The organism is Gordonia aichiensis NBRC 108223, assembly GCF_000332975.1.
GTDB lineage: Bacteria > Actinomycetota > Actinomycetes > Mycobacteriales > Mycobacteriaceae > Gordonia > Gordonia aichiensis.
In genome coordinates this window covers 57,672-113,899 of sequence record NZ_BANR01000004.1, presented here as the reverse complement: position 1 = coordinate 113,899, position 56,228 = coordinate 57,672, and the positions used below count along the sequence as shown (strand labels likewise).

Genomic DNA, 56,228 nt, shown 5'->3' with positions numbered 1-56,228 from the left:
AGAACGATGGCATCCGCTCCCGGCTTCGCCGGCGCGTCGTCGAATCGCAGAGCTTCAGCACGTAGTCCAGGCACATCGAGAACGGCGATGTCGTTGCGGCTGTCGAAAAGCACCACTCGAGCGGTCAGCGAATCACCCCCGGGTGTCTGCACCGTCAGTCGTCGCGTCCCCGCCACCACGTGGGCGTTGGTCATGACCCGCTCGGAGGACACGACGAAACCACTGCCCTCGAGCGCCTGCTGACAACTCGGGGCAACGCCCTCGATCTTCACGACGCTCGGTTGTACCTGCGAGACGATCGCGGAATCCTCCAGCGACGTGTGGGGCGGGTCGACGTTGGCCACCGGTGTCTGAACGAACGGTCCGATCACCTCGGGAAGACCCGAGTCGTCGAGTATCGGTCCGAGCTCGCGAGTCGGGAAGTCGCGCAGCCACGTCGGGGCGACGGAGTCGACGCCGCGCAGAACGGTGGATCCGCGCACGGCACTCGCGATCTCGGGCGAGGACGATCGACCGAGCGGGATCGCGAGCAGCCACGCTGCCACCAACACCGCGATCACCTGCAGCATCAGACCGATCACGCTGTCGACGTGACGCAACGCCGTCGACCTGATTCCGCCGCGGGCTGCCCGACCGAGGACCATCCCCGACGTCTCGCCGATGATCACCAGCACCACCAGCATGACGACCCCGACGACCAAGCGCACACCACGATCGTCGATGCGTGAAAGCACATGCGGCGCAATCAGAATCCCTGCCACAGCACCAAGGACAACGCCGACCACCGCCAGTCCCGACGCCACGGCGCCCTGGCGCCAACCGCTCAACGCGGCCAACAGGGCGATGACGACGACGATGACGTCGACCCACGTCGATCCGCTCACCGGAGGGCATCCTCGGACGGACCGACATTCCCGTCACCGGAAGCCTCGTCACCGGTATCACCGTCTGCAACGGGGCGCGGCGTCGGAAAACCGCTGTGCTGAGGCGAACCCGCTCGCTTGATCATCTCCTCGAGCGGGCGGACATCGTCGTGATCCCACGCGACATCCCACCCCGACGCATCGCTGATCGCCGCGATCAGTCCGCCGGTGAATCCCCACACCAGGAGTCCGTCGACAAAGAACGCGGGCCCACGGTAGGCGCGCGCACCAAGCACCGACCGCTGCACCTGGAAACGGTTCTGCGGCGCCAGCATCTCGCGCACGTTCACGCGCACCACACGCGAGGTCTCGCCCGCGTCGACAACGCCGACGCGGCCGGGCTCGCGCCAATGCGCGACGACCGGGGTCACCTCGAAGTTCGACACCGGTACCGGAAAGCTCGGCAGATTGGCGAGAATGTCGACGCTGCTCTGGTCAAGCCCGGTCTCCTCGGTCGCCTCACGCAACGCAGTCCCGACCGGATAGTCGTCGCCCGGGTCGAACGAGCCGCCGGGAAACGCCACCTGCCCGCTGTGCTGACGCAACGTCGGGGCACGCTCGGTGAGCAGTACCTCGGCGTCGGCGGGCAGACCGCCGGGATAGTCGGGATCGGCCTCCCAGGACCCGGAGAACAGGATCAACACCGACGCCGCGCGTCGGTCGCGGCGCAGCATCGACGCCCACCGCGCGCGGTCGCCGCCACGGCCGAGCACGCTGTCGGTCACGGCCGACACATTGCCGGTGAGCCGACGCAACCACGGCGGAACCTGTTCGGTGTCGACGAGTTGCCCCACATGAGGTTCCCGCGCGGGATGGTCGGTGCGTGTCACGCGGCTACACCGGTGGCGTCACGCACGGCATCGGCAACCTCGTCGACGCTGCCGAACTCCTTGGGAAGCGTCGTGGCCACGGTGCCGTCGGGGCGCACAAGGATGGTCGACGGGAAGACCCGCGGCGCCTTCAGCGCGGCGGCCACCTTGCCGTCGACGTCGAGCACCGTCGGGAGGTGTACTCCGATCTCGCGCAGGAACGTCAAGACCGCATAGGGGTTACCCGCGCCCTGTTCGGCATGCACGGTCAGCACAGTAACCCGATCACCCGCGCGCCGCGCGTACTCGGCGAGTACCGGCAACTCCCTCCGGCACGGCAGGCACCACACCGCCCACATGTTGATCAGAACCGGCTTCCCCGCTGTCCCCGCCCCCAGGTCGTACGCGTTCCCGGTGGCCAGACACGGCGCGACGACGCCGGCCAGCACCGCGCCACTCGATTGCGGCAATCCGCTATTCGGACATGGTTCAACGGCGGCGTCGGCCCGCGCCTTGGCGAGAACGGCATCGTCGACCTTCGCGTCGGGGACTGCCGCGACACCCGACCCGGCGGTCTGCGAACCGGTGCCGTCCGACGACCCCGAGTCGCGCGGCCAGATCGCCACGATCAGCGCCACCATCACCACGAAGAAGACCAGCGTCCAGCGCAGAGCCGCCGGGAAGCGGCTACGCCGACGCTCCGTGGGTGGCTCGTCGTGCGGGGTCGGTGCGTCGGGATCCGACGTCGTCGCGGAGGTTCCCACTATGCGGAGATCCCCGCAAGCTCGAGGATGTGGTCGGTCTCGGGCCCTTTGACGAGCTTGGCCGCCTCGGTCTTGTCGAGCGGGCCGAGTCCGACCGAAGGGCAGTCTTTGGCCAGGACGCACACCCCGCACGCGGGCTTGCGCGCGTGACACACGCGTCTCCCGTGGAAGATGACGCGGTGCGAGAGGTTGGTCCACTCCTTGCGCTCGAAGAGTTCACCGACGGCGTGCTCGATCTTCACCGGATCCGTCTCGGTGGTCCAGCCCCAACGCTGCACGAGCCGCGAGAAGTGGGTATCGACCGTGATGCCGGGGATGTCGAAGGCGTTGCCCAGCACGACGTTGGCGGTCTTACGCCCGAAGCCCGGGAGGCTGACGAGTTCCTTGAGGGTGTGCGGAACCTCCCCGTCGAAGCGTTCCACCAGCGCCTGGCCGAGTCCGATGATCGAGTTGGCCTTGTTCCGGTAGAAGCCCGTCGTCCGGATCATCTCTTCGAGTTCGGTGCGGTCGGCTCCCGCGTAGTCGGCGGCTGTCCGGTACTTCGCGAAGAGTGCGGGGGTCACCATGTTGACCCGGACGTCGGTGCACTGCGCAGACAGGATCGTCGCGACGGACAGTTCGAGCGGAGTGGTGAAGTCGAGTTCGCAGTAGACGTGGGGGAACTCGACCTTCAGTTCACGGTTCATCCGTCGTGCACGCCGGACGAGACCGAGGTGGGTTTCTGTCCTGGCTCCCGCGGCCTTCTTACGTGCACTCACACGATTCAGGTTAGCCATCGAGTCCGACCGTGTCGGTGGCGACGGGTTGATAACAAGTCAGTGAAGGCGACGATTCCGGTTAGGAGCCTCATCGGCCGTCGGTGTTTACTGATCGGTATGCAAGGACTCGCCGCACTGCTCTTCCCTGCTGTGTTGATGCTCTTCGCCCTCGCGATGGAGAAGGTGCAACACCACACGGATCGGCTCAGCGTCTCCCGCGACAACGTCGAGGAGTTTCTGCAATCAGCAGAGTCCCAGCACGTGGACACCCTGGCCAGGGACGGTTTTCCCGCCGCGCTCGACGAACTGCGCGAACGTCGCGCGAGCTGATCACAGCCGTCGACAGATACTCGCCCAGACAACCATCCGCTGCCACGATCACTGCGCGTCACACGCCGCGACCGACGCTCACATGAAGTCGCGTGAGCACCCCCGGACATCGATTCCGCCCGCGCAACACGGAGCGCAAAGTGGCACCAGTGACCCATTCAACACATATGCTTCAAGCGAGAGTAGCGTTGCGAAGTGCGTGTGCCGTTTCACGCGGACGATGAGAAAGGTTCCTTAGGTGGAGGAAGTACTGGCGCGGGCGGGAATTTTCCAGGGTGTGGAGCCCTCCGCTGTCGCGGCACTGACCAAGCAACTACAGCCCGTTGATTTCCCACGCGGGCACGTCATCTTCCATGAGGGAGAGCCTGGCGACCGCTTGTACATCATTCTGTCGGGCAAGGTGAAGGTCGGACGACGCTCACCCGACGGTCGTGAGAACCTGCTGACCATCATGGGACCGTCGGACATGTTCGGTGAACTGTCCATCTTCGACCCGGGTCCGCGCACGTCGTCGGCCACGACTGTCACCGAGGTACGCGCCGTCTCGATGGACCGTGACGCACTGCGCGCCTGGATCAAGGACCGCCCCGAGATCGCCGAGCAGTTGCTGCGTGTGCTGGCCCGACGTCTGCGTCGTACCAACAACAACCTCGCCGACCTGATCTTCACCGACGTCCCCGGACGCGTCGCCAAGCAGCTGCTGCAGCTGGCGCAACGCTTCGGCACCCAGGAGGGCGGCGCGCTGCGCGTCACCCACGACCTGACCCAGGAAGAGATCGCCCAGCTCGTCGGAGCGTCGCGCGAAACCGTGAACAAGGCCCTCGCCGACTTCGCGCAGCGGGGCTGGCTTCGACTGGAGGGCAAGAGCGTCCTCATCGCCGACTCGGAGCGCCTCGCCCGACGGGCACGGTAGCTCAACCGAGAAGCCCGGAGAGGTCCCGTTACGCGACGAGCGCGGCGGGACCTTTCGCCGTTCGGGCCGATCGGGCGGTTTCACCACTGTCCGCGCACGACGCGATCACGCCCTCCGCAGGTACTCCAACTGAGCCTCGACCGACATCCTCGCGGCAGGCCAGAGCTTCTTGTCGACGTCGGCGTAGACCTTGCGCACCACCTTCATCGGCTTCGCCTTCTTCGCCGAGACACCCATGTCGTCGAGCGCTGCAGCGATCTGGTCGAGCCGGTCCTCGCGGTGCTTCTTGTAGAACCGCGCCACGGGACCGAGGTCGGGATGGTCGGGGCCGTGCGCGGGTAGCAACGTCGCCCCCTCGCCCTCGACGATCAAGCGGTTCAACGAGTTCAGGTAGTCGCGCAGGGTGCCATCAGCCGGATCCAGCACGGTGGTACCACTCCCGAGAATCGTGTCGCCGGTGAGAACCGCACGCTGTCCCTCCCACTCGACGAGGAAGCTCACCGAGTCACCGGTGTGGCCCGGCGTGTGCAACACGGTGATCGTCAGCCCGGCGACCTCGATGACCTCTCGGTCTGCCAGCGCTGCCGCCCCGCGCGAATGCTCGGCCAGCCGTGCCCGCGTCGGAACCCCGGTGTGCTTGTGCAGCGCCTTGATCGCGCCGGTGTGATCGCCGTGCCGGTGGGTGATCAACGTGAGCGCGATACCTGGTTGCTCGGCGATTCGCCTGACGTGCTTCTTGTGCTTGCGCGGCCCCGGATCGACGACGACGCACTCGGCACTCCCCGGGGCACGCAACACCCACGTGTTGGTGCCGTCGAGTTCCATCATCCCCGGGTTGTCGCACAACAACACCGACGCGAACGGTGTCACCTCACGCAGCACCCCATACGCGGGATGCGACGGCGTGGCGTCGAATTCGGTCTGTGTCTCGGCCGCGGAATCACCCTCGTCGGCAGAACCGCGATCGCTCGAACTCGTCATGCCAACAGCGTAATGCGGCTCACATCATCCACATCGCGCCGCCCATCCGCTTCTACTGAGCAGACCCGTTCGGGCTCTGTTCGACGACGGGTCCCGCCTGAAGCTGGTCCTGCAGACTCCGCAGCAGGCCTGCACCCTGCGTGATCACGCCGGTCATGATCTCGTTCACGCCCTCGGCACCGTTGAACACGGTGAGGTTGGCCGAGCCGAGCCCCTTGGCAACCTCGGCGACGAGCTCTGGCAATTGATCGATCAACTGCTGATCGAGTGCGATGCGGTTGTTCTTCGCAGCAGCTTCAGACGAGATCTCGACTGCCTTCGCCTCGGCTTCGGCGAGGATCTGAGTCCGTCGCGCCTCGGCTTCCGCCGGCTTGACGACCTCCGAGATCAGTTGCTGCTCACGGAGGTCGGCCTGCGCCTGGGCCAGCACCGACTGCTCCCGGATGATCTCCTGGTTCACGCGCGCCTCCGCCAACGGACCGGCCTGCGCGGCTTCGGCATTGGCCTTGTCGGTCTCCGACTTGATCTCCGCGCGCTTGATCGACGTCTCGCGCTCGTAGTCGGCCTGGTTCCGCAGGGATTCCTGCTGAGCCTTGGCCGCCTCCTGATCGGCGCGTGCTCGCTCGACGGCGGCCTCCCGCTGCACCTTGGCGATGTTGGGCGCTGCTAGCGCATTGATGTAGCCCGAATCCATGTCGTCGATCGACTGGATCTGGAAGGAATCGACGACCAGCCCGATCGACCCCATCTCCCGCTTCGACGCCTCGAGCACCTGACGGGCGAGGGTGTCGCGCTCCCGGATGATCTGTTCGACGGTCATCGAGCCGACGATCGAACGCAGATGCCCCGAGAAGACCTGTCCGGTGAGCTGATTCATCTCGGCCTCCTGCTCGGAGATGAAACGCTGTCCGGCGTTGACGATCGACGCGACGTCGCCGCCGACCTTGTGCGCGATCACCGCGCGCACGTTCAACTGGATGCCCTGCGTCGTCACACAGACCTCGCGAATCGACGCCTCGTGCAACGCCATCGACAGATACCGCACCTTGCGGAAGAACGGCATCACCCATTTGCCGTGTCCGACAACGACGACGAACGGGGCGCCGTCATCGCCGGACTTCTTGCCCGAGATCAACATCGCTTCATCTGGTTCGGGAACGTGATAGCCGAGCATCGAACACTCCTCCTGCAGTAGGTCGGGTACAGCATGACGTAGCCGGGCCGCGCGTCGACATCCCGTGTCGTTCCTTCATCCGACGGCACGGGCGCACCGAACGGTTCACACGGTGCCGGGCGGGGCGATCCACCGTTCGACATCGACGACGCGTCCGGGAAGCACACGGACCACCAGGACGTCCGCCCCCTCGGCGATGGCCTCGCGCGCCTGCGCGAGGTACCTCTCGGTGCCGCCGCCGATACGTAGTTCGACCTCGCCGAGTGAATCCGGACCGCCGATCGCCAGCGTCACGACTCCGAGCACGCCGACCACGACATTCACCCCCGACCTCGATTCGGTGCCCCGACCCTATCGAAGCGGCCCGACACCCGAACGCGGTGGTCGAGCCCGCGCGGATGAGCGCTCATCCGCTCCACAGGTCATAACCGAGTTTCGCGACCATCACGACGACAACCGCCAGCAGGACCCACCGCACGAAAGAGCTACCCCGACCCAACGCCATGTGTGATCCGAGCTGTGCGCCCGCGATGTTTCCGACCGCGAGCGCCAGGCCGAGCAGCCACATCACGTGCCCCTGCGCTGCGAACACCGCAAGCGCTCCCAGGTTGGTGCCTGTGTTGATGACCTTCGCCATCGCCGAGCTCTCCAGAAAACTCGTACCGACCAGGGCGGTCAGCGTGATGATCAGGAATGTCCCGGTCCCCGGACCGAGCACACCGTCGTAGAAGGCGATGACGACGCCACATGTCACGAGCCCGAGAATGATGGACCGCCGCGACTTCCCGGTGACGTCGTGGGAACCGAAACGCGGATTGAAAGCGACGAACACGCCGACCACGACCAGCAGCACCAACACGATCGGGGTGAAGACATCGGCAGGCAGCAGCGCAGCGACAAGCGCACCGAGAGCCGAGAACACCACCGCGCAGAGGAAGACCGGGGCGAGGCGTCGAACATCCATCGGCACCCGACGGGAGTAGCGCCACGCCGCCGACAACGTCCCGAAGATCGCCATCAGCTTGTTGGTCCCGAGTGCCGTCGCGGGCGCGAGCCCGGGAGTGGTGATCAGCAGCGCCGGGATCATGATCAAGCCACCACCACCGACGACGGCGTCGACCCAGCCCGCGGCGACGGCCGCGCCGAAGAGCGCTACGACATCGAGACTCACCGATCGATGGATCTCACGATTCGGGCGCGACCTCGACGATCAGCTCGACCTCGACCGGAGACGCCAACGGAAGCTCGGCGACACCGACCGCCGACCGCGCGTGCACGCCGGCCTCCCCGAAGATGTCGGCCAATAGATCCGACGCCCCGTTCAGCACCTGCGGTTGACCGCAGAAACCCGGTCCGGAGGCCACGAACCCGGTCACCTTCACGATGCGGGTGATCGAATCGAGGCCGACTAGAGCGTCAATCGCTGCCAACGCATTGAGCGTGCACTGCCTGGCAGCGCTGATCGCCTGGTCGGGGGTGACGGTACCGTCGGCGCCCTCGTGGACCCTGCCACGGAACTCGAGCTCACCGGAGACGAAGGGCAACTGTCCGGACGTGTACACCAGGTTCCCGATGCGGACGGCCGGGACGTAGTTGGCCACCGGCTTGGCTGCGGGAGGCAGGACGATGCCGATCTGCGGCAGACGTTCACTCCAGCTCATCGGTTCTCCTCAGCCCTTGGGTCGCTTGAGATATGCCACGTGCTGTTCGCCGGTGGGGCCGGGCAACACGCTGACCAGCTCCCAGCCGTCAGCACCCCAGGTGTCGAGGATCTGTTTCGTCGCGTGCGTCAGCAGCGGCACCGTCGCGTACTCCCAGGCGGTCACTTCACTCATGGACCCACCCTATCTTGAGACACCCAGCATCTAAGGTGAAGCTGTGGCCGACAAAACAGCCGACGGGGAGTCGACGCCAGGCACCGCCGACGAAGCGGAGAACACCTGGCCCGAAAGCGCTTCACATGCACGCCTGCACTTCGTCTCGGGCAAGGGCGGAACCGGTAAGACGACCGTCGCCGCTGCGCTCGCGTTGGCGCTGGCCGCCGACGGGAAGCGGGTGCTGCTCGTCGAATGCGAGGGTCGTCAGGGAATCGCCCAGCTCTTCGACATTCCACCGCTCCCCCCGAACGACACCCGCATCGCGACCGCCGAGGGCGGCGGCGAGGTGTGGGCACTCGCGATCGACATCGAGCACGCCCTGCTCGAGTACCTCGACATGTTCTACAACCTGGGGTTCGCCGGGCGCGCGATGAAGCGCATAGGGGCAATCGATTTCGTGACCACGGTTGCGCCCGGCCTACGCGACGTGCTGCTCACCGGCAAGATCAAAGAACGCATCATCCACACCGACAAGGCAGGCAACCGTGTGTACGACGCCGTCGTCGTCGACGCACCGCCCACCGGCCGCATCGGCAACTTCCTCGACGTGACCACGGCAATGGCCGACCTCGCGAAGACCGGTCCGATCCGCAACCAGAGCGACGGCGTCGCGCGGCTCCTGCACTCCGACGAGACCGTTGTCCACCTCGTCACGCTGCTCGAGGCCATGCCCATCCAGGAAACCGTCGAGGCGGTCGACGATCTGCGATCCAAGAACGTCAACGTCGGGACACTGATCATCAACAAGGTCAGCCCCGTGTACCTGCCCGCCGACCGGATCGACGCGATCGCGGAGGGAGTCATCGACGCCCCGCGTATCGCGGGGAGTCTCGCCGACGCGGGGCTGCCGGTGTCCGACACCGACCTCGCAGGGCTGCTCACCGAGAGCATCGAGCACGCGACACGGCTGCAGGCCCAGCAGGTCGCCAAAGCCCAGCTCGACGAGGTCGAGGTGCCGACACTCGAACTACCACTGCTCGACGAGGGCATCGACCTCGGCTCGCTCTACAACCTGGCCAACCTGCTGCAGAAAGCCGGTGCGTGATGCCACTCGACCTCAAGATGGGCTCGGTGCTCACCGACCCTGAGACCCGCGTCGTGATCTGTTGCGGCGCAGGCGGTGTCGGAAAGACGACGACGGCCGCAGCGATGGCAGTCTACGCGGCCGAGCACGGCCGCAGTGTCGCGGTTCTCACCATCGATCCCGCCCGACGACTCGCGCAGTCTCTCGGCATGACCGAACTGACCAACGACCCGCAGCCCGTCGCCGTCGAACCACTCACCGAAGACGGCACAGGCTCTCTCGACGCGATGATGCTCGACATGCGACGCACCTTCGACGAGATGGTGCTCGAACACTCGACGCCTGAGCGTGCGGCGGCGATCATGGAGAACTCCTTTTATCAGACCGTCGCGTCGTCGTTCTCCGGCACGCAGGAGTACATGGCGATGGAGAAGCTCGGCAAGTTGCTCGAGCAGAATCGCTGGGACCTCATCGTCGTCGACACTCCACCGTCGCGGAATGCACTCGATTTCCTCGACGCTCCGCAACGACTCGGGTCGTTTCTGTCCGGGCGCCTGATGAAGGTGCTCGTCGGCGGCGGTCGCGGCGTGGGACGCATGGTGACCGGCGCGATGAGCCTGGCGATGCGGGGCGTGTCGACGATCATCGGCGGCGACATGCTGCGCGACGTCGCGACGTTCGTCCAGTCGCTCGATTCGATGTTCGGCGGCTTCCAGGAGCGGGCGCTGCGCACCTACGAACTACTCAAACAACCCGGCACCCGGTTCGCGGTGGTCGCGGCCGCGGAGCCCGACGCCCTGCGAGAGGCGGCGTTCTTCGTCGACCGACTCAGCGAGGAGTCGATGCCGCTCGCGGGGCTGATTCTCAACCGCACGCACCCGAACCTGACGACCATCTCCGAGGAAGCCGCCCACGTCGCGCTGGAGAGAATCACCGACGATCTCACCGAGGGCGTGCTGCGCCTGCACGCCGCGCGCGCGGCAACCGGCAAACGCGAGCTGCATCTGTTGCAGCGCTTCACCGCGTCGCATCCGACGGTGCCGATCGTCGGGGTCCCGTCGCTCCCGTTCGAGGTCGCCGACCTCGACGCCCTCCACGCCGTGGCGGAAGAGATCACCGGCAGGGGGTGACTGTCGGATGCCTCGAGGTGGGACGAGTCCGCGTGCCGCCGCATCGCTGCGCGGATTCGAGGGTCGTTACGTCGACGTCGCCGGTCACCGCGAATGGCATGAGGTCTCGGGTCAAGGCCCGTCGGTTGTGCTGCTGCACGGCGGCTACGGCGGCGCCTCGTCGTGGGCGCTGACAGCGCCCGCGCTGGTCGAGTCGGGATTCCGCGTGCACGTCCCCGAACGCCGCGGGCATGCGCGGACACCGGACGTCGACGGTCCGATCACCTACCAGGCGATGGCCGACGACACGATCTCGTATCTCGAAGACCACGTCGAAGGCCCGGCGCACCTCGTCGGCTGGAGCGATGGTGCGGCTGTGGCACTGTTGGCCGCCCGCGACCGGCAGGATCTGCTCGGGCGAATGGTGCTGATCGGCCAGTACTACAACGACGACGGCAAAGTGGCCGCGAGTCCGCTGACCGCGTTGCTCGATTCAGAGCGTGCGATGTCGGGCTGCGATCGCAGTACGCGGCGCTCTCTCCCGACGGCGCCGACCACTTCGCGACGTTCGATGCCAAGATGAAGCACCTTTTCGCGACCGAACCACGTATCGATCTGAACTCTCTGACGTCGATCACCACACCGACGATGGTTCTGCAGGGCGACCGCGACGAGGTCACACTCGACCACAGCTCGGCGGTCGTTGCCGCGCTCCCGCACGCGCGGCTAGCGGTGCTGCCGGGCAGTCACATGGTGCCTGCCGAACAACCTGAGGCCCTCAATGCACTGTTGATCTCGTTCCTGCGCAACGGATTTCCCCATTCACCGTGGGGCTGAGCGCTGCGGTGGGATCAGCCCGCAGAGACCTCGCGTCGACGACGCTGGGCCGCGAAGAACTCCGCCCACGAGGTCACCTCGGGATGCTGACGCAGCAACGCTCGACGCTGGCGTTCGGTCATACCACCCCACACACCGAACTCGACGCGGTTGTCGAGCGCATCGGCTCCGCATTCGAGTTGTACCGGGCAGTGGCGGCAGATGACCGCAGCCTTCCGCTGAGCCGCACCACGAACGAAGAGCTCATCGGGGTCCTCACCGCGGCAGCGCGCCCGTGACACCCACGTCAGTCGAGTTTCGTTGGTCGATACCGCCGATGTCGCCATGAGCCGACCCCTGTCCTTTGTCGTTGCGCGCTGTGCGCGACCCGTGCCCGGCACAACGACCGTGCGTCGTTGCCGGCGAATGCTCGCCTCTCACACCACGTCTGCCAACCGAAGCGACCGGACTACCGGAGATGTTCGCGCCACTTCACGTTCTAGATGTTATGTGAGTCACATTCTGTGTTCAATCTAAGGATCTGTGCATGCCTCCGCAACCCCTGAGGCGGACGAAAATGGCACAACCGTGCAAACTCGCAGGGAAACCGACAAATGCGTCTCCCGTCGGCTGACCGGTCACCGGATTCAGACCGCCAACGCCGACGGTCCGAGACCGCCACGCACCTCATCGGCGGGCCACGCGGATGTCTCAGAAATCACACGTATCCTGTCCCGTGTGCCGAAGTCGAAGAAGGTGTGGTCACTCGCCGGGGCATGCGTGTTGGCCGGCGTGCTCGTAGCCGGATTGCTCTATCCCGCAGCCAGCGGCGTGGGCATCGCGTCGAATCGTGCGGCGTCGGCAGTGGAGAACGTGTCGTCGGAACTGCTCAGCGGGACGCTGCCCGAGGTCACCACGATGACCGACGCAGCGGGGAACCCCATAGCGCGCCTGTTCGACCAGTACCGATACCAGGTCGGATACAACGACATCTCCCCCGACATGATCCGCGCGATCATCTCCATCGAGGACAGACGATTCCTCGAGCACGACGGCGTCGACTGGAAGGGCACGATCCGCGCGTTCCTGAAGAACTCGTCGTCGGGCGAGGTCCAGCAGGGCGCGTCGACGCTGGATCAGCAGTACATCAAGAACTATCAGCTCCTCGTCCTCGCGCGCACCGAAGCCGACAGGCAGGCGGCGATCGAGACGACGCCCGCCAGGAAGCTGCGCGAGGTGCGCATGGCGCTGACGATGGAGCAGTCGCTGCGCGATGAGGCCAAGCGCAAGGGCCTCGACGACGCCGCGGCCAAGCAGGAGGCGAAGAAGCAGATCGTCACCCGCTATCTCAACGTCGTGCCGTTCGGCAACAACGCCTACGGCATCGAAGCCGCTGCACAGACCTACTTCGGCAAGAGCGCCAAGGATCTCAACGTCGGAGAGTCAGCGCTACTGGCAGGCATGGTGCAGTCGAGTTCGGCGCTGAACCCCTACAGCAATCCCGAGGCCGCGACCGTGCGACGTAACACCGTCCTCGACACGATGATCGCGAACTTCCCCGAACGACGTGCCGAGCTCGAGGAGGCGAAGAAGGCGCCGCTCGGTGTCGTCGCGCAGCCGCGCACACCCGTCCAGGGCTGCATCGGTGCCGACAACAACGGCTTCTTCTGCGACTACGCGTTGCAGTTCCTCGCCGAGAACGGCATGTCCCGCTCGTCGGTCACGCGGGGCGGCTACATCATCCAGACCACACTCGACCCCGAGGTTCAGCGCAACACCATCCGGTCCGCGCAGGCCAACGTCAGCCCGGACGCCGACGGCGTGGCAGGCGTGATGAGTGTGATCCGGCCGGGCACGCAGTCGCACGACGTCCTGTCGATGGCATCGAGCCGCGACTACGGCCTCAACACCAACGCCGCGCAGACTGTGCAGCCACAACCGTTCTCGCTCGTCGGCGACGGAGCCGGCTCGGTCTTCAAGATCTTCACCGTCGCCGCGGGACTCGAGAAGGGGTTGCCTGGCAACTCCAACATCCCCGTGCCGGGCAGCGTCGCAGTCGAGGGCATGGGCGACAGCGGCGGAGCCTACGGGTGTCCGGCCAACTATTACTGTGTCAAGAACGACGGCAGGTATCCCGCGTCGATGTCCATCACGCAGGCTCTCGCACAGTCACCCAACACTGCCTTCGTCAAGTTGCTGCAGCAGGTCGGCGTGAAGCCGGCTGTCGACATGGCCGTCCGACTGGGTATGCGGTCATACACGGTGCCCGGGTCGTCGGGGTATGGCGACAAGAGCATCGCGCAGTACGTCAAGGACGGCAACCTCGGTTCGTTCACGCTCGGCCCCTGGCCGGTCAACGCGATCGAGTTGTCGAACGTGGCGGCGACCCTCGGCTCGGGTGGCACGTGGTGCCCTCCGAATCCGATCAAGTCGATCAGCAAGATCAAACGTGATCAGTACGGCAACCGCGTGCTCGACCCCGACGGCAAGGCCGCGACCACTCCGGTCGCGTTCAATCCGCCCGCATGCGAGAAGGTCGTCGAACCTGGTCTTGCCAACACGATGGCCAACCTCATGAGCCAGGACGACAAGGGTGGCGGTACCTCGGCAGGCGCCGCCGGTGCCGCTGGCTGGAACCTCCCGGTGTCGGGAAAGACCGGTACGACCGAGGCGCACCGCTCGGCGGCGTTCGTCGGATTCACCAACCAGATGGCCGCGGCCACCTACGTCTACTCCGACGGCCCCAATCCCTCGGGTGTGTGTTCAGGACCGGCACGGCTGTGCGGTGAGGGCGACATCTACGGCGGTATGGAACCCGCGCGGACCTGGTACTCGGCGCTGACGCCGATCGCGACCAAGTTCGGCCCGGTCAACCTCCCGCCGTCGGATCCGCGCTACATGAACGGCAACAACAGTGGCCGAATACCGCAGGTCACCGGCCTACCGGCGAGTGACGCGACCTCACGCCTACAGGGTGCCGGTTTCAAGGTGAACCAGCTCGAGGTCGACAGCAGCCGCAAGCAGGGGACGGTGGTGTTCACCGCTCCGTCCGACTCCGCGATGCCGGGCAGCACCATCACGATCTACGTCAGCAACGGCCGCAAGGGCGACAACGGAGACGATTCGGGGCCGACGCAGACCACAGTGCAGGTGCCGGGCGTCGGTCCGGTGGTGATCCAGCTCCCCGGGTGATCGCGGCCAAGCGAGTCGCGCCAGGGGTCGCGGTGTTTCCGCGGAGGTGGTTCACCTGCGACGGTGACGAGTATCCTGGGTGAATGTCTGATGTCCACTCGGATGCCGCATCACGGTTGCGGACCGTTCTCTCTTCTGTCGCGTCCTCGTCCGGGTCCGTTCGCGAACAACTGGCGTCGCATCGCGCCGCGCGCGCCATCGGCGTCGCGGCCGGGCTCGCTGCCGGTGGGCTCTTCTATTCGACGGTGATCGAGCGCAACGCCTTCACACTGCGCCACGCCACCATGTCCGTGCTCGAGCCGGGCGCGGCGCCACTGCGGGTCCTGCACATCAGCGATCTGCACATGATGCCGAACCAGCGCCTCAAGCAGGCATGGGTATCCGAACTCGAATCCCTCGAGCCCGACCTCGTCGTCAACACCGGCGACAACCTCGCCCATCCGGGCGCAGTACCTGCCGTGATCCAGTCTCTTGGCGGATTACTCTCTCGCCCAGGGCTTTTCGTGTTCGGATCGAACGATTATTTCGGCCCGAGCCCCAAGAACCCGCTCAAGTACTTCAACACCGACCACGAACGCAGCCACGGCACACCGCTGCCCTGGCAGGATCTGCGGGCAGCCTTCATCGAGCGCGGCTGGCTCGATGCGACACACTCCGTACGCGAACTCGAGGTCGCCGGGGTGAGGGTCGTTGCGTCGGGTGTCGACGACCCGCACATCGAGCGAGACCGCTACGAAACGATCGCAGGCCGCCCGAATCCGCTCGCACATCTACGTCTCGGGCTGACGCACTCACCCGAGCCGCGCGTTCTCGACCGCTTCGCCGACGACGGCTACGACCTCGTGATGGCGGGCCACACCCACGGTGGCCAACTCTGTCTGCCCGGAATCGGGGCGATCGTCACCAACTGCCACCTCGACCGCTCACGCGTCAAGGGACCGTCGAATTGGGGTACGGCGATGAAGTTGCACGTCAGTGCCGGACTCGGTACCTCTCCGTGGGCCCCCGCACGTTTCTGCTGCCGGCCAGAGGCCAGCCTTCTCACGCTGACGCCCGTCTCCCACGGCGACGCAGAGTTCGACGAAGACCACTCGCTGCCGCAGCTGGCCTCCGAAACGCGCTGAGGCGAGACCGCACAAGTAGACACTGCACAGAAAAAGAGACCCTGACCGGATCGCTCCGGGTCAGGGTCTCTCTACTTCTCAACCACAAGAAGTGCTCTCGGACGCGGCACTGCCGTCATCCTCCAGTCGGGGTGGCGGGATTCGAACCCACGACCTCTTCGTCCCGAACGAAGCGCGCTACCAAGCTGCGCCACACCCCGTGTGCAACCTGCGATAGCTTACCCCCGAGAGTGCCCACCCACTAAATCGGCTGGTCAGGACGATGCCGGATCCACTGGCAGCGATCCGATCCCGGCAGCGGCGGACCGGGTGATCTGAGGCCTGTGGAGCGGATGCCACCGCACACGTGTGACGGATATCGGACTCGGAAAGCGGTTTTTGAGACAAGGTTTGGCATCACTACACCGCGAAAGGGCCACATCTGCCACTGTGGTCACTAATGTCCACAGCAGAACAATCACCTCTCGACCAGCGCGACCATCATCGGAATCTACATGCGAAAGGTACGGGCACATGAGTAGTGAGTTCGAGAAGTACGAAACAAAACAAGGAACCGCTTTCGGAATCACCGTCGTGGCGGCTGCACTTTTGTTCGTGGCGGCATCGTCGGAATCTTCGCCGGAATCTCTGCAATCGCGGGCGACGACATCTATGTCGCCACTCCCGATTACATCTACGAGTTCAACCTCACCACGTGGGGCTGGATTCATCTGATCGTCGGCATCATCGCAATCATCGTCGCGGGCGGACTCGCGGTCGGCTCAGGATGGGCACGGGTCTCGGCCATCATCATCGCGTCCCTCTCGATCATCACGCAGTTCCTGTGGCTCCCCTACAACCCGTGGTGGGCGATCCTCATCATCGTCCTCGACCTCATCGTCATCTGGGCGGTGGCCACCTGGCAACCCGACGTCGTCTGACGCGCGGCCATCGCTACGCCCGGCGGGCGGACCCTCTTCGGGTCCGCCCGCTTCGCTGTCTCGGCAGACACACAATCGCGCGCGCCGATCAACCCATCCGTCTGCCCGGCGGCGTCGAATGCACCAGCGTTCGGTGAAGAACGCCCACTCGATCCCAGGAGTCCCCCGATGCACACGCACCGCCCCGCCCGGATACTCGTCGCCCTCACCACCATGCTGCTCGCGGTCGTCACAGCGCTGCTCTCGAACGTCGCGCCCGCCCACGCCGACACCACACTGCAACCGGTCAAGAACCTCGACGTCGAGCGCTACCTCGGGACCTGGTGGCAGCAGGCGACCATCCCTGCGTTCTACGGCTTCCGCTGCGCCAAGGACACCAACGCCACCTACACCCTGATCAATGCGACGACGGTCGGCGTCGACAACAAGTGCACGAGTTTCACCGGACAGCCCGACGGCATCAAGGGCAAAGCGACCGTCGTCGACCCGAAGAAGAGCAATGCCGCACTCGCGGTTTCCTTTCCGGGAATCCCGAACACCATCAACACCGGGTCATTCCCGAATTACGTGATCGCGTGGGTGGCTGACGGCAAGAACCCCACGGGCCCGTATGAATACGCCATCGTCGGCGATCCGTTCCGACTGTCGGGTTTCGTTCTGTCCCGCGACAAGGTCATCAGCAACACTCAGTTGCACATGCTGCGACTGAAGACCGAATCATTGGGATTCAACTCCTGCACATTCCTGATTTCACCGATCACTGGCGGACGATCGGATTACTCACCGCTGTGCACGGTCTGACACCAGGCCTCGTGGGCGCGTGATCTCGCCCGCACGACAAGAGCGGACCCGCCATCTCGCTTCGGCCGGCGGGTTACGCTCGGTCGGGTGGACACTCGGCCAAGCCCCACCACTCTGATTGATTCTGCGTACCGGATCGCCGACGATCTGCTGTTCCCCGCCGCCGCCGAGGTCGATCGGACCGGGGAGGTACCCCCCATCCACTGGACCGCGCTTGCCGACGCCGGACTCTATGGAATCGCCGCACCGGAGACGGCGGGTGGACCAGGACTCGAGTTCACCCAGGTCATCGAAATCATCGAGGCCCTGACCAGTGGCTGCCTCTCGACCGCCTTCACCTGGCTGCAGCACCACGGTGTCGTCCTCTCGCTGGCGGTGACAACCAACGACGCGCTCCGCGACGAACTCTTCGACGACGCGGTGTCGGGGCGCATCCGTGGCGGCGTCGCCTACGCGGGCGCCGTGCCGACACCGCCACGCATGAGCGCAACCCGCACCGCCGACGGTTGGGTCTTCTCCGGTTACGCGCCGTTCGTCAGCGGATGGGGCAGCATCGACGTGCTGCAGATCTCGGCACGCGATGTCGACACCGACGACGTGATAGCCGCGATCGTCCCGACACACCCGATGTCGTCGGCGATCACGGTCTCACCGATGCGCCTCGCCGCGGGAAATGCCTCGCACACCGTCAGCCTGCGCATCGACTCCCTGTCCGTCCCCGATGCGCTGGTCGTCAGCCGCGTCGCCCTCGACGATTTCTTCGCCACCCAGAACACCGGAATCCGCCTCAACGGCACCCTGCCGTTCGGCATCCTCCGTCGGTGCGCAGCGCTGCTCGACCGCGCCGGTGCCACCAGGCCGGCACGCCGCCTCCGCGAGCGGGGTAGCGAGATCCGCACCCGCCTCGACAACTCGCTCGACGACGCCGGCGCTCTGCTCGCTGCGCGGGCCGACGGCGCGCAACTCGCCGTCGACGCGGCTGCGGCACTGGTCGCCGCCGAGGGCGGACGCGCGCTGATCGCCGGTAGCGACGCCGACAGGTTGTCGCGCGAGGCGACGTTCACTCTCGTGGCGGCGAGTAGGCCGGAGCTCAAAGGACTTCTACTGCAACGATTCAGCGGTCTGGACGACGTCGTCTGACCTCCTACTCGTCTCGGCGACGACGCATCGGCGAGCGCTCACATCGAAGGGAATCAGTCATGACAACGGTCCGGGAAGCCACCTATCAACTGTTGCGCGAACTCGGGATCACCACGGTGTTCGGCAATCCGGGGTCGACGGAGGAAACGTTCCTGCAGAACTTTCCGGACGACTTCGACTTCATTCTCTTACTCCACGAGGAGAGCGTCATCTCGACCGCCGACGGATACGCGCAGGCCATGCGTCGTCCGGTACTGGTCAACGTGCACACGGCCGCCGGGGTCAGCAACGCGATGGGCGGTCTACTCACCGCGGCCGCCAACCACACGCCGTTGATCGTCACCGCTGGCCAACAAACACGCGACATGCTGCTCCTCGAGCCGTGGTTGACCAATCCCGCCCCCGAGGAGCTCACACGTCCGTGGACCAAATGGGCTTATCAACCCGTGCGCCCACAGGACATCCCCGCCGCTTTCATGCGGGCCGTGGCCACCGCACTGCAACCGCCCGCGGGTCCGGTCTTCCTGTCGTTGCCGCTCGACGACTGGGATACCGAGATCGCCACGCCCGCGGCGATCCGACAGGTGGCAACGAGGGTCGCTCCCGACCCGACGCGCATCGCCGAGTTCGCTCATGCACTCTCGCACGCCGAGAATCCGGTCGTGGTGTACGGCGCCGACATCGCACGCGGCGACGGGTGGGCACAGGCGGTCGCGCTCGCCGAACGTGTGGGAGCGCCCGTCTACGCCGCACCGGCATCCGAACGTGCACCCTTTCCCGAGGACCATCCCCTCTATGCGGGTGGTCTACCGTTCGCGCAGGGTCCACTGTCCACCACCCTCGCCGGTCATGACGTCATCCTCGTGGTGGGCGCTCCGGTCTTCCGTTACTACCCGTGGGTTCCCGGCGACTACATCCCCGAGGGCTCTCGATTGCTGCACATCACCTCGGATCCGGGCGAATCCTCCCGCGCGCCCGTCGGTGACAGCCTCATCTCCGACCCGGTACTTGCGCTCGAATCACTCAGCGCACTGGTCACTACGAGAGAATCCACCGCGTCGATCGTGTGTCGCGAACACCGCATGGCACCGCATCCCTGCGCCGAACCGGCGGCTGTCACGGATGACCGCGACGACACCACACCACTGACACCGAGAGCGCTGTTCTCCATCGTTCGCGCCCACGTTCCGGCCGAGACCGTACTCGTCGAGGAGTCTCCGTCGAACCTCGCCGACCTCCATGCAGAATGGCCGATCACCGAGCCAGACTCGTTTTTCACCTTTGCCAGCGGCGCGCTGGGCATCGGACTCCCTGCGAGCGTAGGAATCGCTCTCGCAGAACGGGATTCGGGGCGCAATCGACCCGTCCTCGCGGTGATGGGAGACGGGTCGATCCAGTACACGATCCAGGCTCTCTATACTGCGGCGCAGCACTCGCTGCCGCTGGTGATCCTCGTCCTCGCCAACGCCGAGTACGCCATCCTCAAATCTTTCGGTGCACAGGAGAAGTCACCGAATGTGCCCGGCCTCGATCTCCCCAGTCTGCACACCGCGCGTCTGGCCGAGGGCTACGGCGTCACGGGCGTGGTGGCGCGCAGCGCCGTCGAGGTGCGCCGCGCCCTCGATGAAGCCGCGGATCGCACGGGTCCCACGCTCATCGAGGTCCCCGTGGATCCGACCGTTCCGCCACTGCTGTGAGCGGCTACTTCGTGGCGTAATCGCGCAGAAACAGCGCCTCCGCGAGCGCGAGATTCTCGATCTCCGATGGGTCGACGCTCTCGTTCGGTGCGTGGATCAGACACGACGGCTCCTCGACACCGAGCAGCATGATCTCGGCGTCGGGGAAGGTCTCCTGCAGCACTGTGCACAGCGGGATCGACCCGCCCTGCCCCTGCATCACCACATCGCGTCCGTAGGCGGCACCCATCGCGTCGACCAGTGCGTCGAAGGCGGGCCCCTCGGTCGATCCGGAGAACGGCGCGCCGATGGCCTCGCGCTCGCACGAGACCCTCACGTGCCACGGTGCGACGTCTTGCAGATGCGCGATCAGTGCGTCCTGCGCGGCTTTCGCATCCATCCCGGGCGGTACCCGGAGGTTGATGCGGGCACGCGCACGCGGCGTCACCGCGGCAGACGATCCGGCAACCGGCGAGCAGTCGATACCCAGGACAGTGGCGGCGGGTCTCGCCCACACCATGTCTGAGATACGGCCGGAGCCAACGACATCCACACCGTCGAGGACGGTCGCGTCGCGTCGGAAGTTCTCTGCGGGATAGTCGATGCCGTCGAACTCCTGGGTGGAGTCCAGGCCGCGGACGGTGGTGTTCCCGTGCTCGTCACGCAGGCTGGCCAGCATGGCGATCAGCGCGGCCAGCGCGTCGGGAGCAGCACCCCCGAACATGCCGGAATGCATTGCAGATTCTAATGTCTCGACGCTGACGACCACGTTCGCGATGCCCCGCAGACTCGTCGTCAGCGTCGGCTGTCCGACAGCACAGTTCCCGGAATCGCAAATGAGGATGGCGTCGGCTGCGAGTAGTTCGGGATGTTCTGGGACGAAGTTCTCGATGCCCCCGGAGCCCTGCTCCTCCGATCCCTCGCCGATGATCTTGATGTTCACCGAGGCTTCGCCCGCGAGTGCGCGCAGGGCCGTCAGATGAACCGCGATGTTGCCCTTGCAATCGGCGGCACCGCGCCCGTACCACCGTCCGTCACGCTCGGTGAGCGTCCAGGCGGGCGACTTCCACTCGCCGCCTTCGTCCATCGGCGGTTGCACGTCGTGATGGAAGTAGAGCAATACGGTCGGCGCGTCGGGCGGGCCGGGGATGTGGCCGGTCACGGCTTTACTGCCGTCGGAGGTCACATGGGCTTCGACATCGCTCACACCGAGGTTGGCGAACGCCGCGATCAGCCACTCGACCATCGCGTCGCAGTCCGGCGGCGGCTCACCTGCCGGATCGAAGACCGATTTGAAAGCGACCATCTCCACGAGATCGTTTCTGGTCTGGGGCATCAGTTCCCGTACACGGGTACGCAGGGTTTCGAGGTCCGTCGATGCGGTCATGCTTCGAGTAACTCACATCCAGGCGTGTGTGTCACGCCGACGTTCCCCGTCCTCGTCCTCCTCGACATCTCGACGGTGCTGTTGCCTCAATTGGTACTCACGCAGGCTCATGCCGAACTCCTGGCGGAAGCGATTGCGCAGCGTCGCCGACGAGGTGAAGCCCGATCCGTGCGCAACGGCGTCGACCGTCATCGCGGGGTGTGTCTCGATCAGCTGGCGAGCGTGTTCGAGACGTCGATCGGAGATGCACTGGGCAGGTGTCTGTCCACTACCGGAGAAATGTCGATACAACTGACGTCGCCCGATCCCGAGAAGCTCGGCCACAGAGTCTGCGGTGAAATCGGCATCGGCGAAGTGCCGGTCGATCGCCTCGCGGGCCGCAGCCAGCACCGCACGAGAGTTGTGTGTCGGCAATGCCGTGTCGTGCCCGAGAGTAGTGCGGATCAGGCTGATCGCGGCGAGTTCGTCCTCCTCGTCGATGTGCCGACCCTGCGCTGCCGCTTCCACAGCCAACGCCCGGACGAAGGCTGCCGTGGCCGCACCGAACGTCGACGTCGCAACCGATGGCAGGACATGCCCCGTCGGCGAGTTCAACTCCGGACCCATTCTGTCGGCAGGGATCATCAGCAATTCGCATACCGTGTCGAACCTTCCGACGAAGGGGCTCGCGGTGCTGGTGAGCACCAATTGGTCGGACCCGTAGCGCTTTTCGGTTCCGTACTGCGTGAGGCGGAGTGTCCCGTGCAGACGATGCACTGCCGCGATGACAAGGGGCATGTGCGCCTGGGCCTCGACGTCTTCTGCTGTTCTCGTGGTCTGTCGCGGCGTCGACAGTTCACACAGCGCGTGGATGATTGACAGTGGTCGGTAAAAGACAGTGACGCTGAATGCCCGGGGATCTCGTACCGCCACCCGCCCGAAGGCCGCCGAATACTGCTCGACTCCTTGTTCACCGCGCAATGTCATCGACGTGTCGGGCTCGGCTGCGGCCAACGAGCGCTTCCACGCCGCGATCGCGTCGCTATCGAGACGCACCGGCGCATCGGCGGTCATGACCGGGCCACCTTCTGCCGAAACTCGTTGGGGGTCACACCATAACGCGCTCGGAAACGGTTTCGCAGAGCACCCGTCGAGACAAAGCCTGCCGATTTCGCGACGTGGGCGACACTGAGTCCGTCACTGTCGGCCAGCATGCGATGCGCGAGTTCGAGGCGTCGTTCGACGATCGATTCCGCAGGCGAGAATCCCGCCGTCGCCAACTGCCGGTACAGCTGGCGACGACTCATATAGAGCCGCCGGGCGATCTCGTCGACGTCGAAATCGGGATCGCGATAGTTCTCGTCGATCAATCGCATCGCTGCTTCACGAACGAAACTTGCGTTGTCCCCCTCCCGTAGCGCTCTCAGAGTGCGTTGGCGTATCACGGCTCGCACCAGGTCGACGGCACCGAGTTCGGTTTCCAAATCGATATCGGCGCCGCGGACCGCTGACGCGTAAGCGAGGTTTGTGATGAACGAAGCCACAGCGCTCGCGAAAGGTGTGCTTAAGACAATCGGGCTCAGCGCACCCGCCCCGGGCTCCAGTTCGCTCGCGAGCAGTTCTGTCGGCACCCAGATTCCCACCGGGTCGGCCACAACCGAAGATCTGTACGTGTACGGAGCCCTGTTGTCGACGATCACCAGTCGGTCATCGGCGCCCAACGTACAGAGTTGGCCGTCCAGGTCAAGGGTCGCGGACACCGGCAGTCGCTGCGTCGCCACGACGACGAAGTCCGACGGGTAGTCGCCGATGAGTCGCTCGGTCCTCGCAGTCGCGCACGGCGTCCGCAGCAACGCGAAGGTCATGAGCACCGACAGCGGACGCCAGTAGGCGTACTCCTCCCACTCGGCGCTACTGCCGAGTGGTGTGACGTCCAGTGCCGGCATGTACTCCGCCAGTCCCCCGGCACCGACGCGGTGAAGCCGTCGTGTCCGGTTGGGACCGGGTGTCGCCGAGACCCCCACGCGGCGGCGCCACGCATCTACGACGCCAGGCGTCAACAACTCACTCATCCAGTCGAATTCCGTCCGATCTCGGGGACCTCACTTTCGTTACCTCGTCCTCGACGGGATGGCCATGATTCACAAGACCCGAGCAGACCATCCCGGCCGCTCTCTGAGCAGCGACGATGTCGCGATACTCGCGGGGAGAGAGATCGTACTCGGCCCTGAAGCGACTCCGCAGCGTGCTCGCGGAGACATATCCCGACCGTAGCGCGATCTGTTGCAGCGGCACAGGGGTTTCCTCCGCGAGCAGTTCGCGCGCGCGGGCGAGGCGCCGGGCGGCGATCAGCCGGGCAGGCGTCGCATCCTCGGCGTCGAAATGTCGATACAGGTGGCGTCGGCTCATGAATAGCTCCCGCGCGAGCGTGTCTGCGCAGAACGCGGGGTCGGCGAATCGCTTCTCGATCAGGTCGCGTACGGCGTCCTTCACCGACCGTGCGTTGTCGAGCAGTCGCCGGGCGTCGTGGTCCTGCCGATTCAGCGTCGCACGTATCAGGTCGATGACCACACGCTCGGTATCCGGGTCCGGGTCGGGATGCAGGCCGACGGCGGCGTCGGCGACGAAGCGTCGCAGGAACATCGCTGTTCCCCTTGTCAATGGACCATCCGGAACTCCGCGGAGCACTCGATCATCGCACCGTTGCACCGCCCCGAGCTCGACCTCGGGAATGAGCACCGCCGTGGAATCCGAGACCGACGTCGTCCAACTGGTGAACGGCACATCCATTCTGATGATCGCCACCTCATCGGGTCCGATCGTGTGCACCCGCCCGAACTGCTCGAGGTGACTCGCGCCCGATCCGTTCAGCACGACTGCGATCAACCCGCTCTTCGAGCGCTCGATGGAGGCTTCCGAGCGACGGATCCGACGCGCGGTGGACAGTTCGGCGCGTACGCGCACACTCGACAACGCACGTTGGTACACCAGTGCCTCAAAGGCATCTGCGTCGTCAGCCCACGCACTCGCGTGGCCTGAGTAGCGTAGGAGGCCGGGCATCCCGGAATAGACGTCGGGCGCCGACGCCGCATACGACAGTCCGAGCTCCGATCGCCAGCGCGCCACATCCGACGGCGTCAAACCTCCGGCACCAGACCGGCGTGGGCTTCCGGCGTTCCTCCTTCGATGGGCCTCGCTCGCCGAGATGCGGCACAGTCCGTCCGAGGGTGCTTCAGTTGTCATCGGAGTCCGCCTGATGTCTGAATCCGGTCTGATGTCTGAACTCAACGGGAGTCATCCCGTATCGTGCCGCGAACCGGTTGCGCAACGTCGCCACGGAGGAGAACCCCGACGCCCGTGCGACGGCTTTGAGTCCGAATGTACCTGTGCACGAAAGTAACTCGTGCGCCTTGTCGAGGCGTCTCTGCGCGATCATCTCGGCAGGCGACTCATCGAAGTCCGAGAGCCGTCGATAGAGTTGCCGCCGGCTGAGATGCAGCATCGCCGCAAGGGTGTCGGCATCGAACGCGGGATCGCGGTAGTTCCGGTCGATCACCTCCGAGACCCGCTCACGCAGGATCGTCGGACTGTCGAGCGCGCTGATCGTGCGAGCACGGTGCGGATTGAGGGTGGAGCGCAGCAGGTCTATCGCTGCCATCTCGGTGTCGACGTCGACGTCGGCCCCTCGCACCGCGACATCATGAGCGAAGTTTCGTAGGAAGACCGCGGTCGCGCGTGACAACGGCGAGTCGGCGATCACGGGATCCGATCCTGCGAGATCGTCCGCGTCGACCATCTCCGCGGGCACCCAGACACTCGAGAACTCCGCCACCGAATCGTTCGTCACCGCGAAGGGCTGCGACATCGACAGTGCGGCCAAGGGATTCGACCTCGCATACGAGTGCTCACGCCCACCTGCGATCACGTGCCCGTGCACGAGAGCATCGGTTGTCCCGAACAGGACGTAGGGAGAGTGCCGTTCGGCTATCCGCGCCGACGTCCGGCTCATGGTTGCCGGGGTTCGCAGCAACACATACGTCACCACCAGCGAGAGGGGCCGCCAGAAGAGATACTCGTCGAAGTCCGCGGGATCGCCGTCGGCATCGAGTGTGAAGGTCGGCATGTAGTTGTCGGCGCCGGAGCGCCCCTGACGGTGAAGTCGTCGAGAGCGGTTGCTGCCCAACTGGTTTGTCGTGCCCAGGCGGTGATGCCAGTCGTGAACCCGCTGCTGATCGAGACTACCGGGGAGATCGTCGGGATCCGTCATGTCATATCATCTCCCCTCGGTCGTCGACGACGTACTGCGTGCCGAATTGCGCGGCAGCACGATCATCGAGGACACAAAGAAGCAGACGGCGCCGATGAAGGTGCAGCTGTTGGCGAGGACATTGTCGACGGTGTTGCCGTTCGGAGTGATGTAGGCACCGTACGCACTCACGCCGAAGGCGATACACCCCACCATGTTGATCTGCACCGACCACCAGTTGACATCTCCGGGTTGCCAGGCCTTGTTGACGCGACTGTAGGCCACGATCGCGAACGCGCCACTGATGAGGAATGCCACCGATCCACCCGCGTCCGGCGACCACACGAGGTGTTTCTCCGAGGCGATCGAGTGTGCAGCGAGTGCAGACCCGGTACTGACGTTGAACATGAGAGTTCCGAAGAACTGCGTTGCAGCGCTGAGCCATTCGGCGCGGACCATGGTTCCTGGCGAATAGTCGACCGGAACCGTCACCGCGCCGCTGAGCATCAGCTGCACGAAGGCGGCGGCGGTGAAGAACCAGGCGCCGATGAAGTAGCAGATGTTGGCATTGGCAGCACCCATCCAGATACCAAGCCACGGCGCCGATCCCAACGCGAACAGCGCTGATCCGATCATGAAGCCCCAGCACTGCTTTCGCAGTGTGGGTGTCAACAGCGATCGGCGCCAGTCACTGCTGTCGAGGACGGTCGTACTCACGACGGATACCCACTCTTCGTAGACATGCAGACATCGATTCGGCGATCATCGCGTAGTCCGGGTGACCGGCGCGCCGCCGGCCGCCCGGACCCCCGCATCAGTGACTGAACCCCGGATGCTGCCCTTCTTTGGGGAGCGGGCCGGTGAGATCGTCAAGGAAGGCGACCTGCGTGGTGATCTCGGTGAGCAGCGCGGTTGCGAGGTCGTGGCTCATCCCGTTCTTCACGACGATGCGCTGCAGCGTCAGATCAGACATGTTGTCGGCCATCGGATACGCGGGGACCAGCCATCCCGAGAGACGTAGACGATCGGCGAGATCGTAGAGCGTCCACTTGTCGGTGTAGCCGTCCTTGAGCTTCCAGGCGAAGACGGGAATGGTGTCTCCCTTGCTGATCAACTCGAACGGTGCCATTTCGCCGATGTGCTTCGACAGATACTGCGCGACGTCGAGAGATCCCTGCTGAACCTGCCGATATCCCTCGAATCCCAGACGCAGGAAGTTGTAGTACTGCAACAGGATCTGCGCGCCCGGTCGCGAGAACGGGAGCGCCAGGGTCGGCATGTCGCCGCCGAGGTAACTGACGTGGAAGACAAGGCTTTCCGGCAGAGCCTCCTTGTCGCGCCACACCACCCACCCGATACCGGGATAGACGAGACCGAACTTGTGCCCGGAGGTGTTGATCGAGACCACACGCGGCACCCGGAAATCCCACTCGAGTTCCGGCTGGCAGAACGGTGCGATGAATCCGCCTGACGCGCCGTCGACGTGAATCTTGATGTCGAGGCCGGTGTCCTTCTCGATCTCGTCGAGCTTGGCGGCGATCTTCTTCACCGGCTCATAGAGACCGTTGTAGGTGACTCCCATGATGGCGACGACCCCGATGGTGTTCTCGTCGACGTACTTCTCGAGGTCTGTGCCGTCGAAGAGCACGTGCTCGGGGGTACACGGGACGAACCGCGCCTCGACATCCCAGTAGTTGCAGAACTTCTCCCAACACACCTGCACTGCCGCGGAGAGCACGAGGTTGGGTTTGTCGGTCGGCTTGCCCTCGGCCTTCCGCCTCTCCTGCCATTTCCGCTTGAGCGCCAGACCACCGAACATGCAGGCGTCCGACGATCCGACGGTCGAGGTTCCGATCGTGTTCGTGGGGTCAGGGGCATGCCAGAGATCGGCCATGATCTTCCAGCAGCGTTCTTCGATCGCCGCAGTCGCGGGATACTCGTCCTTGTCGATCGAGTTCTTGTCGTAGGTCTCCGCATAGATCCGGTTCGCGTGATCGTCCATCCAGGTCGTCACGAACGTGGCCAGGTTCAGTCGCGCGTTGCCGTCGAGAATGGCTTCGTCATGAACGATCTGATAGGCGGTCTCCGGCAGCATCGGCTCCGCCGGGATCGCGAACTTCGAGATCGTCGTCGCCTCACCGTCCCTCGAGAAGACCGGGAGGGCAAGTGAATCGTTGATGTTGGTCTTGAACCGGCTGTGCGTGTGATGTGTTTGGAACATCGCAATTCTCCTTTGATGACGATTGGGATGAGTGGTTCTTCAGAGGCGTTGGTGCGGAACAGGATTCGCACGAACCCGAGATGTTCTCAGACGTGTGGCGTTGATCCGTCGATCCCTCCTCAGACCTCTACCGGCGGGTACAGGCGATCCATGTTGTACTGCCTGTCCCGACGCGCCGCCCAGGTGGAGACCGCGAGGAAGACCAGGGTCAGCGCGGCCACGACGACCAACGACACCCAGAAGCGGGAGTCGACGCCCCCCACCGTCAACTGTCGAAGCCCGGTGACGGTGTAGGTCATCGGATCCACCCAGTGGATGTACTGGAAGGGTTTCGTCGTGGTGGGCACCGGATAGATGCCACCTGCCGACGTCAGCATGATCATCAGGAATGCCAGGGTCACCACGCGCCCGACCGCCGGCCCGAACAATGCGTTGAACATCTGGATCATCGCGAGGAACATCGCGACCATCAGAAGCATGAACCCGAAGGTCGCCCACGGATGTGTCGGACGCAGCCCGATCGCGAGCACCACCACGAGATAGAGAATCGTCGCCTGCAGGAACCCGACGAAGAACGTCGGCGCGTAGGACGCGAGCACCACGCGAAACGAGTTGAGCCCCTGAGCGATCGGTCGCGATTGGAGCGGTGTGAAGAGCATCCAGGCGATGATGCTACCGACGAAGAGCGCCAGTCCGAAGAAGAACGGGGTGAAGCCGGTACCGAATGTCTTGGCCTCGTTCAGCGTGTTCTCGTGCAGCGCGACAGGTTGCGACAGCGCGTTCGCGAACTGCTCCTTCTGTTTCTCCGACCACTTCGGGATCTCCTTGACACCGTCGTTGACCTTGCCGGCGAGCTGTTGCGTGCCTGCGGCGAGCTGCGTTGTGCCGGAGGCCAATTGGTTGGCGCCATCGCTGAGCTCGACCAGACCGGAGCTCAATTGATCGGCTCCACTGCTCAGTTCGTTCGCCGCGGTGCGCGCTGCGATCACGTCGCTACGGAGCCTGCCGCTCTCGAGCAGGGAGAGCGCCTGCCGGACCGGACTCTGTGGATTGTTCATCTGCGCCGAGAGCAACACCGCATCGGTTTTGACCTGGGTGAGCTGGTTGTTCGCGTCGGGTCCGAGTCCTTCGGTCCGCAGGTAGGTCTGCGCGGGCGACAACGCGCCCGCGAGCGCTCTGAGGTTCGGGTCACTGCTCGCCTGCAGTCGGGCCACGACGCCGTCGAGGGCTTGGCTCGCCTGCGACTGCGTCGTCGCAGCGTTGACCAATTGAGTGGAGACGGTCTGTGTGTTGGTGCCGAGGCGATTCGCGGCCGCGGTCAGCTCGGCCGACGAGATACCCGTCCCACCCGAATTGTCGAGCGCAGCGAGAATCGGATCTGTCGCACTGGTCACGGCGGAGTCGAGCTGGTTCAGTCCGCCGGCGAGCTGCCCCGCGCCGTTCTTCGCCGTGACGAGATTGGTGGAGAGCTCGTGTGCGCCGGTGTTGGCGGTCTTCATGCCCGCATTCAGTTGGTTGACACCGGCCTGGGCTTCTTTGAGTTTCGGAATCAGTTTGCTGACGTCGGTCAACACGATGTCGAAAGTCTGCGCCCCCACCTGCGCACTCACCTTGTTCACCACCTGCTGGGCGGCATCCTGTCCCATCACCGTGGACAGATAGTTGTTCGCATCGTTGTAGGTGAAGATCAGTCGTGCGGAATGCGGATTGTCCCCGGTGGGAGAGGCAACCGATTCGCTGAAGTCCTTCGGCAACGTGATCGAGAAGTAGTACTTGCCGTCACGCACGCCTTCGGCGGCCTGCTGTTCGGAGACCTCGTGCAGATCCAGCTGTTTGGAGTCGATCAACCCCTGGGCGACCTGGGCACCCGCGTCGAGTTTGTTTCCCTGCACCGTGGTGCCGACGTCGGCGTTGACCAGTGCCACCGGAATCTTGTCGACCGCATTGAACGGATTCCAAAAGGCCCACAGATACAACGCGCCGTACATGAGCGGCATCAGGATGATGACGATGAGCGCCAGACGTGGCATCCGGCCGCGGTAATAGCGTTTGAAATCGCTACCGGGAGAAAATGCAGCGAGCATCAGGCAGGGTCCTCGGTCTCGAGTTCGACGAACTCGTGGTCGGTCAGGTGGTGTACATCGATGACGTCGCGCACGCGTGCACCGGGAAACGTGCCGTTCACGTCTGCGGTGACGACCGTCTGGGTCTCGCCCAGAGCGGCGAGACGGTCGATGAGTTTCTGGGCGCTGTCGATCCTGGTGAGCCTGTCGACGCCGCCCACCACGAGCAGCGGTGGGCGGCGGATGTTCGCCACCGCGATACGCAGCAGGGCGGCGGTGAACTCCGGCAGTTCCTCGACGAAGTCATCGATGTCGGGAAGCGAGTAGGGCCCGAACACCGGCCGGCAGATACGTTCCATGTCGGCCGGAGTTGCTCGCGGTACCCACTTGTACCACTTTGCCGCCCAACGGATCTGCTCGGTGATCACGTCGCGGACTCTGATGGTCTGTTCGATACCGTCCACCTCGTCGATCCAGGCGATCGCAGCCCGGGAGAACAGGTATTGGGCGTTGTTCGTCTTCCCGAAGGCATGCAACTTTCCCGACGACGGCCGCATCCGTCCACCCAGGGTCAGCAGCAGCGCCGTGCGCCCACGCCCCCCGGACCCGACCAACACCGTGAGCCCGCCCTCGCGGATGGTGACGTCGGTCGGACCGTAGATGGGCCCCCACGACGCCCGCACCCCTATCGCCTCCGCCCGGAGGAGCACGTCGCCTTCGGGCACACCCTGGACCGCGATCGGAGCCGTCGCCTGATCGTCCGGCGAGAACGTGGCATCGCGCGCTGACTCAGACATGTCACCGACTCACTTCGACGCCGTGGCAGGATCAGCGACGGGCAGCGTGTTCTTGACCACCCGGCCGTCCTTCATGATCAGCGAGAAGTTCTTCGCCGGATCCGAGATGAGTGAGATGTCGGCGATCGGGTCGCCGTCGACAATGATCAGGTCCGCCCACGCGCCTTCCTTCACGACGCCCAGCGGTGCCGAACCGTAAGGATCGCGCTCACCTGACATCGCGAACAGCTCCGCGTTGCCCGACGTGAGCATTTTGAGAGCGTCGAGGTTGGAGTAGAACTCGCCCAGCCGCGCGGCCATCTCGCTCTGTCGGGGTGCCGACTCCGGTTCGAGGAGCAGATCCGTGCCCCACGCTGTCTTGACCCCGTACTTCTTCGCCCACTCGTACACGTTGCTCGTCCCGTTGCAGATCTGGCGGTTCTTCTCCGGACGGTTCGCGTCGGGGTAGCTGTGGTCATGCTCGAAGAAGGGTTGCATCGACAACCAGATGCCCTTCTCCCCGATGAGAGCCACGGTCTGTTCGTCGGCGAGGTGCCCGTGCTCGATCGAGCGGACTCCGGCGTCGATGGCCCGACGGATGCCTTCCACGGTGTACACGTGGGTCGCGACGTATGTGCCGTAGTCCTCGGCGGCCTGCACTGCAGCCCGCATCTCCTCCGGGGTGAATTGCAAGGTGTAGAGCGGGTCGTACATCGACGCCGCCCCACCCCCGATGGTGAGCTTGATCTGCGACGCGCCCTTGCGGAGCTGCTCACGCACCGCCGCCAACACGTGGCTCACACCATCGGCAACCCGCGTGAACCCTATCGAGTCGGTACGGCTCGGGCCGCCCCCGAACTCATAGGGCGTCTCGTACACGAAGGCGAAGTCGCCGTGCCCCGACGTCTGGGAGATCATCGCCTGACTCGGATAGATCCGCGGTCCCTCGAACTCGCCCTTGTCGATGAGAGTCTTGACCGGTGCGGTATCGCCACCCATATCCCGCACAGTGGTGAATCCGCGCAAGAGCATCCGTCGAGCCTCTGCAATGGTGTTCCCGAAAAGAAGCCCCGTAGCACCCATCACGAAATCGAGATAGTTGTTGGCGTTTCCCATCAGATGCACGTGGGCATCGGTCATGCCCGGCATGAGGAATCCGCCCGATCCGTCGATCTCCAGAGTCGAAAGTCCCGGTTTCTCACCGACAGGGTTCGACGAGATAGAACCAATTCGGTTACCTTCGATAACAACGTCAGAAGGCCCGGAAATCGAATCAGAAAAACCATCGAAAACGTTCACGTTGCGTACGACAATTCGTCCGTCGCTGTGTTGTTGACCAGACATGCTGCTGAGGCTAGCGACGATTTCGGATGAATGTCCATCTGCGTGACACGCCGACACAGATGCCACCTCTTCCCAGATCGACTGCCCTTCAAGCACTTTCACAGGGCACTCGTAGCAGGATCGATGACATGCAGCGGCGGCCCGACCGGAGTTGGGTCAGGCTGAATACACCTCACATCGACACGCGACGCGCGGAACGGAATCTGGGGTCATCGGCTTGCAGATTTACTCTAACCCGCGGCAGCACGACGATGCACGGCCCTCGACATCCCGTCACAAAATGTGAGTCATCGCGTCACGATTTGTGCGCATGCCCGCAGAGATCACTGGAAGGATACGAAAAATGGCGTCGGCTTGACCCTCATCGTCTGTGCGGGAGTCAGCATCGGGGTGTCTTCGGTGTAGAAGTTCTTCCACCCCATCGCCACATTTCGTGGCAGGTCGACGAGAATACGATTCCAGGTGTCCATCTTCACTGACGGAATGCCGTGTCCGTCGGCGTGGATCACGGTCTGCAGTTCTGGACGGGTCGTCACGATCTGCCCGCGATTGGCGAGCATGTCCGTGTCGAACTCATGCAGCACGAAGAGTTTCTGCGGTAACCGCCGCTGGCGGGTCAGCCCGGCGAGCCACTGCGACGTCGCGTTGACCTCGGCAGCCCCGACGGAACCGATCTGCGTCAGATGCACCTGGTCGGGCTTGAGACGCCACTCCGGGTCGAGTGCGAGACCCACGTGCGGCATCGCAAGGAGGTCGGCGTATCGCTTGGCCTGGGTGAGGAAGTCCATCCGACCCGGCTGCAGATCCAACGTGACATAGATTCCCGCCCTACCTGCCGCCTCCACCCACGGTCGGACCACTGCGGGGTCGATCATCGACGTGTACGCGCCACCGTCACCCGGCGACGCCGATGCCACGGTCACGATGATCTCGAAAGCGGGTACAACCTTCTCTCGGCTCACCTTCTGGTACTGGGCCGCAACGCCCTTGACACGCGCGATGGTGGCTTGCAGATCCTGGCGCCCGAGCGGACCGAGCGAGGGCGAGCCAGGCGAACCGTACAGTGCGACCATTCGTCTGCCGACCCCGACGAGCTGCCCGCCGCCGGGCACCTCGGGCACCGACACCGCCTGCTCCACGTTCCGTGCGAAAGTCCCGGTGTCGCCGAATGCGCCGCCGAGAGCAATCACCGGGACGCTGCCACGCGCGTCACGCAGCACCTGAACCGCCTCGCCGCTGGCGCGCGGATCCGGCGCGGCGACGTCGACGAGTCGCACTCCGCTCGCGGTGGCAGTGGCAGCGAGGTCTCCGTCGGCAGGGCCCGCCACGAAGGCGACCGGTCGCGGACCGCTTGGCGGCCGATTTCCGGACACCCGGGAGAGATCCGCCGGGCGCGTCGACGCGCTGAGGCCGGTCGCGCCCGTACCGACGACCCATGTGGTTCGCACACCGAGCCGGCGGAGTTCGCCGTCGACCGCCGAACTCGTGGCCGGCCGCGTAGCGAACACCGGGACATGACGCCTCGCGGCAGTCTCGGACACCTGTGCCCACTGAGCCGGGGTAGCCGAATCGGTGACCACCACTGCATCACGCGAGCTGCGGAACACCTTGCTGCTCAACGCGATAGAGGGAGAATCGGCCGAATTCACCACCTGCGGGCCCGGAGCAGGGGTCGTGTACACCGCGATGTCGGTCACGCGTGGCAGCGTCGACGCTGTGGTCAGGAGCGCGAAGACGACGAGCGCGGCGACGAGGGCGAGCACTCGTCCACGTGAGATCACCGATTCGCCTCTTTCCCTCACCTCGACCCGACGCCACGTCTGGCTCCGCACCCAACCTAACAATCATGACAGCATTCATGCTCGTGGCTTCGATGTCCGTGTCGGCAAAGATCATGCGCAGTCGCGACGCCGCAGATACAACACAGACAACTCGTCGGCGATGCGCTCTGCGTCTGCACCGCCCGGCCGCGTCGCCGACCCACCGACGCGATCGATGTGTCCTCCCGGGTGGTCGAAGCCGAACGGTATGGCGGGTAGATCGCGATCCCAGTGCACGCGGATCACCGCATAGATGACCGGCAGCACGAAGACCGCGACAAGGAAGACCAGGAGGAGAACGTCGGAGAATGTCATGTCCGAAATCATCTGTCCGCGCAGATCCGGCCACCAGTGGCACTAAAGCCAACAATCGATAATTTTCTGCCATACTGGTTGCGTGCTCAGCAAGGTGGCGGCGATCCTGCACGGCCAGGTCGCACTGTTCGAATTCGGCGTTCTCAACGAGGTCTTCGGCCTCGATCGCACGGGGTACGGCGTCCCGGCGTTCGACTTCCGCATCTGCGCCCCCGATCCGACGCTGCCACTCAGCATCGGCAACGGCGCCGGGATCGTCGCATCACACAGCCTTGACGCCGCGCGCGACGTCGACCTCGTCGCCATTCCGGGTGGCAGTACGAGCGGCGAGTATCCCGACGAGGTCCTCGACACCGTCCGCGCGGTCGTCGACAACGGCGGGCGAGTACTGACCGTGTGCTCTGGCGCATTCGTCGCAGGTGCTGCCGGGTTACTCGACGGCCGACGCTGCACCACGCACTGGGCCTACGGCGAGAAACTCGCGCGAATGTTCCCGACGGCTCGTGTCGACACCGACGTCCTCTTCGTCGACGACGGTCCGATCACCACCAGCGCGGGCACCGCTGCGGGTATCGACGCCGCTCTGCACCTCGTTCGCGAGGAGTGCGGCCACGAAGCCGCGAATCTGATCGCGCGACGGATGGTCGTCGCTCCGCATCGCGATGGCGGTCAGCGACAGTTCGTCCAGACCCCGGTCCCGGTGTGCGGGTCGGCGGGCTTCGCCGAAATGCTCGACTGGCTCGTCGAGAACCTCGACCGCGACATCCGCGTCGACGACATGGCCGCCCGAATGCACATGTCGCCGCGCACATTTGCCAGGCGATTCGGCGACGAGGTCGGGGTCTCGCCCCACAAGTGGCTCACCGAGCAGCGCGTCGCGCATGCTCGACGACTCCTCGAGACGACGTCACTGCCGATGGAACAGATCGCCACGCAGTCGGGCCTGGGATCTGCGACGCTGCTGCGTCACCACTTCGCGTCCGCGGTCGGCGTCTCGCCTGCGACCTATCGCCGACGCTTCGCCGAACAGGCCGGCTAGTCGTACCGACTCGCTAGTCGGCTTTCGCAGACGACGCTCGTGCGCTCGTCACCTCTGCGCGCGCCGACACAACTCCCACGTCGTTCGACGCATCATCGGCTGGGCCTGCGTCGGACGGGGCCGGATCCGACGCCGCCCGATCCTGACCTGCGGGTGCGTCCTCGTCGGGGTCGCTGTAGGACTCGCTGAAGGAGACGCGCGGGGTGGTCGCGACATGGATCATCGCGAGCACGCCGTAGACCACCGCCGCCACTCCGAAGAGCACCGCGAGCACGATCGCGCCGATGTGCACCGCACCGATCACCAGCCCGTCTCCGCGCGAGGCCACCGCCGCCGCTGCGGCCAGCACGGCCGCGAGAAGCGCCCAAGCCGCAGCACGAAGGCGCGGCGTCACAGTCGACGAGTAGAACAGCCTCTGATAGAGCGAGACCTCGTACTCGTCGAGGGCCGCGAGACGAACGGGATCGCCGTCGGCGAGTTCACGCAGTTCACGCGCCAAACCCGCGGCGCGGGCCAACCTATCGGCCTCGCGCTCGCGGGTTCGGACATATGCAATGGTCGCGACGGTGGCTGCAATGAGCCCCAAACCGACCATGACCCCCAGATCATTCACGCACTCGACGCTACCGTGCGGATGATCCTCCGTTGTTGATTACCGGACACCCGGTTCAGGCGATCTGTGCCTGCCACATCCAATGGAGTTGCTCCAGCTTCGCGGCGAACGAGATCAGCAGATCCTGGGTCACCGGATCGGCGTCCTCCGTCTCGTCAATCCGCGTGCGCAGACCGGCGATCACTGCCTTGAGGTTGTCGACGATCGATGCGATGACCTCGGTGTCCGACGTCCATCCGTCGCCGAATCCGGTGGTGCCCGCCGTTTTGGCCACGGTTTCCGCCCGGCCGTCAGGCGAGACCCCGATGGCTGTCGCACGTTCTGCGGCCTGATCGGTGAACTCGCGGCTCACGGTGACCAACTCGTCGAGTTCGAGATGAACCGAGCGGAAGTTCCGCCCGACGACGTTCCAGTGCGCCTGCTTGGCCACCAGGGACAAATCGATCAGGTCGACCAGCGTCTGTTGCAGTGCATGACCGGTGATCGCTTTCTGCTCATCGGTCAACGTGCTCGTGATCGGAGTGTTCGTCATTGTGTGACTCCTTCTCTCATGTCTGCCCGCCGGTGGGCGGGTCGTGACGTACGTCCGGCGCCGGGCTGTGGCGCCGGACTCGCAACGGTCGCGTCAGCTGCTCAGACGCGGACCGTCAGGTTGTGGGCGATGTTGCCCTTCGTTGCCTTCGAGTACGGGCAGAAGGCGTGCGCGCCCTCGGCGAGTTCCTTCGCCTTCGCCTCGTCGACGCCGGGGATGTAGGTCTCGATGTCGGCGACGAGCGCAAACCCGCCGTCGGCCGGGTCCTTACCGATGCCGATTGTGACGGTCACCGTCGACTCGTCGGGCACCGGCGATCCCGCGTTCTTGGAGGTTGCCCGCAGCGCACCGAGAAAACAGGCTGCATATCCGGCCGAGAAGAGCTCCTCGGGGTTGCTGCCCTCTCCACTACCGCCAAGCTCCTTGGGCGGCCGCAGGTCGAGATCGATCTGCCCACTCGCCGATACGACCTCACCATCGCGACCACCTCCGGTTGCTGTCGACGAGATCGTGTATGCGGGTTCGATAGCCATGGTCATCTCCTGGAAGTGTGTGAGAACTGTTGTCGTGGTTGAGCTGTTGCGGTCGAGCTGGTGTGTGACAGATCAGTCATCCGGCTCCGACGGCGCGACAGGCTGGACACTGACCCCAGAACGTCACCTCGGCCTCGTCGATCGAGTAACCGTGGTCGGCGTCCGGCATGAGACACGGTGCCGACCCGACGACGCAATCGACATCGACGATGTCGCCACACGTACGGCACACGAGATGGTGGTGATTGTCTGCGGTGCGTGTCTCATAGCGCACCGCAGAACCTGCAGGCTCGATGCTACGGAGCAATCCGCTCTCCGTACATGAACGCAGCACGTCGTAGACAGTCTGCTTCGACACGCCCCCGAGCTGCTTCCGCACTCCGCGGGCGACGAAGTCGGCCGTCGAATGCGGATGCGCGGCCAAGACCTCGAGCACCGCGAGACGAGGGGCGGTGACCCGCATCCCCGCGTCACGGAGCTGTCGTCCGAGGGCCTGTCGATCCTGCATGGGCTTCATCGTAACAGCTAAATTGGACTCGATCTAGTTTTTAGATCATGTCCATTATTGGCCATGCGGTGCAGTGAGTCGACGAAACGATTCCTGATTCCCTTTTCGACGTCATGCACAACTCGGGCCCGCGCTGCGACGTGATCGGTGATCTCTATGTCCCGCACGGTGTTTCGCCGACGAAGCGTGCACCTGCGATCTTGACGACCAACGGTTTCAGCGGCAGCAAAGACGATCAGGCACCGTTGGCACGCATGTTCGCCGCGCGCGGTTACGTCGTACTCGCCTACTCCGGACTCGGGTTCGGCGGATCGGGTTGCCGCATCACGTTCGACAGTCCGACCCCGGACGGCGACGCCGCGTCCCGACTCGTCAGCTATCTGGGCGGCGCGAACGGCATCGCCTTCCGCGACGCCGCACACACGATGCCCGCACCCGTACTCGACGTCGTCCAACGCGACAGCGTCGACCATCGGGGCGCCCACAGCTCCCACGATCCGCGCGTCGGCATGATCGGCGGCTCCTACGGCGGCCACATCCAGTTCGCCGCCGCCTCGGTCGATCCGAGGATCGACACGATCGTGCCGATGGCGACCTGGAACGACCTGTCGTATTCGTTGTCGCCCAACAACACCGGCCAAACGGTCGGTGTCAGTACGCCGACACAGGGTGCGGTCAAGCTCAACTGGAGCGCCACCCTGGTCGCCGGAGGACTCGTCTCCGGTGTCCAGCACGCGGCTGTCGACCCGCAACGACTTGCAGGCTGCCCCGACTTTCCTGCGGCAGTGTGCGACGCGCTTGTCCAATCGGCCACGACCGGAACGGTCGACCCGTCGATCCTCGATGAATTCCGACGGGGCTCGGTCGCCTCGTTCCTCGATCGCATCACAATTCCCACACTGCTCGTGCAGGGCGAACAGGACACCCTGTTCACTCTCCGAGAAGCACTGGCCACCCACCGCGGACTGTCGGCGAGGGGCGTCCCCACGTCGATGATCTGGTTCTCCGGCGGACACTCGGGATCGCCCGCTCCCGGCGACCTCTCGTCCGACAAGCCCGACCCCGATGGCCAGTACGTCATGCATCGCGCCGCGGCGTGGCACGACCACTATCTGAAGGGAACCGGTACCGGTACCGGCCCCGCCTTTGCCTACTTCCGCAACTGGATCGACTATCGGGGCATCGCGACCCCCGCCTATGCGACGGCCACAACTGTCGACGTCGGCAACCGCGAGGAGTTCGCCCTCTCCGGGGTGAACGGCCTGGTGCCCTCCTCGTCGACGCCGCGTCGAGGCACCGCGCGGCTGACCACGCCACCCGCGGGACTGCCGACCTCACACGACAAGCCCGACGCACTCGGACTGATCAGTGCCCCCGAACGCGACGTCACGGGCACTTTCGCACAGTGGGACACCGCTCCGCTGCCTGCCGCCGTCGATGTCGTCGGAGCACCGACGCTGCAGTTGCGTGTGCGAGCACCGGAGACGAGCAGCGCGGCACTCGCCGACCAACTCGTGCTGTTCACCAGGCTTGTCGACGTCGATGCGGCGGGAGTATCGACAACAGTCGGCAATCTCGTTGCTCCGGTGCGGATTTCGAATCCCCACCAACCGCTGACCATCACTCTCCCCGCAGTCGTCCATCGCTTCGGTCCCGGCCACCGACTACGGCTCGTGGTCTCCGGAGGGTCGACGAACTACCGCGGCGGGATGCGCTCGATACCGGTGTCGATCGATGCCGGCCCCGACCAGACCCTCCGACTCCCGGTCGTCTGACCACGCCCGTAGCAGGACGCTCGAGTGGCGCACCCGCCCCGCCTGTCGTATCGTGGCTTCCACGAGATCGCGTGTAGCAACGGGGAAGAGTCCCGATGTTCGCGTCCGTGGCGGCCCTTCTCTCGGGTCCTGCGTCGAAAAGCGCACGCGAGCTCATTCGTGAAGAGAGAACACACCATGAGCAACACCCCTTCGGCAACCGCCACTGCTTCCGACGACGCGTATGCGATGACAGAACTCAATCGCGAGGCACAGATGGGCGGGCTCGGTACCGAGACCACCGACCGTGAGGTACGCCGCATCAGCCTCGCCGACTTCGAAGCGCGACGCACTGAGATTTCCGACGAACTCTGGTCCGCCGCAACAGATATCGGCTTCTTCCAGATCGTCGACCACGGCATCGACATGGCCGAGGTCAATCACGCATTCGACATGTCGGCGAAGTTCTTCGCGCTGCCCCGCGATGTCAAGGAGCAGTTCCCGCTCAAGAAGGGCCAGAACGCGGGCTGGGAGTTCTCCAGCCAGGTCCGTCCGTCGGTGGGCACCCCGGACCAGAAGGAGTCCTACCAGCTCACCCTCCCCCGCATGGACGGCCTCTGGCCGACCGACGAGCAACTCGCAGGATTCCGCCAGACCCTCCTCGACTTCGAGCACAAGTGCTGGAAGCTCGCGATGGACATCCTCGGCTGCTTTGCGGAGAAACTCGGCTTCGACCGCGACTTCTTCACCCGCGCACACGACCCCAGCACCGAGACCTATCAGAGCACCTTGCGCTTGCTGCACTACTACGCCTTCCCCGACGCCATGCTCGACGAGCCGAACGTCTGGCGCGCAGGCGCGCACACCGACTTCGACGCATTGACGCTGCTGTTCCAGCGCGCGGGCCAGGGCGGCCTGCAGGTTCTGCCGGGAGCCGAGGCCTCCTCGCAGGCCTGGACACCGGTCGAGCCGTCCGACGAAGCGATCACCTGCAACATCGGCGACATGCTCATGCGGTGGTCCGACGACCGCCTGCCGTCGAACTTCCATCGCGTGCGGGCGCCGCGCCGCGGCGAGTACACGGGACCTCGCTACACCATCGCCTACTTCGCACAGGCGAACACCGATGCCCTGATCGAGAGCGCAGCGGGCAAGTACCCGCCGATCACCGGTGGCGACTACATCGCCCAGCGCATCGCCGCGAACTTCGCCAAGTGATGACCGCGGCGACCGGCGACGTGGGCCGCACGTCGGTGTTCTCCGACGTGTCCGTGTACTCCGGAGGCATCTGGCTCGAGCATCAGGATGTTCGCGTGGTCGACGGCGTCGTCGAATCGATCGGTTCGCACGCTTCCTCGACATCTGCTGTCGCCGAGACCATCTCGACCGGCGGGTACCTCATCCCAGGCTTCGTCAACACACACACCCACCTACAGCAGTCACTCATGCGCGGAATCGCCGAGTGCACACCGTTGCTCGAATGGCTGCTGGCCGTGGGTGAGGAGTCGGTTGCCATCACACCGGACCGCGCGTACACGGCTGCGGTCGCGGCTGCACTGGAGATGCTTCGATCCGGCACGACCACCGTCGTCGAGCACATGTGGCCCCACCCATCCGGCGAGGTCCACGGCGCGGTCATCCAGGCGTTGCGCGACACGGGTATTCGCGCCGTCCTGGGCCGCGGCGTCGCCGACCGGCCGGACGCCACGCGCAAGTGGGGGTTCGAGCCGCGACTCATGCAGCCTCTCGATGAGGTCCTCGACCACGTCGATCACCTACGCGAACAGGTCTCGGAGACACCGATCACGGTGGCGCTCGCCATTCCGAACCCGCGATCGGTCACCGAGGCCGGGATGGTGAGATTGCGTGAGTTCGCGGAGCAACGCGACATGTCGGTGATGATCCACCTCCTCGAAACGCCTACCGACGACGTCATGTGCCTCGAGCACGCGGGGGTCGGTGCCGTCGAGTACCTCGACTCCAACGATTTCCTGTGGAATCGGGTGCTGGCCGTCCACTGCGTCGAACTCGACGACGTCGGCCAGTCGATCCTCGCCGAGCGGGGAGTCGCGGTGTCGCACAACCCGTTGTCGAACATGCGGCTCGGCAGCGGCATCGCACCCGTCCCGGCCATGCTCGACCGCGGGCTCGGAGTGGGCCTCGGGGTCGATGGCGCTGCGAGCAACGACACCCAGGACATGCTCGAGACCTTCCGCATCGGAGCGTATCTGCAGCGCGCGGTTCACAAACGCGCCGACCTGATGGGCTTCGAGACCATGCTCGACATCGCCTGTGGCGGAGCGAATGTGGCTCTCGGGCTGCCTGAAGTGATCGGTGGCGTGAGCACAGGGGCGCCTGCCGACCTCACGCTGGTCCGCTTCGACCGCGACTACGCGACGTTGCCGGTCCGCAACCCGGGCGCCTCGCTACTCACCACGGGATCACGCTCGATCGTCGACATCGTCATGGTCGACGGCGACGTCGTGATCTCCGACGGGCGGAGCACACGGATCGACGAGGCCGAGTTCACCAAGGAGGTTGCGGAACTCTCGTGAGATGGCTCAGCTGAACCGGGTCAGCACACTGTGCACGGCCTGCGTCACGGTGAGCCGATCGAAGGACTGCACGAAATCGAAGCTGCGGTCGAGGTCCGGACCGGCGTCGTGCAGATCGCGCGCCGAGAGCAGGGCCGCGAAGTGCGGCCCGAGCACCGCGACGGTCCACTCGTTCACGAGATCATCGGCGGCGTCGAGTGGCGCGTGCCTGACGTTGCCGTCGACCATATGTGACAGGCCGACACCGTAAACGCCCGCGAAGCCGGTGGCGTCGGCGAGATCGTGCCAGCGTCTGGCCGTCGTGTCTGTGAAGTGCCGCGCATGTTGGAAAGTTCCGACGACGATCATCGCCTGCCCGGCAGACGCAGCCTGGGCCTCGAGCGACTTGCTCATCTCGACGAGCAGCCGCTTGGTTCCCCGCCGCGGCTCCTGCAGGCCCGCGGCGAGTCGGTACGGCGTATCTGCCGACGGGGCAGGACTCGACCACACGGGCGCGTCGGGAAATGCCACGATCTCGTCGGCCGGAAGTTCGGACGGATTGGCGACGGCCGGATAAAGCCGACCGGTGCCGTAGCCCGCACCGATCGTCAGGGCAGCCGCTCGCCGTCGGTCGTCGTCGACGCCCTCTGCGACAACGACCGCGTTGCTGCGCTCGACGTGTGCCGCGAGCGCATGCGCGATCTCTGCCATGTCGGGTTCGGTCGCCACCGAGAGCAGCTCGGGACCGGTGATGATCACGTCGGGCTCGATGAGCGGCAGCATCGAGATGGCGTGCGGGTCAACGCCTATTCCGTCGATGCAGATCACCTGCCCGCGTCCCCGTGCAGCCTTCACCGCGCCGAGCATCTCGTGTGGTCGGCTGAGCAACTGTGCCGGTGACACCGAGAACACGAGTCGTTGCAGCGCAGGCGGCGTCGGCAACAGATCGAGTTCGTGTTCCGGAACGGAATCCATGTCGACGGTGACAAGCACCGGAAGGATCTCGGCGAGTTCCGCCGCCTGCGGGGAGTCGGCGAATGCCAGTTTCTGCTTGTCGAGCGATGCCTTCTGCTGCATGAGACGTGCCGCGCGACGCAACGACTCCGCTGTTCCCATTGCGCTACCGGCCAGACCGCGCACCTGTAGTTCGACGGCCGCGAGCGCACCGTCCGAGAGGCGGCGGACCGGGGCGAACTGCATGACGACCTCCATCGACAGATCTTCGGCGGCCAGCACCGATGAGTGGTAAGTGGGTCGTCGCGAGAGACGTGTCATCTACTTAGCTAACCATCCATTTACGAGATATGTGAAAGTCAGTGGCTTGTCCAGTGCCTCCCACTGCGTCGTTACACCTTCGTGACCATGTGTTGCTGTTGAACAGTCAGTCATCCTCTGCGCTGGTCAGCGGCGCGAACCCGCACCTACTGTCGTCTACAGCGCGTCGCGACAACGGGTTCGTGACGGCATCCGGAGTGAGGAGACACTCATGTCGACGGCCACGACGACTGCGCACACAGGTGATGTCGTGGGCCGATCCGGCGCACCCGGAACGGATGAGCCGACTCCCCTGATCGCCTCCGCGAGGTCCGGGAGCGTCATCTTCGCCCTACTCGCGACGAGCACGACCGTCACCTTCGGCGCGCTCTTCTTCGTCTAACCGATTCCAGAGTGGAAGCACGTCACCGTGCTCTGCCCGTGTGCCGCCTGCGCCGACGATCGGGTCCGCAGGCGGTACACACCACTGTTCCCTACCGCGCCTGCTAGCGGCCCTTCACCATGCGCATGGGACGCATCCGTGTCGACTGCGGCAGCCACCGGTTGACCGATCGCTGGATCGTGCACAGCGCAGAGACCGCGAGAAGCGCGAACTGAATCCATCCGATAACCGGCAGGGCCGACCACACGTCCGGGTAGCGGAACAGCAGATCGATCCCGATGGGGATGCACAGCAGGTTGACCAGGACCGCCGCGAGGTAGAAGTTGCGGCAGTTGCGGCTGTGATGGGTGGCAGCACCCACGAGGAGTACGTACTCGATCGCGAGGAACACGACGATCATGATCAGCATGAATGGCGGAAAGAAGTTGGCCATCGTGTCGATACGGTCCGCGGGTGCAGCATTGCGCGGATCGGAGGCGAGTCCGTCGCGCAGACGGTCACGGAGAAGCCCCCTGATCGTGCCGACGTTGACGAACCCATAGACGAACGCGATCAGACCCGCGACGGCCGCACCCCAGAACGCGACGCGCGCGGGGACGGTCAGCACCCGTGGCGGCGGCCCCGGATCGACCGGCCGCGATGGATAGAGCACGGCCTCGTCCTTGTCCTTCGACCGCCGCGCGATTGCAGCCATGTCCTCGGCGTCGAGCTCGGCCTGCGAGGGCACGTGATCGGGTTCTTCGTCGGCGGTCATGGTGACGATTGTCGCATTGCCACCCCGAGGCGCTTCTCAGCGCCGGACCCGGAGGCTTCGGGGTGCCTCGGGGTGCCTCGGGGTGCCTCGGGGTGCTTGGAAGCATCGGGCCCGGGTTTCAGGGGAGTCGGGCCCCGGGGCGTCGGGTACCCGACCTTCGGAGGCGGTCGCCCTCGCGGCGTCGGACTCCTCGCTCTTCGTCCGCTGTCCAGGCGTCGGCCCCCCCGGGGAAAAATCTAGCGGGAGGGATCTTTCCGCTAGTTCCTGGACTTTCCCCGCGAAACAACCGGCGGAAACCGACGAAACCCGCGGAAGAGATCCTTCCCCTAGTTCCTGCACCCCGCGACACCCCGCGGAAACCGACGAAACCCGCGGAAAGAACCCTTCCCCCAGTTTCTGCACCCCGCGCCGAACCGCTCAGCCCCGGCCCCGTGCCTGGCCCCACCGCGGCTTACCGCGCCTACCGCGCCTTACCGCGGCGCGATTTTGAGCATCCGCGTCACGGTCGCCTGCCACAGCGAGCCGTCGCGCGCGATGGTGCCGGTCAGCTCGAGCGGTTCGTCGACCGGTCCGTCGCCGACGTGGAGGGTGCGCACCCGCGTGCCGGTTGCAAAGTCGGTGGCAATGTAGTCGATCGGCCCGGCCTGCTGGACCGTTCCCGCGCGGAACGGCCCGTAGCCGAGGCCGTGGATGAGCCCGTCGGCGCGAGACAGTCGGGGCAGCGACGCCAGACGGTCGTCGTTCTCCCACACCCGGCGGCAGCCGCTCGCCGACACGTCGATGCGCGTGGAGCCACCCACGAACGGCGCGGTGGCCGGCACGCTCGGCCCGCTCACGGCCATCGGCGGGTACTGGTAGCCGTACGTGCTCGGGATGATCAATGAGTCGCCCCACGCCATGGGCGAGTTCTCGGTGCCCTGTCCCGAGGTCTCGAACGCGGGCATGCGGCACACCGTCGCGCCGGTGTTGCTGTCGTAGACGATCAGCTGCGGCCGCGCGGCGTTGTCGACGATGGCAACCCAGCCATCGCCACCCGGGCCGAAGTAGGTAGGTGTCGTGCCCGATCCCCAGGTGAGTTGTCCGGGCCTGCGGGCGGCTCCCCGATCGTATGCACGACGCCACACCACGTGAGGGGTCCCGTTGGCGTCGGCCCGCATCTCGTACAGTGCGTGGGTCGAGATCACCGATACCCCTGACGCACGAACCGACAGGCCGTTGCCGAGGTCCTCACCCCTGGGGAGATGCATCGAGCGCACGTGTCGCGCGGCGTCGACGGTGCCGACGATCCCGTGCGTGGTCACGAACCAGATTCGTCCAGCGAAATCCGGAGCGAGTGCGGTGATCGCATCACCAGCAGCGATGTGCTCTCTCACGTCGACACGATCGTCGACGTAGAGTTCCCATCCCCGCGTCGAATACCTGTGTGCCACTCGCAGAATCGCACCAGAACCGTCGGCGACCACCACGCGGTCGCGGTCGTCGAGGTATCCGTACACACCACCCAGAAGTCCGCCCTTGGTCAATTGCCTGCGTGCGATCGGCGCGGCAGTTCTCGGATCGAACAGTGTCACCGTGGCCACCGCCACCTGCAGTGGCGAGGTGCCGACGAACTGTGTGCACAACGAGACCGGGAGCCCGTCGCTGCCGACGAAGGTCGCAGCGCACGCTCCACCGGGGATCGACGACGCCGCAACGCGCGCAGTGGCGCCGGGCCCTGCGAACGGCGTCGAATCCGACGACCACAGGTCGCCATGCATCAGAGATGTGCCGACGGGACCCAGGCCGGTCGCCGGCCCCGGTGCGGGCGCGGCCGGGCCGTGAGCCGGCGGTGCAGCGGTCGCGATCGCGGAATCGACAAGCGGTGAACCGACAACCGCGGCGCCGACCAGCATCGAACAGACGAGTACGCGGACAAGGACAGCCAGTCCCGGACGGTGCGATGTCACCGCGTCACTGTGCCAGATAGGCGACGATGGCGCCCACCATTCCCGCACGGGCGTCATCAAGGTTGCCGTACGTGCCCAGGGTGTGCTCGGAGATGAGCCCGCGCATTGCTCCGGGGATCAGCGCAGCCATCTGGCGCACCTTCTGCGGATCGAGGCCCAGATCAGCGAAGGCGCGCTCGAACGCCGAGTCCCAGTTCGGCTTCCATGACGCCAATTCGGCTGCAGTGCGCGGGAATTCACGTTCGAGTTCGGCATGCTCCCGCGGGAGTGTCGCGCGTAGGGTCTCAATGGCCCGTGCCTCCGGCGTGGTGAGTCCGTAGAACATCGCGTCGATCAGCGCCGAGACCCGCTCGCGAAGCGTTCCGTCCGGTTTGACGTTCGCGGGAAGATCGCCACGCTCGTCTGCAGTGTGTCGCAGGACGGCGGCCCACAGACCGTCGATATCGCCGAACTGGTATTTGACCACGCCCCAGGTGGCACCGATCTCGCGGGCAATCCGATTTCCCGACACCGCGGTCGGGTCACCGGTCGCCAGCGCGGCGATGGCGGCGTGGATCATGCTGTCGCGCGTGGCCTGGCCACGTTTGTTCGCACGCCTGGGAGTGGTTGTCGCCTCGCTCATGGAGTCCGATCGTAGCCCGTTCCCGACATTTTCACAGAACCCTCTTGCACTCTTTCACAGAGGCCTCTACGGTTTTGCTCATGGCACAGACCCCACTGTCGATGGAACCGACCGGCTGGTATCAGGTGGCGTGGTCGCACGAGCTCGCGGTCGGTGACGTCCGCACGATGAAGTACTTCTCGCGTGACATGGTCGCGTGGCGCTCGGCGTCGGGAAAGGTCTCGGTGTTCGACGCCTACTGCGAACATCTCGGCGCACATCTGGGTTACGGCGGCCACGTCGAGGGCGAAAACCTCGTCTGCCCGTTCCATGGATGGGAGTGGAATGACAAGGGCCGCAACGTCTGCATCCCTTACGAGAAGCGCCCAAACAAGGGCAGGCGTATCCGCAGCTACCCCGTGGTCGAACACAATCATGCGGTGTGGATCTGGTTCGACACCGCTTCTCGCCCACCGTATTTCGAGGTTCCCGACATGTTCACGGCATTCGGGGACGACCCCGCCGACGCAGAGAACTACTACGCACCCATCCCCGGCGGGACCCTGTTCCACGAGCAGCTCGAACTGCATCCGCAGTACGTCATGGAGAACGGCGTCGACTTCGCTCACTTCAAGTTCGTCCACCAGACACCGTTCATGCCCGAGTTCACCCGCCACGACTTCGCCGGCCCGGTGTCCTACGTCGACTTCACCATCGCGTTCGAAGAGGGCGCGACGCTCGAAACCGCCGCCAGCGGCGTCTATTCCGTCAACGCCGGTCTCGGTTGCTCGATCACCAAATCCTGGGGCATGGTCGAGAACCGCACGATGCCCGCCGTCACGCCGGTCGATGACCGGACCTGCGACGTCCGCTTCACCGTCTGGATCGGGAAGAAGCCGGGGGAGGAATCCACGACGGAACTGACCAAGTACGGCAAGACGATGACCGATCTCGTCATCGAACAATTCGACAATGATGTCGAGATCTGGTCGCACCAGCGCTATTCCGACCCCCCTGCCCTATCCCAACGGGAGTTCAAGGGTTTCACCGCATTGCGCAACTGGGCTGTGCAGTTCTATCCCGGGGGCGATTCAGCGTACGGCCGAGACCCAGCCCATCCGGAAAGCGGCGCGATCGTCCCATTGCACCCCTCGGCCACCGCAGCCTCGGCGTGAGCGGCCCGGACCACCTCCCCCACAACCCATCCAACTCGAACCGCCACCACGCCCACGAAAGGTCTCGTCCATGAGCAACTCATCCGCCATTCGCGTATTCCAGGTCGCCACAGGCAATCTCGGCTCCGAGATGATCGGCAGAATCCTCGCGCATTCTGACCTCGAATTGGTCGGTCTGCACTGCTATACCGGAGACAAGATCGGGCGTGACGCCGGCGAGATCGTCGGCCTCGACCCGATCGGCGTCACGGCGACCGGCACCGTCGAGGACATCATCGCCGCTCGCCCCGACGTCCTGACCTTCCACGGAGTGTTCCCCGACGAAGACCTGTACGAAAAAGTACTCGAAGCAGGCATCAACGTGGTCACAACCGCCGACTGGATCACCGGTTACCACCGCGACACCAACTGGCAGCACCCGTCGGGACGCAAGGTCAGCGAGGTCATCGAGGCCGCCTGTCAACGCGGCGGATCGACGTTCTACGGAACCGGCATGAACCCGGGGTTGTGCCAGATCCTCGGCATCGTGCACAGCGCAGACGTCGCCGAGATCGAGAATGTCACCGTCACCGAGTCCGTCGACGTCTCATGCCACCACTCTGTCGACACGTGGAAGGCAGTGGGATACGGGCTACCCGTCGACGATCCGTCGATCCCCGATTCCCTGTACAAGTACACCGCAGTCTTCGCCGACTCCGTGTATCTGATGGCGGACGCCTTCGGTCTCGAACTCGACGAGGTGAAATACTCCTACGAACTCGGCGCCTGCACCAAGGACGTCGACCTCGGTTGGTACTTCCTGCCCAAGGGGTCGTTGGGGGCGAACTACATCAAGTACCAGGGCATGGTCGACGGCGTTCCGCGCGTCGAGACACACCTCGAGTGGCAGATGACGCCACACACCGATCCCGCGTGGGATATCAAGGCCTGCTACATCACTCAGATCACCGGCGACCCGAGTATCTACAGCAAACACATGATCTTCCCGAAAGCCGGAATGGATCTGTCAAAGCCCGAGAACTTCGCATCCATCGGCATGACTGTCACGGGACTTCCCGCCTTGAACTCCATTCGATCGGTCGTCGAGGCCCGTCCGGGCATCATCACGAGCAACGATCTACCCCTCCGCGCCTTCGCCGGCAGATTTGCTGTGTGACGTCAGATCGGCGGCGGTGTCACACGTGCACGCTCAGTAGCACGATGGAGGCATGCCTACGCACGAACGCCCATCGTGACGAGAGCCCACTCATCGCAGCGGGGAGGTCGTCGGCGTCGATGCCATACATCGACGTCGGCGACAGTCGTGTGACGAGTTCGTCGTGAAGCATCGGATGTGCGTCGAGGACTCGCTCGAGTGGCGAATAGTTCAACGGGCCATTCTTGTCTCGCCCCAGATACGGCCGCGCCACCACGTCGAGTGCCTGCTGGTGGGTGAGTGAAGACAGGTCGGCGACGACGAGATCGAGTCGACCCACCCACGCCAGAGTCGACGCCGCTGCGCCGCGAACCACGTCGGGCCACGAGCGGTCCCGAACGAGCGACAAGAGCTCGCAGGCGACCTCGTCCGACACCCGCCCGATGCGATCGAGCAGATCGAATCTGTCATCGAGAGAAGTGCTTTCGCAGATATCGTCGACGCCGACCACGCATGCCGGCAACGTGTCGTCGGGCCGTTCTGCGTCAGCATCGAATTCGCCTCCGACAACGCCGTGTGCAATGAGACGCTCGGCCGCGCTCCGGCATCCCGCGGCGATCGCCGCGTGGAATCCGCTGACCACCGAGGGCCATCCAGCACTGCCCGACCCCGCGTAAGCGGTCAGCACCGCCGCCCAAGCGTCGGCTGACCGGGTCGAATCATGTTGCCATTCCCACTCTTCCGGATGTGCGTCGCCGGCCTCCGCTCCACACACCGCAATCGTCGGGAAGAGTATCAGCAGATCATGGGTGCGGAAATCGTAAAGTACAGCGCGCCGAGGACATGCGTCGGGATGTTGTTGCGCGAATTCGGTCACCGCTGTGACGATCTCATCCCGGACGAACTCAGCGAATCGTTGCCACTCGATGCTCATCACATACCCCGAGGGCCTGAAACATTACCAACATGACTAGACACTAACCGGTGCACGTGTATGGTCGCTATCAGACGATATCGATGAAGGACACTCCGATGACCACCAGCCCCGATGTCACCTCGCTCTACGCACACTCCTCCGCTCCAACGCCACTGGGTCCGCAATTGACCCGCCGCGCACTCGATCTGGCACTCACACACACCACTGACATGGCCCCGGACACGTTGCGTGTGCCGCTGAGTTACTACAACGACGAGAAGCTGCGCGACCTCGAGGAGTCAGCGATCCTCCGCCGGGTCCCCATTCCCGTTCTCGCGACCGCCCAGATCCCGGCACCGTTCGACTACGTCGTGCGCTCGGTTCTCGGCGACTCATTGCTCATCACACGCGACCGCGATGGCACCGCGCATGTGTTGCTCAACTATTGCCGACACCGCGGGGCAATGCCCGCATGCGGTTCGGGAAACTCACGCAGATTCACGTGCCCGTATCACGGATGGGTGTACGACACCGCGGGCATACTCAAGGGAGTACCCGGCGCTGCTGGATTCGAATCCATGAACCGAGACGACTACGGCCTCGTCGAACTGCCCAGCGAGGAGAAGTACGGCTTTGTCTGGGCGGTACTCACCGCCGACGCCGACATCGATCTCGACGACCACCTCGGATCGATGGGCCCAGAACTGGCGCAATGGAACTACCAGGACTTCGGCTATCACGATGAACGGTTTCTGACGTCCGAGGTCAGCTGGAAGGGAGCGCTGGAGGCCTTCGCCGAGGGATATCATTTCCCGTTTGTGCACGGCGAGAGCGTGATCGGAATGAACACCCTGGCCAACACCCACGTCTACGATGAGTTCGGCGATCACCACCGAATCGGTTTCCCGTTCAACTGGATCAACCAACTCGAGGGCACCGAGCCCGCCGACAACTGGGACCCCGTTGCTCAGATGGGGATCATCTACTGGGTGTATCCCAATCTCATCCTCGCCAACAGTCCGGTCGGGGTCGAGGTGATCGACATCCTGCCCGAGAAGTCGGCAACGACCTGCACCGTGCGGCACAGCTGGATGGCGCGCTATCCCGCGACCACCGACGAGCAACGGTCAATGTACGACGAGATCTTCGCGCAGGTGCACGCAGCGGTCCGCGACGAGGACTTCACCATGCTGCCCCAGTGCGGTGAAGGTGTTCGACGGGGACAGCACGACCATATGTTGTTAGGCCGCAACGAGATCGGTGTTCAGCACATGGTCTCGGTGATGGCAGGCAAGCTCGGCATCGCCCTCCATTGACGGTCGCCCGGCGGCTCACCGTACCGGCGGCGCATCAGGCTCTTCCAGGTCGAGCGCCGGCGTAAGCCAGCGTCGAAGGTACGCGCGCAGCTGACCCGGACTCCTGGGCGGGTCAGACGGATACTGCAGGAACGACAACAGAATTCGAAGCATGAACTCGGCGAGGCCGTCGAGCCGCTCGTCGTCGACACCCATTGCAGCCCAGTCGATCGGGAACCGACGCAACACCGACGCCCCGAACCGCATCGCACGCGAGGAGGTCGCCCCGCGACTGAAGACCTCGTTCTCGCCGACCTGTACGAGAAGTCCGATGTGCGGCTCGTCCGGAAGCCGCCCGAGCGTGTAGACAACCGCCTCGGCCAGCGCATCCCGCGGATCGGTGATGTCGGCGACGTGAGCCGTGAGACGCTCGAGGAACTGCTCAGCACCGGCCTCTCCCACAGCAGCGAGAAGGTCGGCCGTCGTGGGGAACACGCGGTAGACGGTCTGCCTGGTCACCTGCAGTTCGACCGCGACGTCGGCGAGCGTGGTCTTGGCCGGACCCGATCGATCGATACACCGCATCGCCGCTGAGACTATCCGCTCACGGGCCTCCTCCTCCGAGCGCGGAAGGTCGCCACCCCAGCCTCGTGTTCTCATCCGTCCATCGTCGCATGTCAGATTCCTGATTCTGGTCATACATATCTGACACAGACGTATGATCAGGGCATCGGGTCACATCCTCGAGAACCCTGAGGTGCACGAATGCAGACATGCACAGCCGAGTACGCGCGACTGTCGGAGACGCTTCACGGCGTCCGGTGCGACGGCAATGCGGTCGTCACGATCACCAATCCCGCAGATCTGGACAACTGGACGCTGCCCGTCATCGAGGCGACTCTCGTCGTCGGAGTGATCGCGTGCTTGGTTCACGCCGTCCGTTGGTACCGATCGCAGCACGACGCGTCGAATCTGGTGGTCTGGTGCAGCGGCATCCTCGCACTGCTCCTCGTCGAGCCGATCGCCTACTTCCCGCAATGGTTCGGTATCGAGGACGAACTCGGACTCACGTTCGCACACAACCTGTTCACGGTCCAGTTCCTCTACGATCGGTTACCGCTCTACATCGTCGCGATGTATCCGGTGTACCTCTACGTGGCGTACACGCTCGTCCAGCGCACCGGGATCTTCTCGCGCTACAACATCTTTGTGTCCGCGGGCTGTGTGGCTTTCGTGTTCCACTGCCTCTACCAGGTGGCAGATGGCCTTGGGCCGCAGATGAAATGGTGGGTGTGGAACCAGGAGGTATCGACGGCCCATCCATCGTTCAGCGGCATACCGCTGTTGAACATGAGCGCCTTCAGCGTGATGCTGCCGTTTGGAATCGCTCTGGTGACCCGATGGCTGTGCACCGTGCCGCACAGGGGCGGCTGGTACATCGTGCGCGATGTGGTGGTGACGAGTGTGCTGGTATGGCCGGTGCTGTTCGTCGGGTCGATTCCGCCGACCATCGTGGATCTGCTCGGCGGTTCGCTGCTCGTCGGTCGCGCCGTGTCCGCGTGGGCATACGTCGCGGTTCTGGCCGTCGTCACCGTCTTGGCCTTCTACGGCGCATACCGCGCGCGCCGAGCCGACCCGGCAGCGCTGCCCGAACCTCTTGCACGCGAGTGGTTTCCGGTGATCTGCTGCGCAATCTACCTCGTGATCGCTGCCGTGCTCTGGATCAGCGCACTACCCGATTACTTTGCCGCGGTCGACGGCGTGGCGCCCAATGGGGGCCGAATCGGACCGCTTCCCTATGCCATGACCGCCTATGTCGTGAGCATCCTGCTGGTGATCGGTTCGTTCGTTGGTCTGCGACGTCATCGACCAGATTCCGCCGTGCCCCGGCCCGTCGTTGACCAACGTGTTGATTACCAGACCGAGACGTCTTCTGCGCCATAGGGATACGAGCCGATTCGTGGCGATGCCCCCGCCCAGTGGGACGGGGGCATCACGATGCTCGTCGTCGAATCAGTTGTTCAGATGCAAGAGAAGATAATTCGTCGCGGGCAACAGTGTGGTGATCATCGGCAATCCATGGTTGACCACGAGGCCGGGGAAGATCGGCGGGATGGTGTTGCTGATCATCTGCACATCAGCACCCTGCGCCCGCCAGTCACGATCGAGTTGCGCGACCTGGCCGTACGGGATGACGTCATCGTTGACACCACCCTCGAGCAGGACCGGCGCATTGGGCTTGAGGCGTCCGATTCGCTGCTCGTCGACGATCTTCTTGACATTCGCATGCCTGTTGATGACCGCCGAGAGTGGCTTGCCGTCACGGGTCCACGCATTGGTTCGCTGGAATCCGAAGGCCAGTCCGGTGTCGGCGATGCACTGCGTCGACAGTTGCTTGAGCGCCTGCCGCCCCCGAGGATTCGTCTCCTGGTCGATGACGCTCTTGAGCTCCGGATACCGGGCCTCGAGACCGTTGATCGCATACCCGATACCGCCCACGATGAATGTGCCGTCGATCTGGTTGATCACCTTCGACAGATCGGCCGGCGGCGCACCGGCGTAGCTGGCCTTCACATTGAGCTCTGGTGCGTACGTCGACGCCAACTCGGCCGCGGACGCCGACGCCCCGCCACCCTGCGAGTAACCGGAGAAGGCGATCGGTGCGTTGGCCGGTGCCTTCTCGACCTTCAGCGCCGCGCGGGCAGCGTCGAGCATGGCCTGTCCGGTCTCGACCCTGTTCACGTAGGTGTGGATGCCGGGCGTGCCCATCCCGATGTAGTCGGTGATCGCGACTCGCACGCCGTTGATCAGCAGAAGATTCATCTCGAGGGCCGAGTAGTTGAGCGCGAGGCTCGGCTTGCTCGGGTCGATGGCCACGGGCAGGCTCATGAGCTTCGATCCCGCGCACTGATCCCCCTGGCCGATGGTGCCCGGTCCGAGGACGACGGTGGGCCGGGGGCCTTTGCCCTTCCACGGTGCTGTCGGCTCGACGACGGTTCCGGTCACCGCCGCAGGCTTACCGTCCTGATAGCGCGAGGTATACATGATCCGCGTCGCCGTTCCCGGCCACTGATTCTTCAGGCCCGGTATCTGCAGCAACAACGGACTCGGCTCACTACGGATGACCGACCCCGGCGATGCGGAGAACTGCGACGGCGGAGTGTAGAAGTCGGCCGCGTGAGCTGGACCGACGGCCGCTGTCGCCGCTCCGAGAGCCAACGCCCCTGCCGTGACCGCGACCGTTGACCGTCGCGTCGCACGACGGACCCGCCTACCTGAGATGAATCCCCGAATTCGTGTCATGGTCGTAACCTACCCCACAGTAACCACGGGGTGTGAGCCAGGGCGCACGAGTGTCGGGAACGCCCGTTATGCGAACCGCACGTTCATGGTGGCGAGGCCGAAGATCTTGCGACCGCCCGACTTCGCGACGATGAGCACGACTCCGCTGCGGGTCTCGGGATCGAGCGACTTGATACGGCCGCTGAACTCGATGACGCCACCCTCGGCCGCAGACACCACTGCCACCTGCGAAAGTCGCACCGAGTATCTGCTCACCGCGCCCGGATCGCCTGACCACGCGGAGACAAACCCGGCGCCGAGCCCCATCGTCAGCATCCCATGGGCGATCACGTCGGGGAGCCCTGCGAGCTTCGCGATGGACTCATCCCAGTGAATCGGATTGCCGTCACCGGACACACCTGCGTAGTTGACGAGATCACCACGCGACAGACGCGCGTTGCGAAGCGGTAGTTCGTCTCCGACAGTCAGTGAATCGAAGTCGAGCGCGCCCGACGTCCGCTGCGCACCTGCGGTCGAAATGACCTGTGCCCCTTCAGGTCGTACCGTCTTGCGGTAGGCGGCATTCGACGCATCGGCAGTCATGATGTTCACGTCGTGCACCATGATGTTGCGGACCGCATCGTTGATCGCCGGGTCGACCTCGTCGGCGTTCACCCCGACAACCGTGGTGTGCATCGTGTGGACGACCTCACCCGCTGTGTCGGTGAACGTGTTGGTGACGGTGAGCAGGTCCCTGCCTGCGACGCGTCGGATCGACGACAGTTCGACGTCGGTGGTGAGTTCGTCACCCGCGACAATCGGGCGATGCTGCTCGAAGACCTGCTCGGTCTGCACATAGGTTTCATAGCCGACGACGACCGATTCGAACAGGTCGCGGTTGGCTGCCATTGCCGGAATCGCCGTGAACGTCAGCGGCGCAACGAGTCCCGCGTATCCGAGTTCGTGTGCGGCGGCCTCGTCACGGTGCGCCGGGTGGTGATCCTGCACGGCGCGCGCATACTCGCGCACCTTCTCCCGACCAACTTGGTACGGCTCGTCGATCTTGTAGTAGTGACCGAGTCTGTCGGCAACCGCCGGGGCGTCTGCTGGTGTTGACATCGAGTGACCCCAATCGGGCGGTTGTGGGCCTCACAGTGCGGGGCCGCAGATGAAGAATCGGCTATCGGACGAGAAGCTCGGCGATCTGAATCGTATTGAGCGCAGCGCCTTTTCGGAGGTTGTCACCCGAGACGAACAGGGCGAGTCCACGGCCGTCCGGAACGCCCGGATCCTGTCGGATACGTCCGACCAACGAGTTGTCCTTGCCCGCCGCCGCCAATGGAGTCGGAACGTCGACCAACTCGACCCCCGCAGCGCCGGAGAGGATCTCGTCGGCCTGGGCCGGTGAGAGCGGTTGCGCGAACTCTGCGTTGATGGACAACGAGTGTCCGGTGAACACCGGCACACGCACA

56 protein-coding genes, 1 tRNA gene and 1 pseudogene (2 of these 58 cut by a window edge) are annotated in these 56,228 nt (G+C 64.8%); 21 read left to right on the top strand and 37 right to left on the bottom strand.

Translation table 11 applies throughout. The annotated features are described in order from the left end of the window. The 4 genes in view from GOACH_RS05155 to nth are tightly spaced (each overlapping or abutting the next) and all read right to left on the bottom strand, a layout consistent with a single transcriptional unit that may run on beyond the window. Positions 1-884 carry the 5' portion of a MarP family serine protease gene (locus GOACH_RS05155; protein ID WP_005171599.1) on the bottom strand. The gene continues 319 nt to the left of window position 1, outside the view, so 884 of the gene's 1,203 nt are visible here — the first part of the coding sequence; its start codon is at positions 882-884; the stop codon falls past the left edge of the window. Further along, the gene (locus tag GOACH_RS05150) at positions 881-1,753 is read right to left on the bottom strand and encodes an NUDIX hydrolase (protein ID WP_005171596.1); all 873 of its coding nucleotides are present in this window, start codon (positions 1,751-1,753) and stop codon (positions 881-883) included. The genes GOACH_RS05155 and GOACH_RS05150 overlap by 4 nt, the downstream gene beginning before the upstream one ends. Beyond that, on the bottom strand, positions 1,750-2,496 hold the full coding sequence (locus GOACH_RS05145) for a TlpA family protein disulfide reductase (RefSeq protein ID WP_005171592.1): 747 nt from the start codon (positions 2,494-2,496) through the stop codon (positions 1,750-1,752). Before GOACH_RS05145 ends, GOACH_RS05150 begins: the two co-directional genes overlap by 4 nt. After that, positions 2,496-3,272 carry an endonuclease III gene (gene nth, locus GOACH_RS05140; protein ID WP_005171588.1) on the bottom strand — a complete coding sequence of 259 codons (777 nt, stop codon included), beginning with the start codon at positions 3,270-3,272 and terminating at the stop codon, positions 2,496-2,498. Before nth ends, GOACH_RS05145 begins: the two co-directional genes overlap by 1 nt. Before the next feature lie 99 nt (positions 3,273-3,371). Here nth and GOACH_RS05135 point away from each other — a divergent pair, with 99 nt between their 5' ends. Both GOACH_RS05135 and GOACH_RS05130 read left to right on the top strand, forming a co-directional pair. After that, positions 3,372-3,584, top strand: a complete 213-nt coding sequence (locus GOACH_RS05135) for a hypothetical protein (RefSeq protein ID WP_005171585.1) — start codon at positions 3,372-3,374, stop codon at positions 3,582-3,584. A 238-nt stretch (positions 3,585-3,822) separates the two neighbouring features. Further along, positions 3,823-4,497 (top strand): Crp/Fnr family transcriptional regulator, encoded by a 675-nt coding sequence (locus tag GOACH_RS05130; RefSeq protein ID WP_005171581.1) that lies wholly within the window; start codon positions 3,823-3,825, stop codon positions 4,495-4,497. Positions 4,498-4,602: 105 nt separating this feature from the next. Here GOACH_RS05130 and GOACH_RS05125 read toward each other — a convergent pair whose 3' ends face one another. From GOACH_RS05125 to sp36, 6 genes are all read right to left on the bottom strand, one after another. After that, a complete protein-coding gene (locus GOACH_RS05125) occupies positions 4,603-5,478 on the bottom strand; it encodes an MBL fold metallo-hydrolase (protein WP_005171578.1) in 876 nt (291 codons plus the stop codon). Positions 5,479-5,530: 52 nt separating this feature from the next. Beyond that, positions 5,531-6,652 (bottom strand): flotillin family protein, encoded by a 1,122-nt coding sequence (locus tag GOACH_RS05120; RefSeq protein ID WP_005171575.1) that lies wholly within the window; start codon positions 6,650-6,652, stop codon positions 5,531-5,533. Between the two features lie 105 nt (positions 6,653-6,757). After that, positions 6,758-6,976, bottom strand: coding sequence for an NfeD C-terminal domain-containing protein (locus tag GOACH_RS05115; protein ID WP_005171573.1), 219 nt, complete (start codon positions 6,974-6,976; stop codon positions 6,758-6,760). 82 nt (positions 6,977-7,058) lie between these two features. Continuing rightward, positions 7,059-7,823: a TSUP family transporter gene (locus GOACH_RS05110; RefSeq protein ID WP_005171571.1), complete on the bottom strand. Its 765-nt coding sequence runs from the start codon at positions 7,821-7,823 to the stop codon at positions 7,059-7,061. Between the two features lie 13 nt (positions 7,824-7,836). Beyond that, complete coding sequence (locus GOACH_RS05105) at positions 7,837-8,313, bottom strand: RidA family protein (RefSeq protein ID WP_005171570.1); 477 nt, start codon at positions 8,311-8,313, stop codon at positions 7,837-7,839. 9 nt (positions 8,314-8,322) lie between these two features. Next, a complete protein-coding gene (gene sp36, locus GOACH_RS23615) occupies positions 8,323-8,487 on the bottom strand; it encodes a Sp36 family protein (RefSeq protein ID WP_005171569.1) in 165 nt (54 codons plus the stop codon). Positions 8,488-8,530: 43 nt separating this feature from the next. Between sp36 and bagA the strand changes: the two genes are divergently transcribed. The 4 genes from bagA to GOACH_RS24210 are packed head-to-tail and all read left to right on the top strand — an operon-like array spanning position 8,531 to position 11,499. Continuing rightward, positions 8,531-9,574: an ATPase BagA gene (gene bagA, locus GOACH_RS05100; protein ID WP_005171560.1), complete on the top strand. Its 1,044-nt coding sequence runs from the start codon at positions 8,531-8,533 to the stop codon at positions 9,572-9,574. Further along, positions 9,574-10,683, top strand: a complete 1,110-nt coding sequence (bagB, locus tag GOACH_RS05095) for an ArsA family ATPase (protein ID WP_005171559.1) — start codon at positions 9,574-9,576, stop codon at positions 10,681-10,683. Before bagA ends, bagB begins: the two co-directional genes overlap by 1 nt. 7 nt (positions 10,684-10,690) lie before the next feature. After that, positions 10,691-11,245 carry an alpha/beta fold hydrolase gene (locus GOACH_RS05090; protein ID WP_005171556.1) on the top strand — a complete coding sequence of 185 codons (555 nt, stop codon included), beginning with the start codon at positions 10,691-10,693 and terminating at the stop codon, positions 11,243-11,245. Next, a complete protein-coding gene (locus GOACH_RS24210) occupies positions 11,242-11,499 on the top strand; it encodes an alpha/beta fold hydrolase (RefSeq protein WP_005171552.1) in 258 nt (85 codons plus the stop codon). The genes GOACH_RS05090 and GOACH_RS24210 overlap by 4 nt, the downstream gene beginning before the upstream one ends. A 14-nt stretch (positions 11,500-11,513) precedes the next feature. Here GOACH_RS24210 and GOACH_RS23280 read toward each other — a convergent pair whose 3' ends face one another. Beyond that, a complete protein-coding gene (locus GOACH_RS23280; RefSeq protein ID WP_039993908.1) occupies positions 11,514-11,825 on the bottom strand; it encodes a WhiB family transcriptional regulator in 312 nt (103 codons plus the stop codon). Positions 11,826-12,216: 391 nt separating this feature from the next. On the opposite strand from GOACH_RS23280, the gene GOACH_RS05080 reads away from it, so the two are divergent. Both GOACH_RS05080 and GOACH_RS05075 read left to right on the top strand, forming a co-directional pair. Continuing rightward, on the top strand, positions 12,217-14,670 hold the full coding sequence (locus GOACH_RS05080) for a penicillin-binding protein (protein ID WP_040517785.1): 2,454 nt from the start codon (positions 12,217-12,219) through the stop codon (positions 14,668-14,670). Between the two features lie 83 nt (positions 14,671-14,753). Beyond that, positions 14,754-15,794 (top strand): metallophosphoesterase, encoded by a 1,041-nt coding sequence (locus GOACH_RS05075; RefSeq protein WP_005171544.1) that lies wholly within the window; start codon positions 14,754-14,756, stop codon positions 15,792-15,794. A gap of 126 nt (positions 15,795-15,920) precedes the next feature. On the opposite strand, the gene GOACH_RS05070 is transcribed toward GOACH_RS05075, so the two are convergent. Then, a tRNA-Pro gene (locus tag GOACH_RS05070) sits at positions 15,921-15,994 on the bottom strand. Positions 15,995-16,307: 313 nt separating this feature from the next. Here GOACH_RS05070 and GOACH_RS24205 point away from each other — a divergent pair. The 4 genes and pseudogenes from GOACH_RS24205 (at position 16,308) to mdlC (ending at position 20,352) form a co-directional block, all read left to right on the top strand. Continuing rightward, positions 16,308-16,714: pseudogene (locus tag GOACH_RS24205) on the top strand (DUF7144 family membrane protein). Positions 16,715-16,882: 168 nt separating this feature from the next. After that, a complete protein-coding gene (locus GOACH_RS05065; RefSeq protein WP_005171543.1) occupies positions 16,883-17,515 on the top strand; it encodes a lipocalin family protein in 633 nt (210 codons plus the stop codon). Between the two features lie 87 nt (positions 17,516-17,602). Further along, the gene (locus GOACH_RS05060) at positions 17,603-18,655 is read left to right on the top strand and encodes an acyl-CoA dehydrogenase family protein (protein WP_005171540.1); all 1,053 of its coding nucleotides are present in this window, start codon (positions 17,603-17,605) and stop codon (positions 18,653-18,655) included. A 59-nt stretch (positions 18,656-18,714) separates the two neighbouring features. Continuing rightward, on the top strand, positions 18,715-20,352 hold the full coding sequence (gene mdlC, locus GOACH_RS05055; RefSeq protein ID WP_005171537.1) for a benzoylformate decarboxylase: 1,638 nt from the start codon (positions 18,715-18,717) through the stop codon (positions 20,350-20,352). A gap of 4 nt (positions 20,353-20,356) precedes the next feature. On the opposite strand, the gene GOACH_RS05050 is transcribed toward mdlC, so the two are convergent. The 12 genes from GOACH_RS05050 to GOACH_RS04995 form a co-directional block, all read right to left on the bottom strand. Further along, positions 20,357-21,718: a dipeptidase gene (locus GOACH_RS05050; RefSeq protein WP_005171533.1), complete on the bottom strand. Its 1,362-nt coding sequence runs from the start codon at positions 21,716-21,718 to the stop codon at positions 20,357-20,359. Positions 21,719-21,730: 12 nt separating this feature from the next. Further along, on the bottom strand, positions 21,731-22,771 hold the full coding sequence (locus GOACH_RS05045; protein ID WP_005171530.1) for a helix-turn-helix domain-containing protein: 1,041 nt from the start codon (positions 22,769-22,771) through the stop codon (positions 21,731-21,733). Then, positions 22,768-23,769, bottom strand: coding sequence for a helix-turn-helix domain-containing protein (locus GOACH_RS05040; RefSeq protein WP_005171528.1), 1,002 nt, complete (start codon positions 23,767-23,769; stop codon positions 22,768-22,770). The genes GOACH_RS05045 and GOACH_RS05040 overlap by 4 nt, the downstream gene beginning before the upstream one ends. Continuing rightward, positions 23,762-24,940: an AraC family transcriptional regulator gene (locus GOACH_RS05035; protein ID WP_245551823.1), complete on the bottom strand. Its 1,179-nt coding sequence runs from the start codon at positions 24,938-24,940 to the stop codon at positions 23,762-23,764. The genes GOACH_RS05040 and GOACH_RS05035 overlap by 8 nt, the downstream gene beginning before the upstream one ends. Then, a complete protein-coding gene (locus tag GOACH_RS05030) occupies positions 24,930-25,964 on the bottom strand; it encodes an AraC family transcriptional regulator (RefSeq protein WP_005171525.1) in 1,035 nt (344 codons plus the stop codon). Before GOACH_RS05030 ends, GOACH_RS05035 begins: the two co-directional genes overlap by 11 nt. A gap of 6 nt (positions 25,965-25,970) precedes the next feature. Next, positions 25,971-26,660, bottom strand: a complete 690-nt coding sequence (locus GOACH_RS05025) for a hypothetical protein (RefSeq protein WP_005171523.1) — start codon at positions 26,658-26,660, stop codon at positions 25,971-25,973. Positions 26,661-26,757: 97 nt separating this feature from the next. Continuing rightward, positions 26,758-28,164: a glutamate decarboxylase gene (gad, locus tag GOACH_RS05020; RefSeq protein ID WP_005171521.1), complete on the bottom strand. Its 1,407-nt coding sequence runs from the start codon at positions 28,162-28,164 to the stop codon at positions 26,758-26,760. 119 nt (positions 28,165-28,283) lie between these two features. Then, a complete protein-coding gene (locus tag GOACH_RS05015) occupies positions 28,284-30,248 on the bottom strand; it encodes a YhgE/Pip domain-containing protein (protein WP_005171519.1) in 1,965 nt (654 codons plus the stop codon). Then, positions 30,248-31,024, bottom strand: coding sequence for an ATP-binding cassette domain-containing protein (locus tag GOACH_RS05010; RefSeq protein ID WP_005171517.1), 777 nt, complete (start codon positions 31,022-31,024; stop codon positions 30,248-30,250). Before GOACH_RS05010 ends, GOACH_RS05015 begins: the two co-directional genes overlap by 1 nt. Before the next feature lie 9 nt (positions 31,025-31,033). Beyond that, positions 31,034-32,347 carry a metal-dependent hydrolase family protein gene (locus GOACH_RS05005; protein ID WP_005171514.1) on the bottom strand — a complete coding sequence of 438 codons (1,314 nt, stop codon included), beginning with the start codon at positions 32,345-32,347 and terminating at the stop codon, positions 31,034-31,036. Between the two features lie 323 nt (positions 32,348-32,670). After that, on the bottom strand, positions 32,671-34,128 hold the full coding sequence (locus tag GOACH_RS05000; protein WP_005171512.1) for a hypothetical protein: 1,458 nt from the start codon (positions 34,126-34,128) through the stop codon (positions 32,671-32,673). A gap of 111 nt (positions 34,129-34,239) precedes the next feature. Continuing rightward, entirely contained in the window at positions 34,240-34,482 is a 243-nt protein-coding gene (locus GOACH_RS04995) for a hypothetical protein (protein ID WP_040517784.1), read from the bottom strand. Positions 34,483-34,564: 82 nt separating this feature from the next. Between GOACH_RS04995 and GOACH_RS04990 the strand changes: the two genes are divergently transcribed. Next, on the top strand, positions 34,565-35,521 hold the full coding sequence (locus GOACH_RS04990) for a GlxA family transcriptional regulator (RefSeq protein ID WP_005171509.1): 957 nt from the start codon (positions 34,565-34,567) through the stop codon (positions 35,519-35,521). A 13-nt stretch (positions 35,522-35,534) separates the two neighbouring features. Here the strand turns inward: GOACH_RS04990 and GOACH_RS04985 are convergent, their stop codons facing one another. The 4 genes from GOACH_RS04985 to GOACH_RS04970 form a co-directional block, all read right to left on the bottom strand. Next, complete coding sequence (locus GOACH_RS04985) at positions 35,535-36,116, bottom strand: hypothetical protein (RefSeq protein ID WP_040517783.1); 582 nt, start codon at positions 36,114-36,116, stop codon at positions 35,535-35,537. A gap of 73 nt (positions 36,117-36,189) precedes the next feature. Continuing rightward, positions 36,190-36,666, bottom strand: coding sequence for a Dps family protein (locus GOACH_RS04980; protein ID WP_005171503.1), 477 nt, complete (start codon positions 36,664-36,666; stop codon positions 36,190-36,192). Between the two features lie 101 nt (positions 36,667-36,767). Next, on the bottom strand, positions 36,768-37,199 hold the full coding sequence (locus GOACH_RS04975) for an organic hydroperoxide resistance protein (protein ID WP_005171501.1): 432 nt from the start codon (positions 37,197-37,199) through the stop codon (positions 36,768-36,770). Positions 37,200-37,275: 76 nt separating this feature from the next. After that, positions 37,276-37,707, bottom strand: coding sequence for a Fur family transcriptional regulator (locus GOACH_RS04970; RefSeq protein ID WP_005171499.1), 432 nt, complete (start codon positions 37,705-37,707; stop codon positions 37,276-37,278). 113 nt (positions 37,708-37,820) lie between these two features. On the opposite strand from GOACH_RS04970, the gene GOACH_RS04965 reads away from it, so the two are divergent. From GOACH_RS04965 to GOACH_RS04955, 3 genes are all read left to right on the top strand, one after another. Continuing rightward, the gene (locus GOACH_RS04965) at positions 37,821-39,482 is read left to right on the top strand and encodes a CocE/NonD family hydrolase (protein WP_005171497.1); all 1,662 of its coding nucleotides are present in this window, start codon (positions 37,821-37,823) and stop codon (positions 39,480-39,482) included. Positions 39,483-39,659: 177 nt separating this feature from the next. Next, positions 39,660-40,679: an isopenicillin N synthase family dioxygenase gene (locus GOACH_RS04960; RefSeq protein WP_005171494.1), complete on the top strand. Its 1,020-nt coding sequence runs from the start codon at positions 39,660-39,662 to the stop codon at positions 40,677-40,679. Further along, positions 40,679-42,016 carry an amidohydrolase family protein gene (locus GOACH_RS04955; RefSeq protein ID WP_005171492.1) on the top strand — a complete coding sequence of 446 codons (1,338 nt, stop codon included), beginning with the start codon at positions 40,679-40,681 and terminating at the stop codon, positions 42,014-42,016. The genes GOACH_RS04960 and GOACH_RS04955 overlap by 1 nt, the downstream gene beginning before the upstream one ends. Positions 42,017-42,022: 6 nt before the next feature. Here the strand turns inward: GOACH_RS04955 and GOACH_RS04950 are convergent, their stop codons facing one another. After that, entirely contained in the window at positions 42,023-43,195 is a 1,173-nt protein-coding gene (locus GOACH_RS04950; protein ID WP_005171490.1) for an EAL domain-containing protein, read from the bottom strand. A gap of 286 nt (positions 43,196-43,481) precedes the next feature. Between GOACH_RS04950 and GOACH_RS23940 the strand changes: the two genes are divergently transcribed. Next, positions 43,482-43,652, top strand: coding sequence for a hypothetical protein (locus GOACH_RS23940; RefSeq protein WP_169330851.1), 171 nt, complete (start codon positions 43,482-43,484; stop codon positions 43,650-43,652). A 103-nt stretch (positions 43,653-43,755) separates the two neighbouring features. Here GOACH_RS23940 and GOACH_RS04945 read toward each other — a convergent pair whose 3' ends face one another. The 3 genes from GOACH_RS04945 to GOACH_RS04935 form a co-directional block, all read right to left on the bottom strand. After that, positions 43,756-44,406 carry a hypothetical protein gene (locus GOACH_RS04945; protein WP_005171487.1) on the bottom strand — a complete coding sequence of 217 codons (651 nt, stop codon included), beginning with the start codon at positions 44,404-44,406 and terminating at the stop codon, positions 43,756-43,758. A 470-nt stretch (positions 44,407-44,876) separates the two neighbouring features. Next, a complete protein-coding gene (locus tag GOACH_RS04940; protein WP_005171484.1) occupies positions 44,877-46,298 on the bottom strand; it encodes a hypothetical protein in 1,422 nt (473 codons plus the stop codon). Positions 46,299-46,356: 58 nt separating this feature from the next. Beyond that, entirely contained in the window at positions 46,357-46,974 is a 618-nt protein-coding gene (locus tag GOACH_RS04935) for a TetR/AcrR family transcriptional regulator (protein ID WP_005171481.1), read from the bottom strand. Positions 46,975-47,054: 80 nt separating this feature from the next. Between GOACH_RS04935 and GOACH_RS04930 the strand changes: the two genes are divergently transcribed. Continuing rightward, positions 47,055-48,128: a Rieske 2Fe-2S domain-containing protein gene (locus GOACH_RS04930; RefSeq protein ID WP_005171479.1), complete on the top strand. Its 1,074-nt coding sequence runs from the start codon at positions 47,055-47,057 to the stop codon at positions 48,126-48,128. A gap of 70 nt (positions 48,129-48,198) precedes the next feature. Next, positions 48,199-49,284, top strand: a complete 1,086-nt coding sequence (locus GOACH_RS04925; RefSeq protein WP_005171477.1) for an NAD(P)H-dependent amine dehydrogenase family protein — start codon at positions 48,199-48,201, stop codon at positions 49,282-49,284. Between the two features lie 19 nt (positions 49,285-49,303). Here GOACH_RS04925 and GOACH_RS04920 read toward each other — a convergent pair whose 3' ends face one another. After that, positions 49,304-50,197 (bottom strand): hypothetical protein, encoded by an 894-nt coding sequence (locus tag GOACH_RS04920; RefSeq protein WP_005171474.1) that lies wholly within the window; start codon positions 50,195-50,197, stop codon positions 49,304-49,306. A gap of 98 nt (positions 50,198-50,295) precedes the next feature. Here GOACH_RS04920 and GOACH_RS04915 point away from each other — a divergent pair, with 98 nt between their 5' ends. Further along, positions 50,296-51,495, top strand: a complete 1,200-nt coding sequence (locus tag GOACH_RS04915) for an aromatic ring-hydroxylating oxygenase subunit alpha (RefSeq protein ID WP_005171470.1) — start codon at positions 50,296-50,298, stop codon at positions 51,493-51,495. Between the two features lie 15 nt (positions 51,496-51,510). Here GOACH_RS04915 and GOACH_RS04910 read toward each other — a convergent pair whose 3' ends face one another. After that, positions 51,511-52,134, bottom strand: a complete 624-nt coding sequence (locus tag GOACH_RS04910) for a TetR/AcrR family transcriptional regulator (protein ID WP_005171468.1) — start codon at positions 52,132-52,134, stop codon at positions 51,511-51,513. A 105-nt stretch (positions 52,135-52,239) separates the two neighbouring features. On the opposite strand from GOACH_RS04910, the gene GOACH_RS04905 reads away from it, so the two are divergent. Beyond that, a complete protein-coding gene (locus GOACH_RS04905) occupies positions 52,240-53,418 on the top strand; it encodes a hypothetical protein (protein WP_005171463.1) in 1,179 nt (392 codons plus the stop codon). Between the two features lie 69 nt (positions 53,419-53,487). Here the strand turns inward: GOACH_RS04905 and GOACH_RS04900 are convergent, their stop codons facing one another. From GOACH_RS04900 to GOACH_RS04890, 3 genes are all read right to left on the bottom strand, one after another. Further along, positions 53,488-54,777, bottom strand: a complete 1,290-nt coding sequence (locus GOACH_RS04900; protein ID WP_005171461.1) for a lipase family protein — start codon at positions 54,775-54,777, stop codon at positions 53,488-53,490. 66 nt (positions 54,778-54,843) lie between these two features. Continuing rightward, entirely contained in the window at positions 54,844-55,875 is a 1,032-nt protein-coding gene (locus GOACH_RS04895; RefSeq protein ID WP_005171460.1) for a fused (3R)-hydroxyacyl-ACP dehydratase subunits HadA/HadB, read from the bottom strand. Between the two features lie 61 nt (positions 55,876-55,936). Then, positions 55,937-56,228: the 3' end of an aspartate-semialdehyde dehydrogenase gene (locus GOACH_RS04890; RefSeq protein ID WP_005171457.1), read on the bottom strand. 737 nt of this gene lie beyond the right edge of the window; only the last 292 of its 1,029 coding nucleotides appear in the window; its start codon lies beyond the right edge, outside the window; its stop codon occupies positions 55,937-55,939.

What these genes read in the sequence shown, in the direction of transcription:
- nth (WP_005171588.1), bottom strand. Translation starts at nt 3,272, where the DNA reads ATGGCTAACCTGAATCGTGTGAGTGCACGTAAGAAGGCCGCGGGAGCC.
- GOACH_RS05135 (WP_005171585.1), top strand. Translation starts at nt 3,372, where the DNA reads ATGCAAGGACTCGCCGCACTGCTCTTCCCTGCTGTGTTGATGCTCTTC.
- GOACH_RS05125 (WP_005171578.1), bottom strand. Translation starts at nt 5,478, where the DNA reads ATGACGAGTTCGAGCGATCGCGGTTCTGCCGACGAGGGTGATTCCGCG.
- GOACH_RS05120 (WP_005171575.1), bottom strand. Translation starts at nt 6,652, where the DNA reads ATGCTCGGCTATCACGTTCCCGAACCAGATGAAGCGATGTTGATCTCG.
- GOACH_RS05105 (WP_005171570.1), bottom strand. Translation starts at nt 8,313, where the DNA reads ATGAGCTGGAGTGAACGTCTGCCGCAGATCGGCATCGTCCTGCCTCCC.
- sp36 (WP_005171569.1), bottom strand. Translation starts at nt 8,487, where the DNA reads ATGAGTGAAGTGACCGCCTGGGAGTACGCGACGGTGCCGCTGCTGACG.
- bagB (WP_005171559.1), top strand. Translation starts at nt 9,574, where the DNA reads ATGCCACTCGACCTCAAGATGGGCTCGGTGCTCACCGACCCTGAGACC.
- GOACH_RS05090 (WP_005171556.1), top strand. Translation starts at nt 10,691, where the DNA reads ATGCCTCGAGGTGGGACGAGTCCGCGTGCCGCCGCATCGCTGCGCGGA.
- GOACH_RS24210 (WP_005171552.1), top strand. Translation starts at nt 11,242, where the DNA reads ATGAAGCACCTTTTCGCGACCGAACCACGTATCGATCTGAACTCTCTG.
- GOACH_RS23280 (WP_039993908.1), bottom strand. Translation starts at nt 11,825, where the DNA reads ATGGCGACATCGGCGGTATCGACCAACGAAACTCGACTGACGTGGGTG.
- GOACH_RS05075 (WP_005171544.1), top strand. Translation starts at nt 14,754, where the DNA reads ATGTCTGATGTCCACTCGGATGCCGCATCACGGTTGCGGACCGTTCTC.
- GOACH_RS05065 (WP_005171543.1), top strand. Translation starts at nt 16,883, where the DNA reads ATGCACACGCACCGCCCCGCCCGGATACTCGTCGCCCTCACCACCATG.
- mdlC (WP_005171537.1), top strand. Translation starts at nt 18,715, where the DNA reads ATGACAACGGTCCGGGAAGCCACCTATCAACTGTTGCGCGAACTCGGG.
- GOACH_RS05050 (WP_005171533.1), bottom strand. Translation starts at nt 21,718, where the DNA reads ATGACCGCATCGACGGACCTCGAAACCCTGCGTACCCGTGTACGGGAA.
- GOACH_RS05045 (WP_005171530.1), bottom strand. Translation starts at nt 22,771, where the DNA reads ATGACCGCCGATGCGCCGGTGCGTCTCGATAGCGACGCGATCGCGGCG.
- GOACH_RS05040 (WP_005171528.1), bottom strand. Translation starts at nt 23,769, where the DNA reads ATGAGTGAGTTGTTGACGCCTGGCGTCGTAGATGCGTGGCGCCGCCGC.
- GOACH_RS05035 (WP_245551823.1), bottom strand. Translation starts at nt 24,940, where the DNA reads ATGACAACTGAAGCACCCTCGGACGGACTGTGCCGCATCTCGGCGAGC.
- GOACH_RS05030 (WP_005171525.1), bottom strand. Translation starts at nt 25,964, where the DNA reads ATGACGGATCCCGACGATCTCCCCGGTAGTCTCGATCAGCAGCGGGTT.
- gad (WP_005171521.1), bottom strand. Translation starts at nt 28,164, where the DNA reads ATGTTCCAAACACATCACACGCACAGCCGGTTCAAGACCAACATCAAC.
- GOACH_RS05015 (WP_005171519.1), bottom strand. Translation starts at nt 30,248, where the DNA reads ATGCTCGCTGCATTTTCTCCCGGTAGCGATTTCAAACGCTATTACCGC.
- GOACH_RS05010 (WP_005171517.1), bottom strand. Translation starts at nt 31,024, where the DNA reads ATGTCTGAGTCAGCGCGCGATGCCACGTTCTCGCCGGACGATCAGGCG.
- GOACH_RS05005 (WP_005171514.1), bottom strand. Translation starts at nt 32,347, where the DNA reads ATGTCTGGTCAACAACACAGCGACGGACGAATTGTCGTACGCAACGTG.
- GOACH_RS04995 (WP_040517784.1), bottom strand. Translation starts at nt 34,482, where the DNA reads ATGACATTCTCCGACGTTCTCCTCCTGGTCTTCCTTGTCGCGGTCTTC.
- GOACH_RS04985 (WP_040517783.1), bottom strand. Translation starts at nt 36,116, where the DNA reads ATGGTCGGTTTGGGGCTCATTGCAGCCACCGTCGCGACCATTGCATAT.
- GOACH_RS04980 (WP_005171503.1), bottom strand. Translation starts at nt 36,666, where the DNA reads ATGACGAACACTCCGATCACGAGCACGTTGACCGATGAGCAGAAAGCG.
- GOACH_RS04975 (WP_005171501.1), bottom strand. Translation starts at nt 37,199, where the DNA reads ATGGCTATCGAACCCGCATACACGATCTCGTCGACAGCAACCGGAGGT.
- GOACH_RS04970 (WP_005171499.1), bottom strand. Translation starts at nt 37,707, where the DNA reads ATGCAGGATCGACAGGCCCTCGGACGACAGCTCCGTGACGCGGGGATG.
- GOACH_RS04965 (WP_005171497.1), top strand. Translation starts at nt 37,821, where the DNA reads ATGCACAACTCGGGCCCGCGCTGCGACGTGATCGGTGATCTCTATGTC.
- GOACH_RS04960 (WP_005171494.1), top strand. Translation starts at nt 39,660, where the DNA reads ATGAGCAACACCCCTTCGGCAACCGCCACTGCTTCCGACGACGCGTAT.
- GOACH_RS04955 (WP_005171492.1), top strand. Translation starts at nt 40,679, where the DNA reads ATGACCGCGGCGACCGGCGACGTGGGCCGCACGTCGGTGTTCTCCGAC.
- GOACH_RS04950 (WP_005171490.1), bottom strand. Translation starts at nt 43,195, where the DNA reads ATGCAGTTCGCCCCGGTCCGCCGCCTCTCGGACGGTGCGCTCGCGGCC.
- GOACH_RS23940 (WP_169330851.1), top strand. Translation starts at nt 43,482, where the DNA reads ATGTCGACGGCCACGACGACTGCGCACACAGGTGATGTCGTGGGCCGA.
- GOACH_RS04945 (WP_005171487.1), bottom strand. Translation starts at nt 44,406, where the DNA reads ATGACCGCCGACGAAGAACCCGATCACGTGCCCTCGCAGGCCGAGCTC.
- GOACH_RS04940 (WP_005171484.1), bottom strand. Translation starts at nt 46,298, where the DNA reads ATGCTGGTCGGCGCCGCGGTTGTCGGTTCACCGCTTGTCGATTCCGCG.
- GOACH_RS04935 (WP_005171481.1), bottom strand. Translation starts at nt 46,974, where the DNA reads ATGAGCGAGGCGACAACCACTCCCAGGCGTGCGAACAAACGTGGCCAG.
- GOACH_RS04930 (WP_005171479.1), top strand. Translation starts at nt 47,055, where the DNA reads ATGGCACAGACCCCACTGTCGATGGAACCGACCGGCTGGTATCAGGTG.
- GOACH_RS04925 (WP_005171477.1), top strand. Translation starts at nt 48,199, where the DNA reads ATGAGCAACTCATCCGCCATTCGCGTATTCCAGGTCGCCACAGGCAAT.
- GOACH_RS04920 (WP_005171474.1), bottom strand. Translation starts at nt 50,197, where the DNA reads ATGAGCATCGAGTGGCAACGATTCGCTGAGTTCGTCCGGGATGAGATC.
- GOACH_RS04915 (WP_005171470.1), top strand. Translation starts at nt 50,296, where the DNA reads ATGACCACCAGCCCCGATGTCACCTCGCTCTACGCACACTCCTCCGCT.
- GOACH_RS04910 (WP_005171468.1), bottom strand. Translation starts at nt 52,134, where the DNA reads ATGAGAACACGAGGCTGGGGTGGCGACCTTCCGCGCTCGGAGGAGGAG.
- GOACH_RS04905 (WP_005171463.1), top strand. Translation starts at nt 52,240, where the DNA reads ATGCAGACATGCACAGCCGAGTACGCGCGACTGTCGGAGACGCTTCAC.
- GOACH_RS04900 (WP_005171461.1), bottom strand. Translation starts at nt 54,777, where the DNA reads ATGACACGAATTCGGGGATTCATCTCAGGTAGGCGGGTCCGTCGTGCG.
- GOACH_RS04895 (WP_005171460.1), bottom strand. Translation starts at nt 55,875, where the DNA reads ATGTCAACACCAGCAGACGCCCCGGCGGTTGCCGACAGACTCGGTCAC.